General features: G+C 64.4%; 41 protein-coding genes, 1 tRNA gene and 1 pseudogene. 27 read left to right on the top strand and 16 right to left on the bottom strand.

Features of this window, described 5'->3' with window-relative positions:
* Positions 1-302 (bottom strand): winged helix-turn-helix transcriptional regulator (locus OS124_RS0111455; protein ID WP_040607076.1); only part of this gene is annotated, 302 nt, incomplete at its 3' end.
* A gap of 105 nt (positions 303-407) precedes the next feature.
* On the opposite strand from OS124_RS0111455, the gene OS124_RS0111450 reads away from it, so the two are divergent.
* Positions 408-1,268, top strand: coding sequence for an NmrA family NAD(P)-binding protein (locus OS124_RS0111450; RefSeq protein ID WP_010139762.1), 861 nt, complete (start codon positions 408-410; stop codon positions 1,266-1,268).
* Positions 1,269-1,337: 69 nt separating this feature from the next.
* Here the strand turns inward: OS124_RS0111450 and gpt are convergent, their stop codons facing one another.
* From gpt to fabI, 3 genes are read right to left on the bottom strand one after another with little or no spacing between them, the layout of a single operon-like run.
* Positions 1,338-1,808: a xanthine phosphoribosyltransferase gene (gene gpt / locus OS124_RS0111445; RefSeq protein WP_337459425.1), complete on the bottom strand. Its 471-nt coding sequence runs from the start codon at positions 1,806-1,808 to the stop codon at positions 1,338-1,340.
* Positions 1,694-2,536, bottom strand: coding sequence for a LysE family transporter (locus OS124_RS24435; protein ID WP_010139760.1), 843 nt, complete (start codon positions 2,534-2,536; stop codon positions 1,694-1,696). The genes gpt and OS124_RS24435 overlap by 115 nt, the downstream gene beginning before the upstream one ends.
* 7 nt (positions 2,537-2,543) lie before the next feature.
* Positions 2,544-3,350 (bottom strand): enoyl-ACP reductase FabI, encoded by an 807-nt coding sequence (gene fabI / locus OS124_RS0111435; protein WP_010139759.1) that lies wholly within the window; start codon positions 3,348-3,350, stop codon positions 2,544-2,546.
* Between the two features lie 133 nt (positions 3,351-3,483).
* Here fabI and pdxH point away from each other — a divergent pair, with 133 nt between their 5' ends.
* The 6 genes from pdxH (at position 3,484) to OS124_RS0111400 (ending at position 8,231) form a co-directional block, all read left to right on the top strand.
* A complete protein-coding gene (gene pdxH, locus OS124_RS0111430) occupies positions 3,484-4,089 on the top strand; it encodes a pyridoxamine 5'-phosphate oxidase (protein ID WP_010139757.1) in 606 nt (201 codons plus the stop codon).
* A 135-nt stretch (positions 4,090-4,224) separates the two neighbouring features.
* Positions 4,225-4,749, top strand: coding sequence for a cold-shock protein (locus OS124_RS0111425; RefSeq protein ID WP_010139755.1), 525 nt, complete (start codon positions 4,225-4,227; stop codon positions 4,747-4,749).
* A 15-nt stretch (positions 4,750-4,764) separates the two neighbouring features.
* Positions 4,765-5,247, top strand: coding sequence for a DUF192 domain-containing protein (locus tag OS124_RS0111420; protein ID WP_010139754.1), 483 nt, complete (start codon positions 4,765-4,767; stop codon positions 5,245-5,247).
* 63 nt (positions 5,248-5,310) lie between these two features.
* A tRNA-Pro gene (locus OS124_RS0111415) sits at positions 5,311-5,387 on the top strand.
* Positions 5,388-6,429: 1,042 nt separating this feature from the next.
* Complete coding sequence (locus OS124_RS0111405; protein ID WP_010139752.1) at positions 6,430-7,803, top strand: MATE family efflux transporter; 1,374 nt, start codon at positions 6,430-6,432, stop codon at positions 7,801-7,803.
* Entirely contained in the window at positions 7,800-8,231 is a 432-nt protein-coding gene (locus tag OS124_RS0111400) for a glyoxalase superfamily protein (protein ID WP_010139751.1), read from the top strand. The genes OS124_RS0111405 and OS124_RS0111400 overlap by 4 nt, the downstream gene beginning before the upstream one ends.
* A 271-nt stretch (positions 8,232-8,502) precedes the next feature.
* On the opposite strand, the gene OS124_RS24430 is transcribed toward OS124_RS0111400, so the two are convergent.
* The 3 genes from OS124_RS24430 to OS124_RS0111385 are packed head-to-tail and all read right to left on the bottom strand — an operon-like array spanning position 8,503 to position 12,349.
* Entirely contained in the window at positions 8,503-9,576 is a 1,074-nt protein-coding gene (locus OS124_RS24430) for a CaiB/BaiF CoA transferase family protein (RefSeq protein ID WP_050900853.1), read from the bottom strand.
* Positions 9,576-10,799 carry an acyl-CoA dehydrogenase family protein gene (locus tag OS124_RS0111390; RefSeq protein ID WP_010139749.1) on the bottom strand — a complete coding sequence of 408 codons (1,224 nt, stop codon included), beginning with the start codon at positions 10,797-10,799 and terminating at the stop codon, positions 9,576-9,578. The genes OS124_RS24430 and OS124_RS0111390 overlap by 1 nt, the downstream gene beginning before the upstream one ends.
* Positions 10,799-12,349 (bottom strand): AMP-binding protein, encoded by a 1,551-nt coding sequence (locus OS124_RS0111385; RefSeq protein ID WP_029375370.1) that lies wholly within the window; start codon positions 12,347-12,349, stop codon positions 10,799-10,801. The genes OS124_RS0111390 and OS124_RS0111385 overlap by 1 nt, the downstream gene beginning before the upstream one ends.
* A gap of 113 nt (positions 12,350-12,462) precedes the next feature.
* On the opposite strand from OS124_RS0111385, the gene OS124_RS0111380 reads away from it, so the two are divergent.
* From OS124_RS0111380 to OS124_RS0111350, 7 genes are all read left to right on the top strand, one after another.
* Positions 12,463-13,410, top strand: a complete 948-nt coding sequence (locus OS124_RS0111380; protein WP_010139747.1) for a LysR family transcriptional regulator — start codon at positions 12,463-12,465, stop codon at positions 13,408-13,410.
* A 92-nt stretch (positions 13,411-13,502) separates the two neighbouring features.
* The gene (locus OS124_RS0111375) at positions 13,503-14,456 is read left to right on the top strand and encodes a Bug family tripartite tricarboxylate transporter substrate binding protein (protein WP_010139746.1); all 954 of its coding nucleotides are present in this window, start codon (positions 13,503-13,505) and stop codon (positions 14,454-14,456) included.
* 8 nt (positions 14,457-14,464) lie between these two features.
* Positions 14,465-14,914 (top strand): tripartite tricarboxylate transporter TctB family protein, encoded by a 450-nt coding sequence (locus OS124_RS0111370; RefSeq protein WP_010139744.1) that lies wholly within the window; start codon positions 14,465-14,467, stop codon positions 14,912-14,914.
* 57 nt (positions 14,915-14,971) lie between these two features.
* Complete coding sequence (locus tag OS124_RS0111365) at positions 14,972-16,441, top strand: tripartite tricarboxylate transporter permease (RefSeq protein WP_010139742.1); 1,470 nt, start codon at positions 14,972-14,974, stop codon at positions 16,439-16,441.
* 697 nt (positions 16,442-17,138) lie between these two features.
* The gene (locus OS124_RS0111360; protein WP_010139741.1) at positions 17,139-17,366 is read left to right on the top strand and encodes a hypothetical protein; all 228 of its coding nucleotides are present in this window, start codon (positions 17,139-17,141) and stop codon (positions 17,364-17,366) included.
* A gap of 150 nt (positions 17,367-17,516) precedes the next feature.
* Positions 17,517-18,152 (top strand): type B chloramphenicol O-acetyltransferase, encoded by a 636-nt coding sequence (catB, locus tag OS124_RS0111355; protein ID WP_010139740.1) that lies wholly within the window; start codon positions 17,517-17,519, stop codon positions 18,150-18,152.
* Between the two features lie 482 nt (positions 18,153-18,634).
* Positions 18,635-19,387: an SDR family oxidoreductase gene (locus tag OS124_RS0111350; RefSeq protein ID WP_010139739.1), complete on the top strand. Its 753-nt coding sequence runs from the start codon at positions 18,635-18,637 to the stop codon at positions 19,385-19,387.
* Positions 19,388-20,258: 871 nt separating this feature from the next.
* On the opposite strand, the pseudogene OS124_RS26565 reads toward OS124_RS0111350, so the two are convergent.
* The 3 genes and pseudogenes from OS124_RS26565 to OS124_RS0111330 form a co-directional block, all read right to left on the bottom strand.
* Positions 20,259-20,588, bottom strand: a pseudogene (locus tag OS124_RS26565) (transposase); the annotation flags it as partial.
* Between the two features lie 1,717 nt (positions 20,589-22,305).
* Positions 22,306-23,823, bottom strand: a complete 1,518-nt coding sequence (locus OS124_RS0111335) for a CRTAC1 family protein (protein ID WP_010139737.1) — start codon at positions 23,821-23,823, stop codon at positions 22,306-22,308.
* The gene (locus OS124_RS0111330; RefSeq protein WP_237708105.1) at positions 23,813-25,027 is read right to left on the bottom strand and encodes an ROK family transcriptional regulator; all 1,215 of its coding nucleotides are present in this window, start codon (positions 25,025-25,027) and stop codon (positions 23,813-23,815) included. Before OS124_RS0111330 ends, OS124_RS0111335 begins: the two co-directional genes overlap by 11 nt.
* A gap of 190 nt (positions 25,028-25,217) precedes the next feature.
* On the opposite strand from OS124_RS0111330, the gene xylF reads away from it, so the two are divergent.
* The 6 genes from xylF to OS124_RS0111300 all read left to right on the top strand — a co-directional run bounded on the left by xylF (position 25,218) and on the right by OS124_RS0111300 (position 32,608).
* Positions 25,218-26,231 (top strand): D-xylose ABC transporter substrate-binding protein, encoded by a 1,014-nt coding sequence (gene xylF, locus OS124_RS0111325; RefSeq protein ID WP_010139735.1) that lies wholly within the window; start codon positions 25,218-25,220, stop codon positions 26,229-26,231.
* Positions 26,232-26,305: 74 nt separating this feature from the next.
* Positions 26,306-27,598, top strand: coding sequence for a sugar ABC transporter permease (locus OS124_RS0111320; RefSeq protein WP_010139734.1), 1,293 nt, complete (start codon positions 26,306-26,308; stop codon positions 27,596-27,598).
* The gene (locus OS124_RS0111315) at positions 27,598-28,362 is read left to right on the top strand and encodes an ATP-binding cassette domain-containing protein (protein WP_010139733.1); all 765 of its coding nucleotides are present in this window, start codon (positions 27,598-27,600) and stop codon (positions 28,360-28,362) included. The genes OS124_RS0111320 and OS124_RS0111315 overlap by 1 nt, the downstream gene beginning before the upstream one ends.
* Positions 28,363-28,438: 76 nt before the next feature.
* Positions 28,439-29,746: a xylose isomerase gene (gene xylA / locus OS124_RS0111310; RefSeq protein ID WP_010139731.1), complete on the top strand. Its 1,308-nt coding sequence runs from the start codon at positions 28,439-28,441 to the stop codon at positions 29,744-29,746.
* Between the two features lie 21 nt (positions 29,747-29,767).
* On the top strand, positions 29,768-31,219 hold the full coding sequence (gene xylB / locus OS124_RS0111305) for a xylulokinase (protein ID WP_010139730.1): 1,452 nt from the start codon (positions 29,768-29,770) through the stop codon (positions 31,217-31,219).
* Between the two features lie 3 nt (positions 31,220-31,222).
* The gene (locus OS124_RS0111300) at positions 31,223-32,608 is read left to right on the top strand and encodes a cytochrome-c peroxidase (protein WP_010139729.1); all 1,386 of its coding nucleotides are present in this window, start codon (positions 31,223-31,225) and stop codon (positions 32,606-32,608) included.
* 250 nt (positions 32,609-32,858) lie between these two features.
* Here OS124_RS0111300 and OS124_RS0111295 read toward each other — a convergent pair whose 3' ends face one another.
* Both OS124_RS0111295 and OS124_RS0111290 read right to left on the bottom strand, forming a co-directional pair.
* The gene (locus OS124_RS0111295; RefSeq protein WP_010139728.1) at positions 32,859-33,083 is read right to left on the bottom strand and encodes a hypothetical protein; all 225 of its coding nucleotides are present in this window, start codon (positions 33,081-33,083) and stop codon (positions 32,859-32,861) included.
* Positions 33,084-33,411: 328 nt separating this feature from the next.
* A complete protein-coding gene (locus OS124_RS0111290) occupies positions 33,412-35,745 on the bottom strand; it encodes an Ig-like domain-containing protein (protein ID WP_138919508.1) in 2,334 nt (777 codons plus the stop codon).
* 440 nt (positions 35,746-36,185) lie between these two features.
* Between OS124_RS0111290 and OS124_RS26080 the strand changes: the two genes are divergently transcribed.
* Both OS124_RS26080 and OS124_RS0111280 read left to right on the top strand, forming a co-directional pair.
* Positions 36,186-37,091, top strand: a complete 906-nt coding sequence (locus OS124_RS26080) for a helix-turn-helix domain-containing protein (protein WP_010139726.1) — start codon at positions 36,186-36,188, stop codon at positions 37,089-37,091.
* A gap of 335 nt (positions 37,092-37,426) precedes the next feature.
* The gene (locus OS124_RS0111280) at positions 37,427-37,612 is read left to right on the top strand and encodes a hypothetical protein (RefSeq protein ID WP_010139725.1); all 186 of its coding nucleotides are present in this window, start codon (positions 37,427-37,429) and stop codon (positions 37,610-37,612) included.
* Between the two features lie 54 nt (positions 37,613-37,666).
* Here the strand turns inward: OS124_RS0111280 and OS124_RS24420 are convergent, their stop codons facing one another.
* Positions 37,667-37,966 carry a hypothetical protein gene (locus OS124_RS24420; RefSeq protein ID WP_010139724.1) on the bottom strand — a complete coding sequence of 100 codons (300 nt, stop codon included), beginning with the start codon at positions 37,964-37,966 and terminating at the stop codon, positions 37,667-37,669.
* A gap of 17 nt (positions 37,967-37,983) precedes the next feature.
* On the opposite strand from OS124_RS24420, the gene OS124_RS26075 reads away from it, so the two are divergent.
* Together OS124_RS26075 and OS124_RS0111265 are read left to right on the top strand one after the other, a co-directional pair.
* Positions 37,984-38,247 (top strand): major facilitator transporter, encoded by a 264-nt coding sequence (locus OS124_RS26075; protein ID WP_010139722.1) that lies wholly within the window; start codon positions 37,984-37,986, stop codon positions 38,245-38,247.
* Between the two features lie 419 nt (positions 38,248-38,666).
* Positions 38,667-39,119 carry a GNAT family N-acetyltransferase gene (locus OS124_RS0111265; RefSeq protein ID WP_010139721.1) on the top strand — a complete coding sequence of 151 codons (453 nt, stop codon included), beginning with the start codon at positions 38,667-38,669 and terminating at the stop codon, positions 39,117-39,119.
* A 780-nt stretch (positions 39,120-39,899) separates the two neighbouring features.
* On the opposite strand, the gene OS124_RS0111255 is transcribed toward OS124_RS0111265, so the two are convergent.
* On the bottom strand, positions 39,900-40,175 hold the full coding sequence (locus OS124_RS0111255) for a hypothetical protein (RefSeq protein WP_010139720.1): 276 nt from the start codon (positions 40,173-40,175) through the stop codon (positions 39,900-39,902).
* Complete coding sequence (locus OS124_RS0111250; protein ID WP_138919506.1) at positions 40,172-40,534, bottom strand: hypothetical protein; 363 nt, start codon at positions 40,532-40,534, stop codon at positions 40,172-40,174. The genes OS124_RS0111255 and OS124_RS0111250 overlap by 4 nt, the downstream gene beginning before the upstream one ends.
* 1,510 nt (positions 40,535-42,044) lie before the next feature.
* Between OS124_RS0111250 and opgC the strand changes: the two genes are divergently transcribed.
* On the top strand, positions 42,045-43,217 hold the full coding sequence (opgC, locus tag OS124_RS0111245; protein ID WP_010139718.1) for an OpgC domain-containing protein: 1,173 nt from the start codon (positions 42,045-42,047) through the stop codon (positions 43,215-43,217).
* Positions 43,218-43,660: 443 nt separating this feature from the next.
* Positions 43,661-44,206 (top strand): YaeQ family protein, encoded by a 546-nt coding sequence (locus OS124_RS0111240; RefSeq protein ID WP_010139717.1) that lies wholly within the window; start codon positions 43,661-43,663, stop codon positions 44,204-44,206.
* Positions 44,207-44,794: 588 nt separating this feature from the next.
* On the opposite strand, the gene OS124_RS0111235 is transcribed toward OS124_RS0111240, so the two are convergent.
* Positions 44,795-45,691, bottom strand: coding sequence for a LysR family transcriptional regulator (locus OS124_RS0111235; RefSeq protein WP_010139716.1), 897 nt, complete (start codon positions 45,689-45,691; stop codon positions 44,795-44,797).
* A 261-nt stretch (positions 45,692-45,952) separates the two neighbouring features.
* Here OS124_RS0111235 and OS124_RS0111230 point away from each other — a divergent pair.
* On the top strand, positions 45,953-46,856 hold a 904-nt coding region (locus tag OS124_RS0111230), incomplete at its 3' end, for a sigma-54-dependent transcriptional regulator (RefSeq protein WP_010139715.1).

Genomic DNA, 46,856 nt, shown 5'->3' with positions numbered 1-46,856 from the left:
TTGGTCGGAAAGACCTGCCGCGCCACCAGCCCGTCCCGTTCCAGCGTGCGCAGCGACTGGGTGAGCATCCGCTTCGAGATGTCCCCGACCTCGCGTTGCAGGGCGGCGAAGCGGCGCGGCTGGTGCGACAGGGCGATGAGGATCAGCAGGCTCCACTTGTCGCCGACGCGGTCCAGAACGTTGCGCACCGGGCAGTTCTGCAGGCCGTCGCGATCCTCTCCGGCGTGGAACGAGAAGCTGTCGAGCACCGCACGATCTGCGGCATCCAGCACAACGGGGTTACCCGGACGTTCCCTTGTCATGAAAAAGTGCCTCCTTCACGCGCCGCAAAAGGCGGTCTACATCCGAGACCATATCCCGTAATGAGACCGGCGTGAAGAGCCGGGCTCGCAACAAAGGAAAACGTGATGAACAAGAAGATCCTGGTGACCGGCGCGTCCGGTCAGCTTGGCGCGCTGGTGGTCGAGAGCCTGCTGGCCCGGACCGCCGCCGCCGATATCGTGGCACTGGTGCGCCGTGAAGAGGCGGCAGTGCCGCTGCGCGCCAAGGGTGTCGAGGTGCGTTTCGGCGATTACGAGGACCCGGCGGCGCTGGCCGCGGCGGTGAAGGGCATCGACCGGGTGCTGCTGATCTCGGGCAGCGAAGTGGGCAAGGATCGCGCCGCCCAGCACGCGGCGGTGATCGAGGCGGCGAAGGCCGAGGGGATCGAGCTGATCGCCTATACCTCGATCCTGCGCGCCGATGTCAGCCCGCTGTGGCTGGCCAGGGATCACCTGGCGACAGAGCGGCTGCTGGCGGACAGCGGCCTGCCGGTCGCGCTGCTGCGCAATGGCTGGTACACCGAGAACCTGACCGCCGGTCTGGCCCCCGCGCTGGAGCATGGCGCGCTGGTCGGCGCCAGCGGCGCGGGGCGCTACAGCGCCGCGGCGCGCGCCGACTATGCCGAGGCGGCGGCGGTGGTGCTGCTCTCGGACAGCCCCGAGGGCGTCTATGAACTGGCAGGCGGTGAGAGCTTCTCGATGGCCGAGTTCGCCGCCGAGGTCAGCACCGTGACCGGAAAGGAGATCGGCTATGCCGACATGCCCGAGGCGGCGCTGAAGGACATCTACACCGGCGCGGGCCTGCCCGAGGTGGTGGCCCACATGCTGGCCGACAGCTCGGCCCATGCGGGCTCGGGGGCGCTGGAAGGCAGTGGCGCGGATCTTGAGGCGCTCATCGGGCGCAAGGCGACCGACTGGCGCCAGACCCTGCGCGCGGCCGTGGCCTGAGCCTGAGAGACCGGAGGCCGAACGACGAAGGGCGCCCCGAGGGGCGCCCTTGCATCGTCCGGCAGAAGATCACTCCTGCCCGCGATAGGGCTGGACGTATTGCAGCGCCATGTCCCAGGGGAAGAAGATCCAGGTGTCCTGGCTGACCTCGGTGATGAAGGTCTGCACCTGGGCGCGGCCCTGCGGCTTGGCGTAGACCGTCGCGACATGGGCCTTGGGATAGAGCGAGCGGACCAGCTCCAGCGTCTTGCCGGTGTCGACCAGGTCGTCGATGATCAGGATGCCCTCGCCGTCGCCCATGATCTCGGGGTCGGGGGATTTCAGCACTTCCGCGGTGCGCCGCTCGTCCGCCTTGCCGCCGCCCGAGTGGTAGGACTTGACCGAGATCGTGTCGACGGTGCGGATGTCGAGTTCGCGCGCCACGATCATCGCCGGGGCCATGCCGCCGCGGGTGATGGCGACGACGGCCTTCCAGGTGCCGCCCTCCATGGGGCCGTGCTTGTCCAGCCGCCAGGCCAGCGCGCGCGAGTCGCGGTGGATCTGGTCCCAGGAGACGTGGAAGCCCTTTTCGTGGGGAAGGCGGTTGTCGACCATGGCGGCGGTCCTCTTCTTGGTCGCTTAAGCGGTGGTGTCGGTTCAGAAGGCGGCGATCTTGACGCCGAGGGCGGCCAGCAGCCCCCCAGGACGCGGTCGATACGGGATTTCAGACGGGTATAGCCCAGCCGGGCGCTCTCGAGCGAGAAAATCCGCGCCACGATCAGGTTCCAGGTGACTTCGTTGACGAAGACCACCGCCAGGATCGCGGAGAAGAGGCCGGGGCCCGCGTGGGCAGGCACGAGGGTGACGAAGACCGCGCCGAAGAAGACGGCGGGCTTGGGATTGGCCAGCTGGGTGGTCACACCCCGCAGCACCAGCCGGGCAAACGGACCGGCGGTGAGCCGGGGCAGGGGGGCGGCCGAGGCGGTGGCCTCGAGGCTCAGCGGCTCATCGGCGCCGCGCCACATCTTCCAGGCCAGGCGGATCAGATAGGCGGCGCCCGCGATCTTCAGCGCGATCAGCAGGCGCGGCGCCAGTTCGAAGAGGGTCGCCAGGCCCAGCACGGCAGCACTGGCCCAGGCCACGGCGCCAAGCGCGACGCCGATGGCGAAGCCCGCGCCACGCGCCATGCCGCCGGTCATGGCCGTCCGCATGGTCATCAGCACCGCCGGACCGGGAGAGATCGCGGCGACGAGATGAACGAGGAAGACGGAGAGGAGGACGGCGGCCAAGGGCGTGTCAGCTCTTGTCGATGTCCGGCGCGTCAACGGCCTTCATGCCGACGACATGATAGCCCGAGTCGACATGCAGGTTCTCGCCCGTGACGCCCGAGGACAGGTCCGACAGCAGGTAGAGCGCGGATTTGCCCACGTCGTCGATCGTCACGTTGCGACGCAGCGGCGAGTTCAGCTCGTTCCACTTCAGGATATAGCGGAAGTCGCCGATGCCCGAGGCGGCCAGGGTCTTGATCGGACCGGCCGAGATCGCGTTGACCCGGATGCCGTCCTTGCCGAGGTCTTCGGCCAGGTACTTGACCGAGGCCTCCAGCGCGGCCTTGGCAACGCCCATGACGTTGTAGTGGGGCATGACCTGCTCGGCGCCGTAGTAGGTCAGCGTCAGCATCGAGCCACCGTTCGGCATCAGCTTCTCGGCGCGCTGAGCGACGGCGGTGAAGCTGTAGACCGAGATATCCATGGTCATCTGGAAATTGCCGCGGGTGGTGTCGATATACCGACCGCGCAGCTCGTTCTTGTCGGAGAAGCCGATCGCGTGGACGATGAAGTCGATCTCGCCCATCTCGGTCTTCAGCGCCTCGAAGGCGGCGTCGATCGAGGCCTCGTCCGAGACATCGCAATCATAGAGCCGGGTAACGCCCAGCTGATCGGCCAGCGGAATGACGCGCTTCTTGAACTGCTCACCCATGTAGGTGAAAGCCAGCTCTGCGCCTGCATCGGCGAGGGCCTTTGCGATCCCCCAGGCGATGGATTTGTCATTGGCCAGGCCCATGATCAGACCCTTCTTGCCTGCCATGAGGTTGTTCGACATAGCGCGCTCTCCGCCCTGTAACTTCCGGTCAAACTCCCTTAAGCGATAGGTCAGGGCGCTTCAAGCCTGCCCGGGCCCGAAGGGCCGGCAGAGCCGCGAAGCGAGACCCGCAAGACGCAGGAGGATGCCTAGTATGTCGGACCGTGACGGGATCTTCGCCGGGGATGACCCATTTGCAATTGCCCGGGCCTGGCTGGCCGAGGCCGAGGCAAGCGAGGTCAATGACCCGAATGCCATCGCGCTTTCCACCGTCGACGAGAACGGCCTGCCGAATGCCCGAATGGTGCTTCTGAAGGATATTCTGGACGATGCTTTCGTATTCTATACGAATTATGAGAGTCGGAAGGCCAATGAGCTTGACCTGAACGGCAAGGCGGCTTTTGTCATGCACTGGAAATCATTGCGGAGACAGATTCGGGTTCGGGGTCTGGTGACACGTTTCGACGGCCCCGAGGCGGATGCCTACTATGCTTCGAGATCGCTGAAATCCCGGCTTGGTGCCTGGGCCTCGGCGCAGTCGCGGCCCCTGGCATCCCGGGGCGCTCTCATGGCCGAGGTGGCGCGGGTGACCGCGAAACACGGGACCAATCCGAAGCGGCCTCCGTTCTGGGGCGGATACAGGATCGAGCCTTTGGAGATCGAATTCTGGGCAGACGGAGCGTTCCGTCTGCATGATCGATTCCGCTGGACGCGCGCCGGAACGGCCTCGAATTGGGACATCCTGCGGTTGAATCCCTGATTACCCGCCGGTCAATGGGCAGAAAGCGCGTTTGGCGGGTTGCTGTTGGTACGCGAATGTTGTTGATAAAAACGGTGGGGGTTTGTGGCGCCGTAGTTTGGGGATAGGCGCCACAAATGCAATGCGGGGTGTGAAGTGAATCATCATGATGATACCACCCGGAAGCTGGCGGGCCGCGTGAAGTGGTTCGATCCGGCACGCGGGTTCGGCTTTGTCGTGGCCGAAGAAGGTGGGCCGGACATTCTGCTGCACGCCAATGTGCTGCGGAATTTCGGTCAGAGTTCCGTCGCCGACGGCGCGCAGGTGGATATCCTTGTCCAGCGGACGCAGCGGGGCGTCCAGGCCATAGAGGTGCTGGCCATCGCGCCGCCCGAAGGGGCGGGGGCGGCGGTGCTCGAGGACTTCCGCAGCCTCGATCCGGCCGAGATCCAGGCCCTGCCGATGGAACCCGCGCGGGTGAAATGGTTCGACAAGGTGAAGGGGTTCGGCTTTGCCAATGTCTTCGGCCGTGACGAGGACGTCTTCATTCACGTCGAGGTTTTGCGTGCCTCCGGGCTGGCCGACCTGGCCCCGGGCGAGGCCGTTGCCCTGCGGGTGATCGACGGCAAGCGGGGCCGCATGGCGACCGAGATCTGTGCCTGGGAGGCGGCGGCCCGCTAGGGCGCCGGAACCGTGATGTCCGCAATCGTGATGCAGCGCGCCGCCCTTGTCCTGAGCCTCCTGTCGCTGAGCCTGCCCGGGGCCGCCATGGCGGCCTGCCGGGCGGATCGTGCCGAGGTGCTGACCGAGGCGGGCGTCCAGGCGTTCCGGGTCGAGATCGCGGACGATCTGGCCGAGCAGCAGCAGGGGCTGATGTACCGAGAGAGCATGGCCCTGTCCCAGGGGATGCTCTTCGTCTACGACAGCCCCCGGCCGCTGTCCTTCTGGATGCGCAACACGCTCATCCCGCTGGACATCCTGTTCTTCGACGAGACCGGCACGCTGACCACCGTGCAGGCCAATGCCCGCCCGCTGGACGAGACCCCGCTGCCCGGCGGCGTCAGCCAGTTCGTGCTCGAGATCAACGGTGGTCTCGCCGCGCGCATGGGGATCACCGAGGGCAGCCGGCTGCGCCATCCGGCGGTCGATCCTTCGCTGGCCGCTGCCGCCTGCGAGTGATCCTTTTTCGGACATTCGGGGCCTTTTCAACCGCGACACGACAGGCTAGAGAGGCGCACGGTCCGGGGCGTAGCGCAGTCTGGTAGCGCACCTGTTTTGGGTACAGGGGGTCGTGAGTTCGAATCTCGCCGCCCCGACCACACTATCAATGACTTACACGGCTCTTCCGTTGAAACGGATTGGCTTGTTGAAACGGACCTGAGACAAGTCGTTCTCCAGAGCGTCCGTAGCTTCACCACTTTCGCGATCGCTTCGTTCCTGCCTCGGGCGTAGCGGTCGGTGGTTGAAACCTCCAAGTGCTGGCCGGCATCGCGCAGATCGAACGGGGCAACGCCCCTATTTTGCCTCGGTGAGAGCTCCAGCGCGGGTGTCCATGACTGTCAGCTCCTTTGGAGGTCCCAGACTGTCCCGAAGCCGGCGGAAGACCTGACTCCAGCCGTACCTGGTGTAAGGCATCCCGGTCTTCTCGGATCTGATCACCGGCCCGATGCGGCCGCGCGCAGCGAGGGCGGTTAAGCGCTGCCGAAGCTCGGCCGCGTCGGTCATGTCAAACCGGATCGGGTCGGGCATGGCCTTGGCCGTCTTCGGGATGACCGTCTGGAAAGAGGCACTGCCGGCCATGGGAGAGGGTCGGGGCGACGACGGCGGGCTGGACGCCGGCGCCGGTGATGGTGCCGGGAGGATCGCTCAGGGGATATCCGGGGCGGCCGCCGTGCGCCAGGGAGCCAATTCACCGGCGATGACGCGCGGATCCTCCGGGACGCCTTGGGGCGCCATGGACCGGCAGCTGAGGTCCGGTCCCAGCCCTCTCGCGACAATGGTGGCGCATGCGGCAAGGCGTCCAGGGCCGACATCAATGGCCGTGAGCGACAGAGCGCGTGGGGCAATTAGGGGGTGGCCTGAAGCACGGCGAAGGTCGGCTCCGACCCCAAGCCGCTGGTCGGGTGCCACGCCGCAGTTTTTGGGCACCTGGGGATCTGCATCGCCCGCAACCCTCGTTTGCCATCTTGCCTTTCGGAGGATTTCCCCCTATCGAGCGATCAAGGTGCCGGGCACCTGCCGCCTGCGGACGTGAGTCACGGTGAAGCCCCGAGCAAGACGACCTCTCACCCTCGAAGCATTTCGCAGGTGGGTAATGCAGGCTCCCTCCCGATCCGAAATGCCTCCCCGGAGGAGTGAGCCATGTCCGTCGGACCTGTCCCCCATACAATCGAGAACCGCTTTCTGACCCGGCCCGTCGGGCGATTGTTCCTTTCGAATGCCCTGCCCATGGCCGTCGTGATGTCGACGGGCGGCCTGCTGAACGTGATCGACGGGATCTTCGTCGGGCGCTTCGTCGGCGCCCAGGCCCTGGCCGCGGTCAGCCTGGCTTTTCCGGTCGTCATGTTGCTGACGGCCCTGACCACTCTGGCGGGGGGCGGCATGGCCAGCCTGCTTGCCCGCCATCTGGGCGCCGGGGCGCGCCGGGAGGCCGGAGAGGTCTTCGCCGGAGGCCATGGCCTGGCGCTGGCCATCAGCGCGGTGCTGATCACCGCAGCGCTGAGCCTCGGCCCTGCCATGCTCTCCGCACTTGCCGCCGGAGACGCGGCGGTGGCGGGGTCTGCGCAGGGCTATCTGCTGATCCTGATCCTTGGTGCCCCGATCCAGTTCGGTCTGGGCCTGCACGCCGACGCCCTGCGCAGCGAGGGGCGGGCCGGGCACATTGCCCTGCTTTCGGTGCTGGTGAACCTGCTGAATGCCGGAGCCAACTATGTCGCGATCGTGCTCCTTGGGCTCGGCGTGGCCGGTTCCGCCTTGGGCACCGTGGTCGCGCAGGGCCTTGGCCTGGCGCTGTTGATAGGGCTGCGGGCCTGCGATCACGAGCTTCTGCCCCTTGGCACCCTGCGGCGGGTCAGCTGGCTATCGGGCTGGGGGCGGATGCTGTCGCTCGGTCTCCCGCTCTGCCTGACTTTTGTCGGCATGGCCCTGGTGGCCGGCACGGTCCTTCGTATCATCGGCACCGCCGCCGCCGAATCTGCCCCCTATATCGCGGCCTACGGTGCGGTGACGCGGATCCTCGGGCTGGCCTTCCTGCCGCAGATGGCGATCGCGCTGACCACCCAGAGCATCACCGGCAACAACGCTGGCGCAGGCCGCATGGATCGGGCCGGCGCCGCCCTGCGGCTTGCGATGGGAAGCGCGTTCCTCTGGTGCATGGGCGTGACGCTGGCAGGAGCGTTGGCCGGCGCGCAACTGGGCGCGCTGTTCTCGGACGATCCGGAGGTCGTCGCGGCAGTCGTCACGATCCTGCGTCCGATGACGGCGCTCTATGTCGTCACCGGCCCGGTCCTTGTCCTGGCCATGCATTTTCAGGCCCTGGGCTTGCCCGTCCGGACCGCGGTGCTGACGCTGGCGAAGCCGTGGCTGCTGACCCCCGCGCTGCTCTTTGTCCTGGGGAAGGTCTCTGGGATCGACGGCCTCTGGTTTGCCTTTCCCATCGCGGATGCCCTACTGCTTGTCCTGGCCCTGGTCCTCGCCATCAACTCCGTGAAATCACCCGCCAAGGAGGCAGCATGACGCAGCCATCCCTCGAAACGGTCAAGGCCCAGGCCAGGGCGCTCCGGCAGGCCCTCGCAGCCAAGGGCATGGCGGTCAGCCATGCCCATGCGCTCGAACTCATCGCCCGACAGCACGGGGCGCGAGACTGGAATACGCTTTCTGCCCGCCTCGGTCATCGCGACGCCCCGGGAGAACTGACCTTGGGTGCCAAGGTCACGGGGTATTACCTTGGCCATGCCTACAGTGGAACGATCGTCGCCCTTTCGGGCGCTGCGGGGCATCGCCAGGTGGAGATTGCCCTCGACAAGCCGGTCGACACCGTCGAGTTCGATAGCTTCTCGAACTGGCGTCACCGCATCCGGGGCACCCTTGGCAAAGACGGCCGCAGTGTGCGGCGCACGTCGAATGGCACACCGCATCTTACGGTGGAGACGACGAAGGGCTGACCTCACCCATTGCGCGCGAAAGCTGCGACCGGCCTCTTTCGCAAGATCCGCGTTCGGGCACGACGACCGCTTCATCCGCAAACCGGTCTCTGGTGCCGGGCGCGGCATCTCTCCAGGTCCGGACTTAAAGGGCGGGAAGCGGCCATTCGCAGCACCATGTTCCGACGGCGGCATCACCGCAAACAATCACATTGTCACGACCTGATGATCGTACTGCCGGGCATACGGTCTCGTCGTTTGCCAGCTACGTTCGGACCTCAAGAACAGTGTCTTAGCTCGACGCATCCTGATCCCGTGCCCCGTTGAAGATGGCCGGAAAGCTCGGATACCGGAAGCCGGTATCGCCCTCAACCCACCGGGCTATCGCTCTTCTTTTCATCAGGTGATCGTCGTTCAATGCCTCACTCCCCTCCCATACGGGAACCACAGGAACGCGGCCTGATGCAAAGATGAGGATCCAGTCCTCTCTGTCGCGGCTGGCGAAAAGATCGGCGAGAAGTTCCGCAAGACGGGTCTTGTCGGCGTCCCTGCCTTCCCGCGAGGCGTAGCGCGCAGTCCGCAATTGATGGTCTTCTGCGGTGGCCAGCCGGACAAATTCTGCCCAGTAGTGATCTTCCAGGGTCGCGACTGCCATCCGTTTGCCATCACGGCAAGCATAAATCGCGCTATCTGCCATGACTTGCTTCTGCTCTTCCGGTGCGGTGTCCGGGTCCGAACGCGACAGGGACATGGTCAGGCAAGCCGCTGCGGTCGCGTCGAATATCGAGGTATCAACGATCTGGCCATCACCCGTTCGGTCTGCTTCAACGATAGCCGCGAAGGCCGCGAGGCTCGCGGCGTTCACGGTCAATGCATCCGCAAGACGGATATTCGGGCGAACAACTTTTGGCTCAAGTTCGGCGGGCAGAGTGAAATAGCCTGCGACCCCGAGGACGGAGAGGTCGTGGGCTGGCTGATGACGATAGGGACCGGTCGCGCCATAGCCGCTGATCGACACGAGGACCATCCGGGGCTGGATCGCATGCAGCCATTCGGGGCCGATTCCAAGCCGTGCGAGGACTCCGGGCCGGAAGCTTTCGACCAACACGTCTGCGTTGGCGACCAAACGTCCGAGCTCGGCTTTGCCGTCGTCTGTTTTGAGGTCGAGCGTCACAATGTCTTTTCCGCGATTCAACAAGCGGTAGGTTTCGGGGAAAAGCCGTGCGGCCGGGTCACCAGCCGGAGGTTCGACCTTGATCACCTTCGCGCCAAAGGTGCGCAAGGTCGCTGCGGTCGCGGGGCCAGGGTAGAGGAGCGAGAGGTCGAGCACCCGCTTCCCGGCCAGTGGCTTCGGAAATCCGGGCATCAATTGACCCGGTCCAGCAACGCTTTGGCAATCGTGTTCTTCTGGATCTCCGACGTGCCCGTGACAATCCGGAAGGTGCGCAGGTTGCGGAAGATGAACTCGATCGGGCCGCCCTTGAGCAATCCGACCCCGCCGTGCACCTGCATCGCCCGGTCGGCGATCCGAAAACCGTTTTCGGCACAGAAGAGCTTGCACATCGAGGCCTCCGCGCGGATGTCGTGGCCCTCGTCAAGCCGCCGCGCTGCATCGAACATCATGGAGCGGCCAGCGTATAGGTCGGTCGCCATGTCCGCCAGCATGTGCTGGATCGCCTGGAAGCTCCCGATCGGGCGGCCAAATTGCTGCCGCCCCCCGGCTCGTTCGATCGACAGGTCAAGCGCAAGCCGGGCAAAACCCATCATGGTCGAGCAATGAAGAAGCCGGTTCACCGAGATGCGCGCCATCCCGAGGCGGAACCCGGTGCCTTTCTCGCCGATCAGGTTCGCTTCGGGAACCAGAACGTTGTCGAACACCAGATCGGCATGGGCACCCTTGCCGGACAAGACTTCGTAGTCCTTTCGCTTCGACGCTCCCTCCGAATGCAGGTCGACGAAGAAGGCCGATATACCGCGCGGTCCGACCTCAGGATCGGTCACGGCCAGAACTATTGCAGCATCGGCGAAACTGCCGCCGGAGATGAAGCGCTTGACGCCATTCAGACGGTATCCGCCGGCTGTCTTCTCGGCGCGTGTCTTGATCGACGCGGCGTCAGAGCCAGCCCCGGCTTCGGTCAGCGCAAAGCAGATGGCCAGGTCGGCGGTCTGGATCGGCTTGAGGAAGGTCTCGATCTGATAGGAGCTGGCCTGCTTGAACAGATGCCCCACACGTGGCGGCCCCGAGAGGTCACCCAGCACATGCGAGGCCAGCACCGACCCCGACATCAGCGCAGCTTCCCGCACCGCGCAAATATCGGCCACTGACAGCCCCTGTCCGCCGAGCTCCCCGGGCAACAGGTAGGAATAGAACCCACGTTCGGCGGACATCTTCCATACCCTGCGCAGGGTGTCGTGATCGACCGGCGTGTCCCAGTCCAGCCCGTGTTCATGTTCGAACTCCGCGATCTCGCCTGTCAGGAAATCGACCAGCGGTTCGGCCGCAGCAAGGGCGGACGCCCCGCCGCGGAAATCGGTAAGCGCGCGGGTGCGCGCCTTTTCACGCGCGTCCGGCTTCAAGGCAATGGACATCAGACTTTCCTCTCTGCATCGGCCCAGTAGGCATCACGCACTTTGCGGCGCACGATTTTTCCATTGGCGTTTCGAGGCAGGTCCTGCGCAAAATCGAAGCTGCGCGGGCGCTTGAAGCCGGGAAGATGGTCGCGGCAGAAGGTTTCAAGACCGTCCGGAGAGATCTCCGCGCCGTCCTTGGTCACAACGACAGCCTTCACAGCCTCTCCCCATTCGCGGTCGGGCACGCCGACAACTGCGACTTCGAAGACGGCAGGATGGCTATAGAGAACCTTTTCGACCTCGGACGGATAGACGTTGAAACCGCCAGAGATGATCATGTCCTTCTTGCGGTCGACGATGAACATGTAGCCCTCGTCATCCTGGGTCGCGATGTCGCCGGTGTGATAGGCCCCGTCCTTCAGAACTTCCTCCGAAAGTTCCGGCGCACCCCAGTACCCCTGCATGACGTCCGGCCCGCGCACGACGATCTCACCGGCTTCGCCGAGCGCGCATTCGGTGCCGTCGTCTCGCAGGATCCGGACATCGTTGTCGAAGTAACTGCGGCCGCAGCTGGCAAGACGGGACCTGTCACCCGCAAGGGCCTCTACATGGTCCTGCGCGGTCAGGATGGTGATGGTCGAGGTCGTCTCGCCTGCTCCATAGCCCTGCGCCAGGATGGGACCAAAGGTCTCCATTGCCTCGGCGACGACCGAGGGGGCCATGGGCGCAGCACCATAGATCACGTCGCTCAGGCTCGACAGGTCATGTTTCGGAACCTCGCCGGAGGCGAGGATGCGCGAAACCATTGTCGGGACGAGGAAAATGCGGTTGATCCGCTCTTTCTCAATTGTTGTCAGGAACTCAGGGATGTCAAACCGGTCAAACAGTACATTGCATCCGCCCATGTAGAGCGTGGGCAGGATCGACATGCCCGAGGCGTGCGTGATCGGTCCGACATGGCCCATGGTCACGCCAATGCCGCCACCCCCGCCAGGTCGGACAAGCTGTTTGCGCAGCAGCGCGGCCCGGTTGCCATAGCTCTGCATCGCTGCCTTCAGGACACCAGAGGACCCTGAAGTATAGTGCAAAACGGCAAGATCGCTGTCCTGGGTCTCAAGACTGTCGAACCCGGTTTTGCCAAGCTCAAGAATGTCGGAGTAGAGGACATCTCCCGCACCGCCCGAGATCGCGATGATCTTCTTCAGACGGGGCATCTGGTCCCGGCGTTCTGCAAGGTCAGCCGCGTGTTTCGGTCCGGCGATTACCACCTCGGCGTGGCTGTCATTGATGACATGCACGGATTCCTCCGCTGAAAGGCGCGCGTTCACGGGCACCTTCACGAAGGCTCCTTTGTAACAGGCAATCTCGGTGGCAAGGATCTCGACGCAGTTCGGCGCCTGCATTGCGACATGTGTCCCGGCCGGGAAACCCGCGGCCATGAGGCCGGTCGCCAGACGGCTGGTTTCTGCATCAAGCTGCGCAAAGGTCAGCCGCCGGTTCTTGTCCACGGCAGCCATGGCATTCGGCCAATAACGTGCAGACCGCTGCACGACTCGTCCCAAGTTCATCGGTTTCCTCCCGAGTATTTCTGAGCGCAAGCTATCCCTGACCCTCGCTATTGCCGAAAAACAGTTTGCGTCTGGCCTCTATACGGTTTTGATATCGCGAGAGGGGAGAGGCTATGAACTCAAGGCAACTTCAGTATTTCGAAGCGGTTCTGCGGGAGGGTGGATTTTCCGCTGCTTCAAGACGCCTGAATGTGGCCCAGCCAGCGCTTTCAGGTCATATCGCTGCGCTTGAGGCAGAACTTGGTGTCAAGCTGTTTGAACGCACCAACAAGGGCGTTACGCCCACCTCGTCAGGTATCCGGCTTGGCCAGCATGCCGAGGCGATCCTGAGGCAGCTGGACGCGGCCACTGCGGATGTAAGCGGCGGCGAAGACAGTCCGAGCGGGGAGGTCTTGCTCGCGTTACCGCTGACCGCGGCCTATCTGCTCTCCGCACCGATGTATGAACGCGTCGCGCGGGAACTGCCGCGCGTGAACCTGCGGATCGTCGAGGGACTGAGTTTCGAGAGCGGCGACATCATGTCGTCCGGGCGTGGAGACTTGGGGCTGGTGCCGAATGCGGCCGACCTGCCCAACCTCGAATCCGTCGCCCTATTTCAAGAGAACCTATATCTCGTTGGAAAATGGGACGGGAAATCACCACGCATCGGCGAAATTCCTCTGAGGAGGTTGCCCGACTATCCTCTCATTCAGACCCACAAACGCGTCGTTCTTCGCCGGGCCATCGAAGAGCTTGCCGCGTCGCAGGGCGTGCGGCTGAATACAACTTACGAGATCACCGGTTTGCACGTGCTCTATTCATTGCTGGAAGCTGGGCTTGGCTATTCCATTCTGAACTGGGCGTTGCTGGACAGTCGGTGGGGCATGAACATCCTGGCCGCCTGGAAGATTGTTGAGCCGGAAGCGAAGCGCACCATATCGCTGACCTGGCCTCGAAACCGACCCATGACGGGCGCAGTGCGCGCTGTTCGCCTCATTCTCGTTGAAGTCTTGCGAGAGGTCGTCAGGGATGGGCGGTGGCCCGCCAGCGACGTCGCCCTGCACGACGACAGCTGGCTATAGCGCTAATGTATAACTGGCATGTTGAACCTGTATTTCGGTATTGCGGCAAGCCCGCCTTACCGTAGAGGTCACTTGCGAGGAGGAGGCAAGAAATGACCCAAATGAAATTCACAGGCGCAGTGCGCCGTGTCGCGACTGTATTGACCGTTGGCCTGCTGGCCACCCCGGCCTTCGCCGATTTCCCCGAAAAGCCCGTGACGGTTCTCGTCGGATTCGGCGCAGGCGGCGGAGCCGACACGCTTGCCCGCCTGATTGGCAAGGAGGCCGAGGCAGCCCTTGGCCAGCCGGTCGTCATCGAAAACGTCCCCGGTGGTGGTGGCGTCGTTGCCGCGACGAAGCTGATGAACGCGACACCCGATGGCTATACGATCGGGATGGCCGTCACATCGACCTTTTCCTATGCGCCGCTGGCGTCCGACACCGTGAAGTTTGATGCCGACACGTTTGACTACCTCACGTCGGCCGCGGCACTTCAGAACGCTGTGGTGGTCGGAAAGGACTCTCCCTTCAATACCTGGGAAGATGTTGTCGCCGCCGGCAAGTCTGGCCAGAAGGTTTCGTTCGGGTCCTCTTCACCGGCGGTCAACCTTATGATGAACTACATTTCTGCCCATGACGGATACGAGATGAAGGTCGTGCCGACCAAAGGCGGCGCCGAGATCATGAAGGACGTCATGGGTGGGCACATGGACATGGGCTGGAGTGCCGGAATCCACCAACGCTTTGGTGACGATGTCAAAGTGCTTGCCGCCGCAGGGAACGAACGGCTGGTGAACTCACCGGACGTGCCGACCTTCAGAGACTTGGGATATGATGTCGGCGATGACACCTACTTCCTGTTCTTCGCGCCCAAAGGCATTCCTGACGAGGTTTTCCAGGCACTCCATGACGCATTCTCGGCTGGCGCCCAAAAGCCGGAGGTCGTGTCGATGGTTGAGAGCAAAATGGGCTTTCCTTCCAAGGTTCTGATGCCCGACCAGCTGCGAGAGAACGTCGCGGCCTCGACGGCCATCTATGAAAAGCTGATCGCCGCAGCTGGCAATTGAGACCCCGGATGACCCTGCGCATCTTTGAAGCACTCGTGGGGGCCGGCGTTACGCTGCTGGCCCTCGGACTCTGGCTCTGGGGCATTCCCGCCTGGGTCGAACCGAATGATTTCGTCACCGTCGCGCCCGATCTGATGCCGCGTGTCGCGGTCGGGTTCATCGGAACGCTGGGCGCCTTGATGTGCCTGCACCGGCTCTTTCTGGAACCGGACCGGACAAGCCCGGCTCCGATAGATCCGAAATCGATGGTGCTGACCGTTATCGTGCTGGTTCTTTTCGCCATCGCAGTCACGCTGATGCTGACCGTCGGATACATTGTCGGGGGCGTCTTCATCACCGGTGCCCTGACGATCTTCATGGGACAACGGAAATGGTGGGCCATTGCGCTGATGGCCATTTGCCCGCCGCTCATGCTCTGGGGCTTTTTCGAAGTCCTTCTGGGCATTCCGCTGCCCTGACCTGCCCAAACTGGTATCGCCATGCTCGAAACTGTCATCACTGCATTCTCGGACGCTTTGACCATTCAGACGCTTGTCCTGATCGTCGCGGGTGTCTTCATCGGCCAGTTCTTCGGTGCGATCCCCGGCCTGTCGGCATTGACGGCGATCGCCATCGCCGTGCCGCTGACCTACTATTTCACGCCCGTCGGTGCGCTGGCGTTCCTTGTTTCGATCAACAAGGGCGGCACCGTTGGCGGTTCTGTCTCGGCCATCCTGATGAACACCCCCGGCACGCCCGAAGCGGCCGCAACCGCCTTCGACGGACACCCGCTGGCCAAACAGGGCAAGGGGTTGAAGGCACTGAAAATGGCGCTGTTTTCGTCCGTGACCGGCGACACGCTGTCCGATTTCGTCCTCTTCGCCGTCTCTGCGCCCTTGGCCCTGATCGCCATCAAGATGGGCCCGACCGAAATGCTGTCGGTCATCGTCTTCGCGCTCACGATCATTGCCAGCCTTGTGGGGCGGTCGATGTTTAAGGGCCTGATCGCGGCCTTCCTCGGGTTGCTTCTGGCCACTGTCGGACTTGACCCCGAAGGCGGCACCAGCCGGTTCATCTTCGGCATGCCTGACCTGATGGATGGCCTGCCCATTTCTGCCGTCGGCATCGGGGTGCTGGCCATGGCCGAGGTGCTGCGCCAGCTGGTCATGCTGCGTGGCGCGGCGGGCGACAGCCATCTGCCGCTCAGCTCTGAACGGCCCGAGGACAAGCGCCTCAGCTGGGCCGAATATCGGGGTACCCTGCGCACCATCCTGCGCTCGGCCGCCATCGGCACCGGGATCGGCGCACTACCCGGCATCGGGTCCAGCGCGGCGGCTTTCATCGGATACAACGCGGCGATCCGCGCCTCCAAAGACCCCAAGTCCTTCGGCAAGGGCAATATCGAAGGCGTCGCCGCTACCGAGGCAGCTAACTCTTCCGTCGTCGGCGCGAATTTCATCCCGCTGCTCGCGCTCGGTATCCCCGGCAACGTGGCGGCCGCGCTGATCCTCGGCGCCTTCATCGTGCACGGCATCCAGCCCGGGCCGCATCTGATGACCGAACAGGGGCGGCTGGTCTATGCCATGTTCGCCGCCATGGTCATCGCCAACGGCACCAACCTGATCCTGGGCTATTTCGGCCTGCGCGTCTTTGCCTTTGCTGCCCGCGCACCCGCCATGGTCGTCTTTCCAACCATCGGCCTTGTCTGCCTGACCGGCGCCTTCTTGACCTCCGGCACCTTCGGCCTGCCTCTTGTCGTGGGCTTCGCGGTGATCGGCTACCTGATGCGAGCGCTCGAGTTTTCCTTTGTCACCTTCATCATCGGCTTCGTCCTTGGCCCAAGTTTCGAACTGTCGTTCCGTCAGACCGTCATTCTTGCGGATGGGGAGATCGGCTATCTATTCGACCGCCCAATTGCCTTGGCGATCTTCGGACTGGCCGCCTTCACGTTGGCCCGGACGGTCTGGCGGCACGTAGCCCATGCGCGAAAACCAGAAGAGACCTGACCGACCAGGGACCAGCACAATGACCGAGTCGATTACTTCAGAGCTGCACGAAAGACCCGGCAAGAATACGCGGGCGTTGCAAGGCGGCACCCGCTTAGGCTCAGGACCCATTGATTTCGTTTGGTTGACATGATTCAGGCTTTGGAAAACGAGCGGTGACTCACGAGCGCCCAACCAAATCAATGGGTCCTGAGCCTAGTGGAATTAGATTTTCGCATTTTCACGCATCTTTGCAAATGGCGGTCTTTGGAAACTGCGCTGCGCGATGACCAGGGCGGGCGCGGGGCTTCGGCAACGGGGCGACATCAACCTAGGGCTTCACTCAAGCGAAGGCGACCTCACTGGCGGGTGCCTTGGTTTCTCACCCCCGATGCCACTCTGCAGCGCCCCCTTGAGGGCCTTCGGGAACATGCTTTGGTGCGCGCACAACGCGTGGACTGCCGACAGGGTGCCGGTTCGATGCAGTACGGATGTTCCCATCACCTAGGCGCGCTCAGCAAAGCTGACGGGGGGCTTCGCACGAACTCATCGGAGCCGTGTCCATTCAGTGCCGCTCAAGGCTGCGGTCAGGCACGTGGAGCGCTCGGGTCAAGTCGCCGGAGCTGCCTCCATCCTGAATGCTAAACATTGAAACACATCATAACATGGACATCGCTACGCGCACGCTTGGGGCTAAGGGGCGCCCTTAGAACTCGAGGTGCCCTGCGACCAGGCGGCGATTGACCGGCTGAGCTGGACGCAAGCCGCCGATGTGATCTACTTGGCCGACGGTATCCTGCCGGTGCAGAAGCTGTCGCGCTTTGCCCTCGACAACTGGACGATCGTGCCGGCCAGTTTCGCGACCGGCTCTTCCGGGTGCCGAACGTGGACGAAGCTGCCGATGACCCGACTTGCGCCTCCGGACTATAGGACTATCATCGGGTAAAGCGTGAAAGGCTGAAAACCCGATGAAGTCTGCGGATCGAACCATCTGAATAAGCCCCTGTGCGAAAGCGCAGGGGAATAGCGCGCCGCCACCGGCGGTCGCGGTCAGCTTGTGTATGCGGACACAAGCCATTCATTCAGAGGTTTGAAAATGCAAAACTACTTCGAGAGCCCTTTCCGGGGCGTCACCTTGGACAAGCAGGTCACCAACCCCAACATTCTGGTTGGACGGTTCAGCTACTACTCAGGCTACTATCATGGCCATAGCTTCGACGACTGTGCCCGCTATCTGTTGCCAGACGAGGGCGTTGACCGCCTGATAATCGGGAGCTTCTGCTCGATAGGTTCCGGCGCTGCCTTCATCATGGCGGGAAATCAGGGCCATAGATACGACTGGGTTAGCACGTTCCCATTCTACTGGATGTCCGACGTGCCCGAATTCAAAGGCGCTGAGAACGGGTTCCGCCCAGCGGGTGACACGATCATCGGCAATGACGTGTGGATTGGCTCCGAAGCCATCGTCATGCCGGGCGTAAAGATCGGCGATGGTGCCGTCATCGGAACGCGCGCCGTGGTGACGAGGGATGTAGAGCCCTACTCCATAGTTGGCGGGCATCCGGCCAAGGAGATCCGGAAGCGGTTTGAGAGCGGTCTCGTCGCGCTTCTGCTCGAACTGCGGTGGTGGGAGTGGTCAGAAGACCAACTGAATCTTGCGATGTCGCTGCTGACCAGTGGCGACATTGAAGCTCTACACGCGCATTGGAGTACCCATATCCGACGAGGCTGAAGCCACGCGCGCGCCATCAACCTCATGGCTCTATCGCGCGCGCAACCTTCCACATCGGGCTCTAAGGCGTCGATCGCTGAACGCAGCTCACGGGGCGCTTGCCGAGCGAGGCAAACTCCGGGTACTGCGCATCGCTGCCATTCGTTCAGGATGCAGCGAAGGTCAGTTCTCCGCCCTTCGTGTCCGCGCCTGGCGACATGCTGCACCAGGCAGGAATGTCGCGGAAAGGCTGGGACCGGACATCTGCAGCCCCTGTCGCGAAGGTCGGCTCTGGGCCGTCTCTGCCGGGCAGGCCACTCACCTGCGTGTCCAGCACGCCAGGATGCCGCAGGTCTGCTTCGAGCCTGCCCTCCCGAATGCGGCACCATAAGAGAATTGCCAGCTTCACCCATGGAACGAAGGCGTTTGCGCAGGAAACGGGTCGATCACACAGCAAGGTGTTGCCTAAGCAGTTCCCGAGACAACATCAGACGGAGACGGGAATGCTTCTCGAAGGAAAGTCAATCATCATTACCGGCGCAAGCAGCGGCATCGGAGCGGCGGCTGCAAAGATGTTCGCAGCGGAGGGCGCGAAACTGGTCCTGGGTGCGCGTCGTGCTGAACTGCTTGAGCGAATTGTCAACGAGATTTCCGCTGACGGTGGAGAAGTGGATTTCATCGCAGGGGACGTCGAAGATAGCGGCTACGCAGAAGAAATGGTGAAACGCGCGGAAGCGCGCTTTGGTGGTCTTGACGGCGCGTTCAACAATGCAGGCGCGACGGGAAACATTGGACCGATCCCTGACATGGATGAAAGCAACTGGCACAGAGTTATGTCAGTGAATCTCAACAGCGGATTCTATGCGGCGAAGCATCAGATACCGGCGATGCGCAAACGCGGCGGCGGCTCAATTGTCTTCACATCTTCCTTCGTCGGGCACACGGTCGGGCTGCCTGGCATGGGCGCCTATGCTGCGGCAAAGGCGGGCCTGATCGGGTTGACCCAGGTTTTGGCGACGGAACATGGGCCTGAGAACATCCGTGTCAACGCGCTCTTGCCTGGGGGCACCATGACGCCGATGGCTGGAGAGGATGCCGCCTATCATGAGATCGTGCGGGGTTTCCACGCGCTGAAGCGCATGGCTGATCCATCCGAGATCGCGCAGGCGGCGCTCTTCCTGCTTTCGGATCATGCGTCATTCGTGACCGGGACCGCAATGATCGCGGATGGCGGAAACTCGATTAACAAACTCTAGGGGAAGCCAAGCGGACATTGGCCAGTGACATGCCAGCGTCCGCTTCGTTCCTCACTGCGGACCTAGGGGCCTCGGGCTATGCTGAGCGGTGCCATGAAAGTCCGCGATGGAGAAGTTGCGTTGCGGCAATGGTGATCTTGGCAAACGTCGGGTTCGGGCCGGGTTGCGCCCAGAGGCGCGGTTGAAGACAGCTCGTCCGGCGCGTCCGTTTCCAGGCCAAAGCGGACGTAGCGATGGCGCGTACTTCGAAGACCAGTCGGTCGCTGCGCGCGGAGACATCCCGATCGCGCCAGACGCAACTCTTACTCCCCAAAAAACACGAAGATAATCCCAATGCAAACAAGTGAAACGATCCGGAAGGCAAATATCTTGGGGAATTTCCTTCTCATATTGAAGCCAAGAAGATCACGGAAGGACAGGTAATCAAGGGTCGCCTGCCTATAGGCCTGCGAGCGAAAAAGAAAAAAAGTGGCACCGAAAGCCACAGTACATACGCTACAAGAAACGCTTTCGGTCCTAGCACTATAGTATCGTCAATTTGCATGGCGCAGACCTCTATCTGTAGTTTTCGACAATCGGATCGAAATCGACGAATAGTGTGCATCCTGGGCCGCGTCGCACGCAAATCGGCAGCGTGCTACGGCGATTTGACCTAGGCCAGATAATTCTAACGGCTTTGTGTAAGGCGTGTCCAGTTCGCGCGGATTTGAACTTTGCCCTCGAAAGTAACGTGCACTGCACTAAGCATTGAAGGTTTCGTTCGCGTTGCCGAGCAAATCAGCCGTTTCAAGTCATTCCAATCGCCTGCTATCCGCCCTGAGGGTCGACGTCCGTCGTCATGCTGCGGTTTGCAAGAATGTCTTGGAAGGGCCTATTCCGTTGAAAAACTCGCCCCGGTAGCCGCTGTGGGTGTGCCCCGAGATTGAGCGCACGTCGGCCGACCTCTCTTCGGCAGGAGCTTTGCGAGCTTCCGGAGGTTCTGGGCGGTGGCTGCGAGGTGGAATTCGTCGCGCCCGCCGAGAGGGCCCCGCAATCGAAGACGGTTCAGCCCCAGGATCCGCTTCAGATGGGTGAACAGAATCTCGACCTTCTTCCTCAGTTTGCAGGAAATCGCGTATTCCGTGGTCTGAGCGATCGCACGGGCCCGATCGCGGAATGGCTCGTAGATCGACCGCAGCACCTTGCGTGCAGGCGCCTTCGGGCCGGTTGTGCCAGCCGGACCAAGCGCCCATTTTCGTGCACCATTTCCGCTTCCTGCGCTTAGCAGCCGTCCAGGCGCCCCATTGCGAACTTCAGCAAAGCTTGTTTCGCCGCCGTTCGTCCGGAAACAGCGCAGTTCCTGTACCGGCCCTTGGAGCCTCCGCCGCTCTTTCGTTCTGCTCGCGGGATAGGGGGTGGAGCAGGGCCTGGACTTGCGGACCGACGTGAGAATAGCGGCGGTACGCTTCGGTTCGTGTGAGAGCCGCTGCCTCACGTTCCTGTAGACAGAGAACGCATTGAGTTGGAGGACTGGCCGCCGTGGCTAGTCTAAAGCGCGAGAACGGGCTGCTATAGGCTGACCAGTCGATGAGAAAGCTCAAATCCGGGTAACTGGCCGACCCCAACTCTCCTGGTGCCCTAAAGCCAACAAGGGAGACTCGCGAGACGTTCGGCAATGCCTACTGGCAGTACCAACTGCCTTTCCAAAATGGATGTAAGTCATCGATTCTGTGTTGCTGATTTGCTGTCCCTTTTCCGCGTAAGGGGCTGGCATCGCTTGTCTTGCGGCGACCTATCGGGTGCGCCAATCACGATCAGATAGTTGTGCCTGAAATCCGCCGCCGGTTCCCGGAGCGGATCTGTTATCCGTAATGGTTTCTGCGCCTTGAAACGCCATCCATCGCTTCGCGTGCCGATTCCATGACGTCCGGGGCGTGGTGCCCTGGACCGTCTCGATGGTCTCTGCCCTGCTCGAAAAGAAGCCGGCGGCTTCCCACCTGGCGACGCCGCGCTGCATGGTCCAGGTGATCGCGCTATGCTTCAGGGTGTAGGGCGAGACCTTCTCCAAACCGGCGTGCTTCGCCGCGTGGCCGCAGTAAGTCCATGGCAGGCGAGCTGCCTCCTCCCGGGTGAGCCAGCGCTGCCGGCGACCTGGTGGTTCCGGCAGAGTTACGGCGGTGCCGCGGTCATGTAGCCTTCCCGGTGGGTGAGGGTGATGGCCGCCTGCAGGAGGCCCTTGATCGCTTAGCCGATGCGTTCGGGGGTTGCGACCGTGGGCGCATGTTCCTCTGCGTGGATCGCCAGGACTTCGCCGCAGGTTACATTGCCCGGCTCATCGGCAGCACCGTCCCGTCCGCGGGGGGGACGATGTGCGCTGCGAGGGCTATCTCAGCTTCCGGGCGGCCAGTGCAACCCGTTGATCGGTCCGGCTGGTCGGCGTCGCGGATGCACCAGTGGGCGCGCTGCTTGCGGGCGCCTGATCCATTGCCCGGCCGGGCAATGCGAGGAAATGTTCCGAGAGTGGTCGCAGCAAGGGTGGGATGACCATCAAGCTCCAGGCGACGACCGACACGAAGTGCCCCCCAGTCAGGTGCTTCATGTCTGCCGCCCCGTTTCGACAGATTGCCTCGCGATCGCCTTTCGGGCAATGGGGTGGCGATTGCACCGGGGCGGTGGACCTTCCGGGAGGTCTGCCAGCTGCGCCGTCGCGACTTGCTTGCCGAGGCTATGATCCGCGAAGCCTTGCAGGGCAGGGGGGCAGGGCCTGTGTCCCAGGCCGCAAGCCGCGGAGGACCCCCATCAGGTACGACAGGCGCAACCTGATAGGCCTCGAACGGATCAAGATCATGTGCGTCAGGCTCAAGGACTGGCAACGCGCGCCGTTGCCCGAAGCTGTCACTCTCGCCGCGGCTGTGCTGCTCTGGAGATGAGATCTGAGCCTAGCGGGTCAGGGTCACGATTTCCCGGGCGGCGACGCTCTGCCAGTCCGAGACCTCTCCATCCCGCCAGATGATCCGCAGTTCGGCATCGAGCGCAGTGCCAAGCCCGAAGTGCTGCATGCCGGCGTGGCCGCCCGCATGGCCGCCACCGATCATGATCTCGCGGGTCTGCGTGCCGCCCTCGGTGCGCAGCTCGATGAAACTGCCGATGGCTGCGGTGTTCGGAGCCTGCCCGGCGACATCGACCAGCAGCCAATTCCCGTCCCGAGAGGTGTTCTCGAAGACTTCCAGCGCCGCGCGCCGGTTCACCACGGCCAGGTCGAGCCAGCCGTCGTTGTCCAGGTCCACCAGCGCCGCGCCTCGGGACCGCGCCATGGAGGCGATCCCGGCCTCGACGGACCGTTCGGCGAACTGGCCCCCGCTGTCCTGCATGAGCAGGGAGTTGGGATCTTCCATCGCCGCGTCGGGCATCTGTTCGACATTGCCCTTGGCCACGAAGATATCGTCGCGCCCGTCGTTGTTCACATCGCCGAAGGCCGCATGCCAGCCGGTCGAGGGGCGCCCGTCGCTGCCCACATGGGGCCTGTGCGCCGTGGTGCCCCGCGCATAGGTCGCGTCGCGCCAGGTGGGGCCACCCCCGGCCTCGGGGTCGAACTCCTGGAACTTCTGATCGCCCATCGAGGTCAGGTAGACATCCGGCAGGCCATCCCCCGTCACATCCCGAGAGGCAATGCCCATGCCCCAGATGGAATAGGGCAGCCATCCCTCCTGCTGGTCATAGAGGCGCGGGGTCTCCTCCATGGCCCAGAGCTGCTCCTGCCCGCCCCGGACATAGTAATGCCGGTCGTTGGAGACCCGCAGATCGGCCCGGCCAGAGCGGTTCCAGTCGGAAAAGAGCATCGACAGGGCGCAGAACCCCGGTTCAAGCCGGATGGCCGCAGCATAGGTCCGGCCCTCGGGCCGGTAGAGCAGCGTGTCGTCGCAGGCCTCGAAGGGCCCCTCGGGATCGCTGCGGTCGACATAGGTGCCGAAGGCCAGGGTCGGCAGGCTCTGACCGGCCTCCCAGGTGGCCGAGAAGGCGGTGGTCCAGTGATCGCCCGAGGCAAAGCCGAGCGCCTGGCCCATCTCCTGGAACCGGCAGTCGCCCAGCCCGCGCAGAAGCTGGTCCTGCCCGACGCGCAACACCGCCAGGTCGAGAATCCCGTCGCCGTTGATGTCCAGCGGATAGGCCCCGGTCACGCCCGTCATCGCCAGGATCTCGGGCGTTTGCGCCTCGAAGGCCAGCCCTTCGCCCGAGCGGTTGCGGAACAGGGTCGCCGGATTGCTGCCACCGGCGGCATAAAGCTCGGGCAGGCGGTCGCCGTCGCAGTCGAAGGCCGCGACACCGCCCCCTACGAAATGCTCCCAACCGCCGTCATAGACATGCGGCGCGATCTCGACCGGCGCGAAGACCGGCGCCACGGGCTCGGCCATCGCAAGGCCCGGCAGCAGCAGGAAGACCGGCAGGCTACGCAGCATCCTGATCCCTCCCTGCGCGGATCTTCATGATCGAGACCATCTCGATGCCATGGGCGGCTGCCCCGCGCGCCCACATGGACTCATCCAGATTGCGCACCGTGATGCCCGGCAGGGGCGCATCCACCTGCACCGTATTGCGTCTGAGAGCCTCCATCATCGCCTGGGTGTGAACGTCGTCGAACCGGGGCCTGAGGCGGGCGATCACGATGTGCTGCGGATCAAACAGGTTCACCAGGCTGGCGAGGGCGACCCCCAGGATCTTCGAGGCGCGTTCCAGCACTTCGCCTGACAGCCGGTCCCCGGCCCGCGCGGACTCCAGGATGTCGGTAAGGCTCTTGTGCGCATCGCTCTGCCGGCCAACCGAGGCATCGCGGATCAGCGCGTAATCCCCCACGTAGGCCTCGAGGCAGCCGCGTTGCCCGCACTGACACAGCGCGCCTTCGAATTGCACCTTCATGTGGCCGAACTCGGCGCCACAGCCGCGTTCGCCCCGGTAGAGTTGCCCGTTCTGCACGATGCCCATGCCCACGCCATGTTCGATGGTCACCACGAGGAAATTGTGCAGGCCGCGCCCCTCGCCGAAGAACTGCTCGGCCTTGGCGACGAGGTTGGCGTCGTTCTCCAGGAAGGCGGGGCAGGGCAGATGCCTGGCAAACAGCGGGCCGAAATCGACATTGCGTTCCTCGACCGAGGAGGACCAATGCATGAAGGAGGTCTCGCCATTGATGAACCCGGGCAGGCCGAGCGCCGCGCCTGCGACGGCATCCACCGACAGGTCCAGCGCGGCGAGCGCGTCATCCAGCGCCTGGCGCACCGCCCGCACCAGCGCTTCAGCGGGCATGCAGGACACCGCGAGCGGCGACAGATGAGAGCCGATCTCGACACCCTTGAAGTCGACTATGGTGACATGGATCGCATGGCGCGCGACCTTGATCCCGGCCACGGCCAGCGCCTCGCCATTGACCTCGAGCATCACCCGGGGCCTGCCACGCTGCCCGGAGTCGATGCGCTCGGCATCCACCTCCCGGATCAGCCCCGCCTCGAGCAGAGCGCCACAGGCAGCGGTCACCGTCGCGGGGCTGCTGTCCAGTTCCCTGGCGATGTCCGTCCGCGAAATCTGCCCCGCCACACGAATGCAATGGAACGCCCGCAGGCGCGTCAATTCACGGGCATCAAGGCCGTAGTGGCGGGCGTGGTCCTTCATCATCCTGCGACATTCAACCAAACGTCCGCCGGTTTCCAGCTATTTTTTCAGCGATTAAAAAAACATATTTTTGCGGCTGAAAAAAATGTGCAAGATGACGGTGTCGGCGCGATTCGAGGAGGAACGGATCTCGCACGGACAACGAGCTTGCCGATCGAGAAAAACCGGTCGGACATTTGGGAGGAATCCAATGAAACTGATCGCAACAACTGCGATTGCCATGGTGCTTGGCACCGGTGCATTCGCGCAGACCGTCGGCGTGAGCTGGTCCAATTTCCAGGAAGAGCGCTGGAAGACCGACGAGGCGGCCATCGTCGCCGCCATCGAAGCCGCAGGCGGAGACTACATCTCGGCTGACGCGCAATCGTCGTCGTCCAAGCAGCTCTCGGACGTGGAAAGCCTGGTGGCACAGGGGGCCGATGTGCTGGTGATCCTGGCGCAGGACACCCAGGCCATCATCCCCGCCGTGACCGCCGCCGCCAACGAGGGCATCCCGGTCATCGCCTATGACCGCCTGATCGAGGACCCGCGCGCCTTCTACCTGACCTTCGACAACGTCGAGGTTGGCCGCATGCAGGCCCGTGCCGTCCTCGCGGCCCAGCCCACCGGCAACTACGTGATGATCAAGGGCTCACCCACCGATCCCAACGCGGACTTCCTGCGCGGTGGTCAGCAAGAAGTGCTGCAGGCCGCCATCGACGCCGGTGACATCACCATCGTCGACGAAGCCTACACCGACGGCTGGCTGCCGGCGAACGCACAGCGCAACATGGAGCAGATCCTGACCGCCAACGACAACAACGTCGACGCGGTCGTGGCCTCCAACGATGGCACCGCCGGTGGCGTCGTGGCCGCGCTGACCGCACAGGGCCTCGAAGGTCTGCCGGTCTCGGGTCAGGATGGCGACCATGCCGCGCTGAACCGCGTGGCACGCGGCACCCAGACCGTGTCGGTCTGGAAGGACGCCCGCGCGCTCGGCAAGGCAGCCGGCGAGATCGCCGTTGCGCTGGCCAGCGGTACCGCCGCCTCGGATATCGAAGGTGCGGCCGAGTGGACTTCGCCCGCAGGCACCACGCTGACCGCCAAGTTCCTCGAGCCGGTTCCGGTGACCGCCGACAACCTGACCGTTGTCGTCGAGGCCGGCTGGATCGAGCAGGACGCCCTGTGCCAGGGCGTCACCGGCGGCCCCGCACCCTGTAACTGATCCTGTCCCAACGCATGTGGCCTCCGCCATCACCGGCGGGGGTCACAGCCCCTGCATTCAGAACCGAGGTCACAATGGCAGACGCCAGCGCCTCCGGCACGTCGATCGGACGGAAGAACATCTTCAAGACACTCGAATTCGATACCCGCCTGCTGGGCATGGTGGGCGCGTTCGTTCTGGTGTGCATCGTGTTCAACGTCCTGACCGAAGGTCGGTTTCTCACCCCGCGAAACATCTTCAACCTGACGATCCAGACCGTCAGCGTGGCCATCATGGCCACGGGCATGGTCTTCATCATCGTGACCCGCCACATCGACCTCAGCGTCGGCGCGCTGCTGGCGACCTGCTCGGCCATCATGGCCATGACGCAGACCCAGTTCCTGCCCAGCCTCGGGATCGACTACGGCAGCCCGCTGATGGCCCCCGTGGCGATCGTGGTCGGCCTGCTTGCGGGCGGTCTGATCGGGGCATTCCATGGCTGGCTCGTGGGGTATCTCACCATTCCCGCCTTCATCGTGACGCTCGGGGGTTTCCTCGTCTGGCGCAACGTGGCCTGGTACCTGACCAGCGGTCAGACCATCGGCCCGCTCGACGACACCTTCCAGAAGCTCGGCGGTATAGGCGGCACCCTTGGCACCACCGCGAGCTGGGTCATCGGCGCCCTCGCCGTGGCCGCGGCCTGCTACGGCATCCTGCAGGCCCGCCGCGCCCGCATCGCCCATGAGTTCCCGGTCAAGCCCGTCTGGGCCGAAGCCACGCTGATGGCCCTCGCCGCGGCGCTGATCCTCGGCTTCGTGGCCACGCTCAACGCCTATTCCGTGCCGACCCGCGTGCTGGCCCGCGAATTCGAGGCCCGCGGCGAGGTCATGCCCCAAGGCTTCACCCAGGGCTACGGCATTCCCTTCTCGGTGCTGATCCTCATCGCCGTCGCCGTGGTGATGACCGTGGTGGCCCGTCGCACCCGCCTGGGGCGCTACATCTTCGCCACCGGCGGCAACCCCGACGCGGCAGAGCTTTCCGGCATCAACACCCGGCTGCTGACGGTCAAGGTCTTCGCCATGATGGGCGTGCTCTGCGCGCTGGCCGGCATGGTCGCCTCGGCGCGCCTGTCGTTCCACTCCAATGACATCGGCACCCTGGACGAACTGCGCGTGATCGCGGCGGCCGTCATCGGTGGCACCGCGCTGGCGGGCGGCATCGGCACGATCTACGGCGCCATCCTCGGCGCGCTGATCATGCAGTCGCTGCAATCCGGCATGGCCATGGTCGGCGTCGACGCCCCGTTCCAGAACATCGTCGTGGGCGCTGTGTTGGTGCTGGCCGTGCTGATCGACATCATCTACCGCAAAAAGACCGGAGACGTGTAATGGCTGACCGCAGTGGAACCCCCCTGGTCGAAATGCGCGATGTCTCGGTCTCGTTCGGCGGGATCAAGGCCGTCGATCACGTCACAATCGATCTGCACCCCGGCGAGGTCGTCGGCCTGCTGGGGCACAACGGCGCCGGCAAGTCGACGCTGATCAAGTGTCTGTCCGGCGCCTACAAGATGGATGCCGGAGAGATCTACATCGACGGAAAGCTGGTCGACATCCAGAACCCCCGCGACGCGCGCGCCCACAATATCGAGACGATCTACCAGACGCTGGCGCTGGCCGATAACCTCGATGCGGCCTCGAACCTCTTCCTGGGCCGAGAGCTGATCACCCCCGCGGGGCTGGTCGACGATGCCCGGATGGAGGCCGAGACGCGCAAGATCATGGCCCGGCTCAATCCGAACTTCAAGAAGTTCAACGCCCCTGTCAAAGCGCTCTCGGGTGGCCAGAGACAGTCGGTCGCCATCGCCCGCGCGGTCTACTTCAATGCCCGCATCCTGGTCATGGACGAGCCGACCGCCGCGCTTGGCCCGCAAGAGACCCAGATGGTCGCCGAGCTGATCGAACAGCTCAAGGCACAGGGCATCGGGATCTTCCTGATCGAACACGACGTGCATTCGGTGATGAATCTCTGCGATCGTGCCTCGGTCATGAAGAACGGCCAGCTTGTCGGCACGGTGGATGTGGACAAGGTCACCGACGAGGACATCCTGTCGATGATCATCCTGGGCAAGCGCCCCGAAGTCGCCGCGTCCTGACCGGACCAACCTTCAACTCTCCCCTGCGCCTCGGCTCGTCCGGGGTGCATCTCCCACTTTGCCAAGGACCAAGACAGTGAGCACAGGATTCTTCGACGGTATCTCCAAGGTCGCCTTTGAAGGCACGGACAGCACCAATCCGCTGGCCTTCCGCCACTATAACCCGGACGAAGTCGTCATGGGCAAGCGCATGGAAGACCACCTGCGCTTTGCCGTCGCCTACTGGCACAGCTTCGCCTGGGAAGGCGGAGACCCCTTCGGCGGACCGACCTTCGTGCGCCCCTGGCACCCCCAGGACGACATGGGCCGCGCCAAGCTGAAGGCTGACGCCGCCTTCGAGATGTTCGATATCCTGGATGCCCCGTTCTTCTGCTGGCACGACGCCGACATCCGCCCCGACCAGGGCGACTTCGCCGGCAACCTCGCCACGCTCGAAGAGATCACCGACTACATCGGCGAGAAGATGGAAGGCAGCCGCACCAAGCTTCTCTGGGGTACCGCCAACATGTTCAGCCACCGCCGCTGGATGTCGGGTGCCGCGACCAACCCCGACCCCGATGTCTTCGCCTTTGCCGCAGCAACGGTGAAATCCTGCATGGATGCGACCCACAAGCTGGGCGGCGCGAACTACGTGCTCTGGGGGGGACGCGAAGGCTATGAGACCCTGCTGAACACGGACCTCAACCAGGAGCTGGACCACATGGCCCGCTTCCTGCACATGGTCGTCGACTACAAGCACAAGATCGGCTTCGAAGGTCAGATCCTGGTCGAGCCCAAGCCCCAGGAACCCTCGAAGCACCAGTATGATTTCGACGTGGCCACCTGCATCGGCTTCCTGCGCAAGTACGGGCTGGAAAACGAGGTGAAGCTGAACATCGAGCAGGGCCACGCGATCCTGGCCGGCCATTCCTTCGAGCACGAGCTGGCGCTGGCCGCCTCCGAGAACATGCTCGGCTCCATCGACATGAACCGCAACGACTACCAGTCCGGCTGGGATACCGACCAGTTCCCCAACAACACGCCGGAAGTCGCGCTGGCCTACTACTACGTTCTGAAGTCCGGAGGCTTCACCTCGGGCGGCACCAACTTCGACGCCAAGCTGCGCCGTCAGTCGCTCGAGGCCGAGGACCTGATCGCCGCCCATGTCGGTGGCATGGATATCTGCGCCCGTGGCCTGAAGGCCGCGGCGGCGATGATCGAGGATGGGGGGCTCGATGACGCCCTGAGCACCCGCTACGCGGGCTGGCAGGCCCCCGAGGCCAAGGCCATGCTGACCAGCGACCTCGCCTCGATCACCGAGCGTGTGCTTTCTGAAGGGATCAACCCCGAACCCCGTTCCGGCCGCCAGGAGATCCTTGAAAACTACGTCAATCGCTTCGTCTGATTGCTCAAAGAAGGACAAGCCATGTATCTTGGTCTCGACCTCGGAACCTCTGGCCTCCGCGCCATCCTCATCGACGAGGCCGGCGCGGTTCTGGCAGACGCCGAAGCCGCATTTGATGTCGACCACCCGCACGCCGGGTGGTCGGAACAGGCCCCCGCCGACTGGATCGAAGCCTGCAAGACCACCGTCGCCGCGGTGAAGGCCAAGGCGTCCCAGGCCTTCGCCCAGCTGAAAGGCATCGGGATCAGCGGCCATATGCATGGCGCGACGCTGATCGATGCGGACGACAAGGTGCTGCGGCCCTGCATCCTGTGGAACGACACCCGCTCCACCGACGAGGCCGCGGCGCTCGACGCCATGGACGGCATCCGCGAGATCACCGGCAATATCGTCTTCCCCGGCTTCACCGCACCGAAACTGGCCTGGGTCGCAAAGCACGAGCCCGAGACCGTCGCCCGGGTCGCCAAGGTGCTGCTGCCCAAGGACTACCTGCGCCTCTGGCTGACCGGAGAGCATATATCGGACATGTCCGACAGCGCGGGCACCGCCTGGCTGGACGTGGGCGCGCGCAACTGGTCGGACGCCGCCCTCGCGGCAGGCGGCATGCGCCGTGACCAGATGCCCGAGCTCGTCGAAGGGGCCGCCCCCGGCGGCAACCTGCGCGAGACGCTCTGTGCGGAATGGGGTCTGTCGGGCCCCGTCATCGTCGCCGGTGGCGCCGGTGACAACGCGGCGGCGGCCTGTGGCATCGGCGCCCTGGGGGAAGGCAGCGGCTTTGTCTCGCTGGGTACCTCGGGCGTGCTGATGGTCGGGCGCGACAGCTATGCGCCGGACGCGGCCTCGGCCGTGCACAGCTTCTGCCATGCGGTGCCGGACCGCTGGTACCAGATGGGGGTGATCCTGGCGGCAACCGACAGCCTCAACTGGCTGTCGCGCAACCTCGGGCAAAGCCCGGCAGATCTGTCCGCAGCCCTGCCCGACACCGCAAGCGGGCCCTCCAGCCTGACCTTCCTGCCTTACCTGTCGGGCGAGCGCACCCCGCACAACGATTCCCGCGTGCGTGGCGCCTTCATCGGTCTCGACGTGGCGATGGATCGCACCGATCTGACCCGTGCCGTCATGGAGGGCGTCAGCTTCGCCCTGCGCGACAGCCTCGAGGCGCTGAAGGGCACCGGGGCCCAGTTCGAGACGCTCTTCGCGGTCGGCGGCGGCGCAAGGTCGCGCTTCTGGCTGACCACGCTGGCCAACACCCTCGACCTGCCCCTGTCGCTGCCCGCGGGCAGTGAGCTCGGCGCCGCCATGGGGGCCGCAAGGCTTGCCATCTGCGCGGTCACCGGGGCCTCTCCCGATGCGGTGATGACCCAGCCCGAGACCGGCGACGTGATCATGCCCGACAAGGCGGTGACCGCAGCCTATGACGACGCCTATGGCCACTACCGGGCGCTTTATCCCGCGCTCACCAGGAAAGGGTAAGCCATGCAACGTGGAGCGCGCAGGATCGGCGAAAGCCAAATCTCCCCGAGGGGATTCTGCGCCGCCACCCTGCGTGCCGCCACGGCGCTGGCGCTGGCCTGCGGCCTCTGCGGTGCGGTCGCGGCACAGGATGCGCGCGGCGGGGGCCTGCCCGACCTTGGCCCCCGCCCGGTCTTTCCCGAGCCTGACATGGCGCGGGTCCAGCTGGGGCAACTGCTGTTCTACGATCCGATCCTCTCGGGCAACCGCGAGGTCAGCTGCGCCACCTGCCACCACCCCGACCTCGGCACTTCTGACGGAGTCTCCCTGGGGTTGGGCGATGGGGGCCTGGGCCTTGGCTCCAAGCGGGAGATCAATGCCCAGAACCTTCCCGAGCAGCGCATCCCGCGCAATGCGCCGGGGCTGTGGAACCTCGGCGCCGAGGAATTCACCCGCTTTTTCCACGATGGCCGTCTAGAGTTGGACGAGAGCCAGCCCAATGGCATCCGCACCCCGCTCGGCGCCGAGATGAGCATGGGTTTTGCCTCTCCCCTTGCTGCACAGGCCATGTTCCCGGTGCTCTCGGGCGACGAGATGGCCGGCCACTACGCCGAGAACGAGGTCAGCCAATCGGTCCGCCAGGGCCTGCTGGCGCAGCCCGGCGGCGCCTGGGACAAGATCGCGGCGCGGGTTGCGGCCATCCCCGAATATGCCGAAAGCTTCGAACGGATCGAGCCCGGCGCCCCGATCACCTTCGCCGCCATCGCCAATGTCATCGCCGATTTCATCACCTTCGAGTGGCGCGCGGATGAGGCCCTGTTCGATCGCGTCATGGCGGGTGAGGCCAGCCTGCCTCCCGAGGCGCAGCGCGGGATGGAGCTGTTCTACGGCGAAGCCGATTGCGCCTCCTGTCACGCGGGCTGGTTGCAGACCGACCACGACTTCCACGCCATCGCCATGCCGCAGATCGGGCCGGGCAAGGCGGCGCGCTTCGAGAACCACGCCCGCGACGAGGGGCGTTTCCGTGTCACGGGCGACCTCTCGGACGCCTTTGCCTTCCGCACACCCTCGCTGCGCAACGTGACCCTGACGGCGCCCTATGGCCACGACGGGGCCTTCGCCACGCTGGAGGGCGTCATCCGTCATCACCTTGATCCGGTGGCCTCGCTGCTGAGCTACGACATCTCGCAGGCGGTGCTGCCCGACCTGCCCTCGGCCAAGGATCTGCGCATCCAGAGTTCGGCGGCTGAGGTCGAGGCCATCGCAAGCGCCAACAGCCTGGCCCCACGGACGCTGGAGGACGACGAGGTGGCGGCTCTCATCGCCTTCCTGGAAAGCCTGGAAGATCCGGCCCTGCGCCTTGGCATCCCGGCCTCGGTGCCCAGCGGCCTGCCGGTGACCGGCCGCTAGGGGCAGGCCCTATTGATCGGCTCGCGCCGCCACTGGCGGGTTGTTCAACGCCCGCCAACGACGGGCGGGTGAACACTCTAACCCCATCGAGTGCCACGTTCGTTTCCCTGCGCATCTCCGACATTCGCGGCAAGTGGAGTGGAGGTCCGCTTGTTGCCCTGGATATCAGCTTCTTGCATCATGGGACGTGAGAACTGTGCGATCTCGGTCAGGCCTCGGCTGTGTCTGGCAAGCAGTGGGGCGCGCCTTTCTAAGGCCCTGTGCCGTGATGCGACATGATGAAGAGCGTTGGGTCAGTCGCGGCTTGAAGGAACAGACGCTGGTCAGCTTCCAGGTCTTGCGGGATGGGCGCCGTGACGGTGACAACGGCGAAGCCTCCGGACGTCTCCTGAGTAAACTCCAGTATGCCGTTGTTCACGCTGTGCCATCCAGTCTTCGCGACTTCCACGCAGCGGGCGCCGGTCTGGCAGGTCATCTCACTGGCCTGGCGTGAGCCGCTTCCGACCGGCCAGAACGTTCCCGGTTGTGCGATCTCTCCTTTGCTTCAGGTCGGGTGGGGAGCCGTTCTCATTCTTACGATCACCGCGATTCATGCCGAATTGTCGGTTCCCCAAGCTTCCTGTGCCGCGTGCCAGTTCCGGTGGGATGCCTTGATGGCCCTGCGTGATCATTTCCGCATCCACGGCCGTCCGGGCTAAATGCCGAGGAGGGGCAGGCGGGCCCGAGCGATGCCCGGGCCCGTACCGGTCAGAGCAGGTGCCTGGGTGCGGCTTCCTGCGCAAAGGTTGCCGCAAGAACGACCCTCAGAATGCAAGTTCCATCATGAAGTCGAGGCCGAAGCTTTCATAGCTGGCGTCCCAGAGGCCGTCGTAGAGGCCGCCGACTTGCACAGACAGACCATTGGGCCAGGTCTTGTGGCCACCCAGAGTGACGCGGCCCCTCGTGGATTGCCCTGCCGCGCCAGTTCCGTCGGAAGCGATTGCGGCAAACCCGGCGGTCACGACCAGATCGCGCCGAAGATCAAACAGAAGGTCCAGGCCGAGAGCGGTTTCACGCAGCGAGACCGTCTGTTGCGGGACCATCTGCCCCAGGCTGTCGCGATAGGCGCGCTGGGTGTCCCGGGTCCATCCGTGTTCGAGATAGGGCTGGAAGGTGACCTCGCCCCGCTCGATTTCGCCGGAAAGGCTCAGCGTCGCAAGCCAACGCTCGGTCGAGAAGCTGTCCGTGAAGGTCCCGAAGGGAGTGATCGTATTCCGGGTTTCCCCGTAGAGCAGCCGCCCATCGAAGGTCAGCTGCCCGTCTGCCAGGCCCATGGCGAAGTAGGGACCGGCCAGCCAGCCGGTGCCTTCCAGCCGTGCGACCCCCTGCGTGGCCGTGGCCCGGTCGATCTCGATCATCGCACCGACAAGGAGGTTTTCTGAAAGTCGATGGTGTGCACCGAGGGTCAGGAGCGCATAGCTGAGGTCATCATCGCCGTAGCTGGACCACTGTCCCTTGAGGGAGAACCACAGGGGGCGGCCGCCGCCGCTGTGGAGGGAGAGGCGGCCACTGCCATCACGAAATGCCAGCGCGCCGCTTGGCGCCCTGTCGCCAAGCAGGTCCCGCAGGCGCGGCTGCGATGTCAGCAGGGCGCGCGCACGATGCTCCATGAAGCGGCGGATGTGCTCGCTGGCGATCTGGGCGCTGTCCAGAGGCGCAGACGCTTGTGCCAGGAGGTTGAGCATGCCGCCTTCACCGCGCACGGCGCCCGCCGGGATCTGAAGGCTGAGGTCGCCGGTGCCCTCGATGGACAGTGTTGCCGTCCATTGCCGGGGGCCGCCGGTCAGGCCGGTGAGGGTGCCACCCTGGACCAGGATGTCGGATGCCGTGAAGCCGAAGACATCCTGATCCCAGTCGAAGGTCAGCGCGGCAGTGCCTGCGCCATCCACCTGGTCCGGCATCCCGGTCACGGTGACCTGGGGCGCGCTGCCACCCGGAGTTGGCCGGAAAGTGAAGAGGCCCGTGCCGGGGGTGGCGACGCTGTCTTCGAAGCTGCCCTGGTTGACGACAAGCTCATGATCAAACAGCGATGCCTCGTTCACGCTGACGGTCGCCAACCAGCGGGTGCAGGCCGCGCCTGATGCACATTCCGACGCCTCGACAAGCGAGATCACCGAGGCCTTGGTGGCGGTCACCGGTGTGCCGCCGCCAAGGGTCACGGGTTCGCTGAAAACGATGGTCGCCGTGTACTGCCCCGCGTCGCCTGCAAGGGCGTCCATGGGGTTGCCATCGACCGAAAGGACACTCGGCGGAACGCGTTGGACAGTCGCTGTCAGACGGTCCGACGCAAGGTTGCCCACGCCGGCGGAGGTTGCGGCCCCGGCTGGTACCTGCATGGAGACCGGGCCGTCACCGGCAGCAGTGACGCGGATATTGTAAACTGTCCCGCTGCCGAAGAAGTCGTCGATGACGAGGTTCTCCAGGGTGATATCCGTGGGGACGAAATCGGCGACCGGGGTTTCGAACAGGATGCTGACCAGCGTGTCGGCAAAGTCGTTCAGCTCATCCAGGTCGCCCAGAATAGAGGTTTGCGGCGCCGTGCTCTCTTCGACCCGCAAGGAGAAGAACCCGATAGAGGCGGACACCCTTTCCGGGTCGAAGAGTTCCGCGGGGGTCGTTTCGGCGTAGAAGTCCACATACAGGGAGATCCTGTTGCCATCGCCCGTGTCGAGGGCAACTTCGCAGTACCCGCTTGGCAGATCGATCATCGACGCGGCTGCCCCTCCGGTGCCGCAGCCGGCCAGGGTTTCGATGAGAGACCCGCGATAGTAGACCTCGATTTGCGTCTCGTAGCTTTGGGTCGCGGTGTCATAGTCCAGTGTCGCAATGGCTGCGGCCATCGCATCGCTGGACGTGGGCGAGCCGTCGCAACTGCCGCCCGAGGTTTCGGCAACCACTACTGTCGAAGTCAGGCGGCCGGCTGCGGTCTCGCCGGGGGGGAGAAACAGAAGGCCCGAGTCCACCGGAAAGCAGCGAAACTCGCCAAGGCGTTCCTGTGCCATGGCGCCAGCACCGTGCAATCCACCAAGGGCGAAGGTAACAAGCATGAGAAGCCAGCAAAGTACATGGCGCCAGGCGGTGTGGGGCGGTTTGGTCATGGTGTTCCCTCGGTGTCTTTGTGTGGCGCACGGCCGGTCGTTTCGGGGACTGTTGCGAAGGGCCATCGCTGCTGCTCCAGCACCTCGGCCAGGACGCGGTGCCCCGCGGGGGGCGGCATGTGCAATGGCCGGTCAGCGCCCCTGATCGGTGGCGCAACGTGCCAAAGAGCCTTGGCCGGTGCCGCTGGAAATGCCCCGCTCAACAGTCCGGGCGACTCTATCCAAGCCGGGCTTCATGACGAGGGGCCGAGGTTGTCGACAAACGCCCTGATGCTGTCGAATTCCTGCAATGCGGGGTTGTGCGATGCGAGGGGGTTGGTAGCTTCGTTCCATCTTGAACCTCTTGATCGTACAGGATGAAAATGCCCCGCTCCCAGGGTCCGGCCCGCTCAGTCAAACCAATCTCGCTCCAGCTTCCGGGCACGGGACGTACGAGTGTCATGGAAGGGGATTTCGATCTTTCGGTTGAAAGCACGCCCCATGCAGGCTTGACCGGATTGCACTGGAGCCTCTCGCATTTCCGGACGAAGGGACCTGATACCATAGAGGTGCAGGGCGGGCGGTTGAGTGACTTCTTCTTCACTCAGGTGGCGATATCCGGGACTTTCGAGGCCGAGCTGACCTGTGGCGCGATGTATGACACGAGGGCCATAGGTCTGCTGCGTCCGCAAAGGCCTGCGGCCCGCTACCGGTTCTCCGAGCGAGAGAACCGTCTCTTTGGCGTGTTGTCGACGCCCGAGACAATCGAGGGCTGGTTCGGTGATCACCTGCCACCACGGTTGCGCCGGCTTCTGGATGGTGTGGGGGGCGCGACCTACCATCGGCCAAACCCTTTGCCGAACGACTTGCGGCAGATGCTGTTGCGATCTCTGGCGACGACCTCACCGCTGCGACAGCAGCTGGTCGAGGCAGCCGCGGTGCAGATCCTGGGGTATCAGTTGGAAAGCCTTTCGGAGAGGGGACAAGAGAAGGGGCTGACCGAGCGTGAGCTGGGGGCCGCGCGCGAGGCCCACCTCCTGATACAGGACGATCCGGCTGGCGACTTGACCACCGCAGGCTTGGCCAGCTGGTTGGGGATTTCCGCCCGGCGTCTCGATATGGCGTACCGGGCACTCTTCGAGTGTTCGGTATATCAGGGCCTTCTGGCGTCCCGTCTTAGTCATGCATGTGACGCCCTGCGCGCCGGAGAGCCCATCAAGTCCGTGGCCTTCCGGCTTGGCTACGCCTCGGTGAGCAGTTTCTCCTATGCTTTTCGCCGCCAGATGGGGTTGCCACCGCGACAGTGGCAGGAAACCCAGAGCAAATCGCGCCCGGCGGCGGCTTTCAGATCCGTTCGGCCTCGTTGACGCGCGATTTGCGTCTGTCATGCTCTCAGGTGCTTGACGCTCCGCGCGCACTTGAGGCTGGGCCAGACAGCTGTCTTCGGCCCCCGGGGGCCTGAGTATCAGGGCTGAGTGATCCTGTCCGGTGGGCTTGCCGTCGTGTTCTCGCGCGGCGAACTGGAGAAAAAGCCCGCCCCAAGTGTTGAGGACCCAGGTGTTGAGGAAATGTGCAGAGAGACCGGGTTTCAGCGTGTGATCGTGACAGCCGGTGCCGTCTCGCACGGCTCTTCGACGTGGACGGAGGCGCCATTCGTCTGGACGAGGCGACCAGCGCGCTCGATACAAAAACAGAGCGGGAGATGTCAGACGCGCTTGGCGCGCTGTCGGAGGGCCGGACCACGATCACCATCGCGCACCGCCTCTCGACTGTCCGCGAGGCCGACCTGATCGCGGTCATGCAGCGCGGACGCGTGGTGGAATCCGGCCCCCATGCGGCGCTTGAGGCACAAGGCGGCGTCTATGCCGGGCTTCTGGCAGGCACATGACCGTCGGGAGCGGGCAGGGCGACACCACGGCCGGACGCTGCCTGGTCCTGGCGTTCACCCGTTCTCTGGCTCGGCACCTTCCAGATCCGTCGCCGTAGCGGACAGCACGTCGTCGAACAGCGCCTTCCACTGTGCCTCCGGCAATGACAGAAGACCGAAGGCCCTGAGCAGGAATGCCCCTTCCGCAGCCAGGAAGGTCGTCGCCAACCGAGGGGCCTCCTGCTTCGTCAGGTCAACTCCGCCAAGGTGGGCGGCGTACCAGTCGCGCGTCTCTGCCAGTTGGTCAGGATGCTGAAGAAGCGCGGTCACGGCGACGGCCACGCGGGAATGCTCGGCCCCCTCCGCATCCCGCATCCCGCATCGCCGGTCCGGTGACGGGCCTCACGATTCCGCGTCTGGGGGACGCGCGCGGGCTGACCACGGCGCTGGCGCGGACCGGCCTTGCCCTGGTCGCCTTTCTGCTCACGTATCAGGACCCGACCGCCCTCTGGCTTTCGGTCCTGGAGGTCATGGGCTTCGGGGGCGGCGCCACCATGACGGCTGCGTCGAGCGTGATCATGCTATCCGCTCCCGAGGAACAGGCCGGCATGGCGGCCTCGGTGCAGGAGGTCTCGTTCGACATGGGGGCGCCGTAGGTATCGCCATCCTCGGCAGCATCATGACCGCGCTCTAGACCCGCGCCATGACCGTTCCCACGGGCCTCAGCGCAACCGTTACCGACAGCATCGATCAGGCACTGCTGACTGCCGAGACCTTGAACGGCAGCGCTCCCGCGCACCTGAGGTCGCTGGCCCGGGCCGGCCGCGACTGCGGGCCCGAGCATGACAGCGTCGACTGCCGTGTCCGGTTACTGCGCATGGCCGCCACTCGTGGCAGGCGCAGCGAACGGCCGGTTTCGAGCCCTCAGGTGTCATTGAAACTGGTGATGCGGCGGCTTATGCTCAGTCCGTCACAGAAGGAGATTCATGCACAGAGGCTTCGATTGAGCCGCACTTGGCGGCATCGCTCGGCACATGGTTGCCGATCCTTTTTGCATGATTTCTGTGGAGTTCTCATGAAGAACGCAAACGTCGCAATCCGGCCCTTCGACGTGGCAACGGATCTGGAAATACTGTCGACTATCTGGTTCGAAGCCTCGCTGAAGGCCCACCCCTTCATCGGTGAGAAAAGGCTGACTGAACAGCGCAAGCTGATCGAGGAGGATTATCTGCCGAAGGCGGAGACTTCCGTGGCTTGCCTTGGCGGAGAACCTGTTGGCTTCATCAGCCTTCTGGGATGTTTCATTGGCGGGATATTCGTCGCGCCGGATCGGCAAGGTCTTGGTGTCGGGCGCAGACTTATCGCCGATGCCCTGGCCCGGAAGGGTGAACTGTCCCTTGAAGTCTATACCGAGAATGAACAAGCCGTCCGCTTCTACAGGACGCTAGGGTTTCAAGAGGTTTCCCGACGGGCTGTCGATGACTTCGGGTTCCCCTTCCCGAATGCGGCCCTCCATTTGAAGAGCTGAGAAAAGGTCTCGCAGGGCACGCCCTGCCGGACCACATCCGCAAGGGGCCGGTCTGTCCCGAACAGCGGCCCCTAGCGCCCGGCGCAGCGCAGGAGCGCAGCCAGCCCGAACCCTCCCTTCGTCTCTCCCACAGTATCGCGTTCGGGGGCGACACGGAGGGCGGCATTCGGGCTTTCGCTGCGGTTACAATCCGATCACCCACCAAAGGTGGACGCCGACATTCGGGGTGGACCTCGAGGTTCCGGGTCTCCGCTACTCTTGCATTCAGATGAAACCGCGAGCGAAGCAGGGTGCCATCGGGAAGTCCGCCCCAGAGCTGGATGACCACGACCGCGGGCCGCTCTCTTACGCGGAGCGAATGCCGCGTCCCGGTGACATCCCCATGTGCTGCGGCCCGAACCTGAGTGCCGGGGACACCAGGAAAAGGTCGTACACCAATGGCTTGGAAAGGGGCGCAGGACATCGGGTGTTTCGCCCGCCTGGTCGCAAGACCTGGACGTCGCGCGACGGACTGTCGGAGTGAGCCAGGGAAACGAAGGCCTGTTCCGCCTCTACCAGAACCATCAGCGCATGGAGGTCTGCACGGTCGCGTAGAAACAGGTGCTCCTGCGCATGTCAGTTTGCGGTCAGGCCGGCAAGGAAGGTCTCGAAGCTGGGTGCGATGAGGCAAAGGCCCTCGTCGAAGGGAACTTCGTGATCGCTGAAGAACACCTTTCCGTGGTTCGGCCCCTTCAGCGCCAGAACGATCGGGTTGCCGAAAACGTCTCCGCCAATGCTCAGTTACCAGGGGCGGAGGTCTTCGCCGTATTTCGAATTGCAATCCCAGAGGTCGTTGTAATCGTGCTCGGAAGTGACGGCGTACAGGTAGTGAAGGACGGTCGTCGTCTCCCGCCCGTTGGTCACGAACGTGATCACGCGATTCTCCGGCATCTGCCCGTGCCGCGTGGCAAGCCAGTCGCGGTAGGCCGCAGGGAGCCTGGCTTCGAGCACACGTCCCAGCAGATCGCGCGTATCGGGGGCCAGGGAGGATGGCGTCGCCTTGGGGCTTTTCCTCACTCTTTCGCGCTCTGGCGGAACCCGTTGTAAAGATCGTGCAGCATCTCGCCCCGGTCGGGATTGATCTGCGTCTGCTCTCCGGAAGGTGCGGTATACGTCAGCGTAAAGCTGCCCTTTTCCGCGCCATCCTCGAGAAATCTGACGTGATCGAGCACTGCAAGAACCCCGAAGACCCCGGCATGCACGCCTTCTTCCACCAGTTGTTGGAGCCTTTGGCGGCTCTCGCCATCCATCTCGGCCAGCCAACTGGCCCGGGCCTTGCGCTCGGCAGAGACCCCACGGCCTGTGGGATGTTGTGCATGCTGGAGAATGCCGCCCGACGTCCTGGCCATGGACCGAGCAAGCTGCTTCGTGAACATTTCCTTGTCCATCGCCAGACGCTACCCCCCTGAGACATGCAGACGGCCGAGCTTTCGCGACATTCCTGAAGGTGTCAATGTTCTCGATCATATGAGCTCTTGGCTGGACGTGCGGTGCTTGAAGGCAAGTGTGTTTTTAAACGCGCCAATTGCACGTGGAGTTGGCCATGCCTCGCCTTGAGCCGATCAGTCTGCGCGGCGGGAGCCGCCACCAGGTTCTTCAACGGACGTTCTCTGACCTGCTCTCCGAACGCCTTCGCAGGCACAGTGCAGTGCGAGCCCTCGCGGCGAACGGCGGGACGGTCGCACTGCCGGCCTCGGATCGTTGGAAATGCAGCGGCGCAGCCTGACCGGCTGTTTCGGTGAAGTCCCGTCACAGTGCCCAGCAGGACTGCGCATGTCCGTTCCGGGCCGAAGGTTTCGGACTGCATGGGCCGCGGCACGCCCAGGGGAGTGTCCGCCCCCTTCGCGTCGCTGACGTTCGCGCTTCGCGCAGCGAAAGGCAGCTTCGCGCCCTTCGTCCCGCCCTCGACATGTCGCTCCACTTAACACCCATGCCGGCGAGGATCGCAGCGGGATGGCGGGGAGGCCCTGCACGTCCATCAGGTCATCGTCGACGGGCGGGGCGCGCCCGCCGTTGAGGGCCGCCAGGGTCACTGGCCACTTCGGGCGACGGTTCGATGTCCGCCTTCCGAGACGTGAAGCAGATACGGATCCTCAATTCGCCCGGAGTCGAATGGGGCACGACACAGGCGCTTGGGTCAACCCAGGAGGCCAAGTGCTCTGAGCTTGAGAACTGGTCGATCCAGGCACTTTCATTGAGCGCCCGGATCGGGAATTGTCTCGGCGCCCGTCTCAACTTTCCCAGGCAGGGCCTTGATATGACGCCGAATATATTTCTCGGCCTGTTCCGGGGGCAGGGGGACTTGAGTTCGTATCTCGCCGCCCTGACCACTTTCTCGAAGACCCGCAGGGCAGGCGGTACCGCAGCAGGTTCACGTCGGTATCCCGTATAGGAGCGGGGCGGGCATGGCGGGCGCTGGCCGACTTTCGGGGCAGGTCATCTCTTCGTCGAACATGTCCCTCTTCAGGCCATCCTGCCAGGGCTCGGGAACCTCGGCTTTGTCGGCTGCGCGCCCGTTTGCGCAGGTTGCCGCAGGTCTGCGGGGCACTCTGGCAGTGGCTGCGGACATCGACGGAACAAGAGCAGGGGTCAGGGCCCGAGGCGGAGGATCTCACGGGCCCGGGTGTTGTCCCTGGTGCTGCCCGGCCATGACCGGCGTGATCCCCTCAAGCACCGCCGAGGGCGTCCGATGCGGGATTGGCGCCGATGCGTGGCAGGCCGGCGGTAGAGCGCTGGACCGGACCACCCGAACGCACTAGGTACAGTCTTCCCTGTATCGAGTAGCCAGAATTCCTCAGCCATGCTCCCGAGACGCCGCGCCCGACTCTCCAGAAGACAGCCTGCCTGCCGCGCCTGCGGACGGGCGGCACTGCCAGGACAAGTGACATGAAACGTCTCGACTTTCTTGACGGGCTGCGGGGGTTCTTCCTGCTGACCATGGCCCTCTCGCACCTCGTCCTGCAGGGCGGTGTCTGGCTGACGGAGGTGCATTTCCGCCAGGTGATGTTCGTCGAGAGTGCGCAGGGCTTCGTCTTCATCTCGGGCCTGATGGTCGGTCTGATCCAGGGCAGGCGCCTGCTGCGCCACGGCGGCGCGGCAATGCGAAAGTCCATCCTCTCCAGGATGGCAGAGCTCTGGCTCTGGACGGTCGGGCTGATCTTCCTAGCCCTGTTGGCGCGTGACCTTGCCCCCGGGGGCTATCTTGCCTGGCGCAACTGGCTTGGCACCGCGCCGATCGGCGACCCGATGCGGATCTTCGGGATCCTGTCGCTGACCTTCCAGCCGACCTTCATGGACATCCTGCCCATGTACATCTTCTTCATGGCCGCCTCGATCGTGGTCATCCGATGGGTCGTCGAAGGGCGCTGGTGGCTTGCGGCGGGCCTGTCGGCGCTCAGCTGGATCGCCTGCCAGCTGGAAGTGGCGCGCCTCTGGTCCGGACCGCTGAACGAGGCGCTGAAGGCCTCGGACACGCAGGGGCTGCGCATGGCTTTCGATCCCATGGGCTGGCAGGTCCTCTTCATGGCCGGGGTCATCCTGGGCGCCCTCTGGGCGAGCGGTCGTATCAGCTGGGACAGGGTCTTTGGCCCGAAGACCCGCGGAGTGGCCTTCTGCGCGGTGCTGGTCATGCTGTTCTTCGCCCCGCTGCGTTTTGCCACCGCGCACGGGCTGATGCCTAAGGAGATGCTCGAGCTGTTCTGGCCCTTCGATCAGCGCTCGAATTTCAGCGTGATCTACCTGGCGAACTTCGTCGCCGCAGCCGTCCTGTTCAGCTGGCTGGCGATTGCCGGCCGCCAGGATTCTCTGGCCTTCGTCCGGGGGATCTCGACCGCGCTGCACTGGATCTTCACGCGACCCGCGCTTTGCCTGCTCGGGCGGCATTCGCTGCATGTCTACGCCTGGCATGTCGTCCTGATCTATGCGGTGCGCTACTACGACAGCACCTGGGGACCGAGCGGGGTGGGGATCAACACGCTTCTGGGCCTCTACGTGATTGCGCTGATGTGGCTGCCCCCCCTGATCCGGGAACGCCGTCGGCAACGCCCGATCGCGGCCTGATCCTGATCTGAGGGGGAACATGCCCGGCGCTATGGGCCGGAGCCTGTCGTCAGGGCGCGCGGCGTGGTTTGCCCGGTCTGGGCACCTGCGGTCCGGGGCCGGCAAGGGTCATGCCGGGGCTGGCCGACTGGCTGAACGCGCGGTGCAAGGCTCTGCTGGATATGCGGCCCTGCGCCTGACTGCTGCGGCCTCCTGGCGGTCCGACGCGCGGGCGGCCCCGTGTCCTCCATCCGCAATGAGGCAGAGGGCGCCCTGGCCGGGTTCGGCACCGATGGCTGCTTCTGTACCGCTGGCGGGGACTCTTGTCCGGGGCAGCCGCTGGTCGGGTCCTGGCACCGGCTGCTGCATCGACGGCTTTTATTGAAGCCCGGAAAGTCGTTCCGCCTTTCCAAAGTGGGCGGGACGGGTTAGGCAGCCCGGTCCTTGGAAGGGTTGGAAAGCACATGGCGCAGAATGCCACCATCTACAAAGTCGAGCTGTCGGTCTCGGACATGGATCGCCACTACTACGAGACCCACAAGCTCACCGTTGCCAAGCATCCCTCGGAAACCGATGAACGGCTGATGGTCCGCATGGTCGCGTTTGCCCTGAATGCGCATGAGCATCTGGAGTTGACCAAGGGCCTGTCGACGGATGACGAGCCCGACATCTGGCAGAAGAGCCTGAGCGGCGAGATCGATCTCTGGGTGACGCTCGGACTGCCCACCGAGAAAGTCATGCGGCAATCCTGCAGCAAGGCGGCGAAGGTCATCGTCTATCCCTACGGCGGTCGGACGGCCGAAGCCTGGTGGGACAAGATCGGGAACGGTGCGGGCCGTTTCGACAATCTGCAGGTGGTCCGGTTCTCTGAGCCGGATACGGCGGCCCTTGCCAGGATGGCAAGCCGCGCGATGAAGCTTCAGGTCAACATCCAGGATGGTGAAGTGATGGTCAGCGCCGAGGATGACACGCTCTACATGACGCCGCTGACCTGGAAGGGCGCAGCCTAGTCGGGACCAGGTTGCCTGCGGGCATCTGCCTCCGGGGCGAGGGATTGTCTCTGGTCGTGATCCCTCTTCGCGGCCAGTTTGGGGCTGGCCGCGAAGAGGGCGGGCCGGTGTCCGGGCACCGACCGTCCGGGACGGGGCGGCATGGCCCCGCATTCGGGTGTCCCCGGCAACGGATCCGGGCCTGCTTCTGCAGGGCCGGAGCGGTCGGGGCATCTCTCTGCCGCTGACATCGGGACATCGGGCTTGCACCCCCTCCGGCGATGCGCGGAAAGGAGGACATGCAGGCCCATGCTGGCACGACAGAGCCACCGGCCCCGCCGCTGTCCGGTCAGGGAGCGGTTGAGACGCAATCTAGCCTGTGCCCCTGTCGTCCGCTGCGGTGAAAGATGTTGATATGCTGTCGATCTTTGTTGAATGCCGGCTGTAGTGAAGACCGGTCGCGGGCTGCCGCCCTCGCCGGGTTCTGCCGTCCGGCAGGTCGCGTGACGCGGCGACGGGGCAGGCGGCCCCATCCCTTTTACCGGCAGGAGCAGGGACAGGGCACACGGACAGGGGGCAGGGCGCGGAGCAAGACCTGTGGCAGCTGGTTCAGCCCCGGCGCAGGCGCAGCCGGTCGATCAGCAGCCGCATGGCGGAACTGAGGTTGCGCCGCCCCATGTAGCACAGGTGATAGCCGTCGAAGGGCGGGCAGAAGTCCGCCAGCACCCGACGCAACCGTCCGGTCTCAAGATCCGCGCGCACCTCGGACAGGGGCAGGTAGCCCAACCCGTGACCCGCCCGCGCCGCCTCCAGCACCAGCCCCGGATCGTTGAGGATGAAGGGGCCGTCCAGTTTCCTGACCACCTCGACGCCGTCGATCTCGAACTCCCAGTCGTAGACAGGGCCGTCGACACGGTGCCGCATCAGGATGCAGGCATGGTCCTCAAGCGCATCCGGGTGCCCGGGCGTGCCGCGTCGCGCCAGGTAGTCGGGGCTGGCCACTGCCGCCATCTCCAGCCGGGGCCCCACCGGGATCGCGATCATGTCGGGGCTCAGGTGCTCTCCCAGCCGGATCGCGCAGTCGAAACGATCTTCGGCCAGATCGGAAAGCCGCCCCTCGCTGCTGATCTCGATCCGCACCTCCGGGTAGTCGCGGACCAGCTCCGAGACCACGGGCCAGAGGATGTCGCGCGTGGCGGGATGGCTGGAGGTCACCCGGACGAGACCCGAGGGGTGCTCTCCCAGCGTGCGGATCTCCTCGATCCGGTTGCCGAGGTGCTGGAAGCTGGGGCGCAGCGCGGCCAGCAGCTGTTCGCCCGCATCGGTCGCCGTGACCCGGCGCGCCGAGCGGTTCAGCAGCCGGACGCCGATCCGGTCCTCGAGGCGCCGGATCGTATGGCTGACGGCGGATTGCGACACGCCCAGGCGATGGCCCGCGCGGGTGAAGTTGCCCTCTTCGGCGACAGCCAGAAGGGTCGACAGGTCGCCGAGCAGTTCGCGGTCCATAGTGGGCTCCTTTCAGGCTTGCGGCTGTCTGCAGCAGCATCCCCCCGGGGCAAAGGAAAACGCCCTTCCGGGCATGAATGCAATTCATGGCGGCCGTGGGGCTGCCACAGGAGGGAGCGGCCTGGCCGGGCGGGCGCCGGGGGCAGGCAGGGTCCGGGGCGCTACTTTCGATATGGCAAATCCCGCCGGATTTGGACAACATGCGCGCCATGACGGCGAACCCTTCCCCCGACCAGACGCCCCCCCGTTTTCGACCCCCGCATGGCCGAGGCCAAGGTGCTGGTCGTGGACGATGAGCCCGGGCTGCGGCATTTCCTCAGCAAGGCGCTGTCGCGGGAATGCGCCCGCGTCGACGTTGCCGAAGACACCCAGCAGGCCTCGGCCTGCCTGGATGCCGAAAGCTACGATGTCATCATCCTCGACAACATCATGCCCGGCCAGTCCGGGCTGTCCTGGCTGGCTGACCAGCGCCAGATCGGGCTGCATGCGGATGTCATCATCGTCACCGCCTTCGCCGACCTGCGCACCGCCATCGAGGCGATCCAGGCCGGGGCAAGTGACTTCCTGCTGAAGCCCTTCCGCTCCAACCAGGTGCTGAACGCGGTCTCCAAGTGCCTGTCGCGCGCGGATCTGAGCCGGCAGAACTCGCTACTGCGCCACGAGCTGGAAGAGGGCACCGACCTGATGCGCCATCGCTCGCACCTGATCGGCTCGTCCCGGGCGACCCAGGCGGTGCGGAGGCGGATCGAGGAAGCGGCGGGGATCGACAGCAACACGATCATCCAGGGAGAGCCGGGCACGCCGAAGCTGATCTCGGCGCGGATGCTGCACAGCGCCTCGGCACGGCGCGGGCGGCCGTTCATCACCCTGCAGTGCTATGGCATGACGGCGCCTGACCTGCGCGAACGGCTGTTCGGGCGGCTCACTGCCGAAGAGGATGCCGAGGGCCTGCTGAAGCTGGCTGAGGGCGGGATGCTCTATCTCGAAGAGGTCGACCAGCTGGATGCCTCGTGCCAGTCGGTGCTGCTGGAATGGGCGGCGCAGGGGCGCTTCCAGCCGATCGGCGGGCGGCGCAGCTTCGCCAGCGATATCCGCATCATCTGCTCGTCTACCGTGCCGCTGGCCCGCGCGGTGCGCAGCGGCGCCTTCCGCGCCGACCTGCACT

It is taken from the genome of Oceanicola sp. S124, assembly GCF_000220565.1.
GTDB lineage: Bacteria > Pseudomonadota > Alphaproteobacteria > Rhodobacterales > Rhodobacteraceae > Pseudooceanicola.
This window is presented reverse-complemented; position numbering and strand designations above follow the sequence as displayed.

Coding starts and splice junctions, on each gene's coding strand:
- opgC (WP_010139718.1), top strand. CDS start 42,045: ATGAAACGTCTCGACTTTCTTGACGGGCTGCGGGGGTTCTTCCTGCTG.
- OS124_RS0111295 (WP_010139728.1), bottom strand. CDS start 33,083: ATGACCTGCCAGACCGGCGCCCGCTGCGTGGAAGTCGCGAAGACTGGA.
- OS124_RS0111265 (WP_010139721.1), top strand. CDS start 38,667: ATGAAGAACGCAAACGTCGCAATCCGGCCCTTCGACGTGGCAACGGAT.
- xylF (WP_010139735.1), top strand. CDS start 25,218: ATGAAACTGATCGCAACAACTGCGATTGCCATGGTGCTTGGCACCGGT.
- OS124_RS0111380 (WP_010139747.1), top strand. CDS start 12,463: ATGAACTCAAGGCAACTTCAGTATTTCGAAGCGGTTCTGCGGGAGGGT.
- pdxH (WP_010139757.1), top strand. CDS start 3,484: ATGTCGGACCGTGACGGGATCTTCGCCGGGGATGACCCATTTGCAATT.
- OS124_RS0111420 (WP_010139754.1), top strand. CDS start 4,765: ATGTCCGCAATCGTGATGCAGCGCGCCGCCCTTGTCCTGAGCCTCCTG.
- OS124_RS0111240 (WP_010139717.1), top strand. CDS start 43,661: ATGGCGCAGAATGCCACCATCTACAAAGTCGAGCTGTCGGTCTCGGAC.
- OS124_RS0111315 (WP_010139733.1), top strand. CDS start 27,598: ATGGCTGACCGCAGTGGAACCCCCCTGGTCGAAATGCGCGATGTCTCG.
- OS124_RS0111280 (WP_010139725.1), top strand. CDS start 37,427: ATGTCAGACGCGCTTGGCGCGCTGTCGGAGGGCCGGACCACGATCACC.
- OS124_RS0111350 (WP_010139739.1), top strand. CDS start 18,635: ATGCTTCTCGAAGGAAAGTCAATCATCATTACCGGCGCAAGCAGCGGC.
- OS124_RS0111300 (WP_010139729.1), top strand. CDS start 31,223: ATGCAACGTGGAGCGCGCAGGATCGGCGAAAGCCAAATCTCCCCGAGG.
- OS124_RS0111290 (WP_138919508.1), bottom strand. CDS start 35,745: ATGACCAAACCGCCCCACACCGCCTGGCGCCATGTACTTTGCTGGCTT.
- OS124_RS0111385 (WP_029375370.1), bottom strand. CDS start 12,349: ATGAACTTGGGACGAGTCGTGCAGCGGTCTGCACGTTATTGGCCGAAT.
- OS124_RS0111335 (WP_010139737.1), bottom strand. CDS start 23,823: ATGCTGCGTAGCCTGCCGGTCTTCCTGCTGCTGCCGGGCCTTGCGATG.
- OS124_RS0111375 (WP_010139746.1), top strand. CDS start 13,503: ATGACCCAAATGAAATTCACAGGCGCAGTGCGCCGTGTCGCGACTGTA.
- OS124_RS0111235 (WP_010139716.1), bottom strand. CDS start 45,691: ATGGACCGCGAACTGCTCGGCGACCTGTCGACCCTTCTGGCTGTCGCC.
- OS124_RS0111250 (WP_138919506.1), bottom strand. CDS start 40,534: ATGTTCACGAAGCAGCTTGCTCGGTCCATGGCCAGGACGTCGGGCGGC.
- OS124_RS0111390 (WP_010139749.1), bottom strand. CDS start 10,799: ATGTCCATTGCCTTGAAGCCGGACGCGCGTGAAAAGGCGCGCACCCGC.
- catB (WP_010139740.1), top strand. CDS start 17,517: ATGCAAAACTACTTCGAGAGCCCTTTCCGGGGCGTCACCTTGGACAAG.
- OS124_RS26080 (WP_010139726.1), top strand. CDS start 36,186: ATGGAAGGGGATTTCGATCTTTCGGTTGAAAGCACGCCCCATGCAGGC.
- OS124_RS0111330 (WP_237708105.1), bottom strand. CDS start 25,027: ATGAAGGACCACGCCCGCCACTACGGCCTTGATGCCCGTGAATTGACG.
- OS124_RS24420 (WP_010139724.1), bottom strand. CDS start 37,966: ATGCGGGATGCGGAGGGGGCCGAGCATTCCCGCGTGGCCGTCGCCGTG.
- xylB (WP_010139730.1), top strand. CDS start 29,768: ATGTATCTTGGTCTCGACCTCGGAACCTCTGGCCTCCGCGCCATCCTC.
- OS124_RS24430 (WP_050900853.1), bottom strand. CDS start 9,576: ATGCCCGGATTTCCGAAGCCACTGGCCGGGAAGCGGGTGCTCGACCTC.
- OS124_RS0111405 (WP_010139752.1), top strand. CDS start 6,430: ATGTCCGTCGGACCTGTCCCCCATACAATCGAGAACCGCTTTCTGACC.
- fabI (WP_010139759.1), bottom strand. CDS start 3,350: ATGTCGAACAACCTCATGGCAGGCAAGAAGGGTCTGATCATGGGCCTG.
- OS124_RS0111450 (WP_010139762.1), top strand. CDS start 408: ATGAACAAGAAGATCCTGGTGACCGGCGCGTCCGGTCAGCTTGGCGCG.
- OS124_RS0111370 (WP_010139744.1), top strand. CDS start 14,465: ATGACCCTGCGCATCTTTGAAGCACTCGTGGGGGCCGGCGTTACGCTG.
- OS124_RS0111320 (WP_010139734.1), top strand. CDS start 26,306: ATGGCAGACGCCAGCGCCTCCGGCACGTCGATCGGACGGAAGAACATC.
- OS124_RS0111400 (WP_010139751.1), top strand. CDS start 7,800: ATGACGCAGCCATCCCTCGAAACGGTCAAGGCCCAGGCCAGGGCGCTC.